The following is a 57,671-nucleotide window of genomic DNA, read 5'->3' on the forward strand; positions in this document are numbered from 1 at the left end:
TTGTTATGCCCAAAACGGGGCTTAAATAGTGAAACTAACCTGCAAAGATGTAATGATTTTCCTGTCATGAATCAAAATGGGCGTGTCGCCCTACGTTTTCAAATAAACGTTTTGCAACACGCCCTTTTCTTACTTAGCCATAAGCCGTGGGCCATGCCAAAAAATGATCCTTAAGCAATCCATGCAATAAAGCGGATGGTTCATTAGCGGTTCGTATTTGTCACCACGCCAGCACAGCGGGGGCAAAGGGTGGTGTGGTCGGCATGGCTGCCCACTTCTTCGTGGTACATCCAACAGCGCTCACACTTGGCACCTGTGGCTGCAACCACCTGGACGGCCAGTTCCAGTTCCTCTGCTTGCATGGCATTTGCCGGAGCCTCTGCCAATGGGTGTAGGTTTACTTTAGAGACAATGAAGAGAGTGGTTAGCTCCCCTGCCATTGGTTCGAGTAATTTCGCCACTTCCCCGGCAACATAAAGATCGACTTGGGCTTCCAGAGCATTGCCAATCGCCTTGTTCTGACGGGCCACTTCTAAGGCCTTTAATACTTCTTTGCGAATTTCATGGATTTTATCCCATTTCTTTTCCAGTTCAATGTCCATGTACTCAACATTTACTTCTGGCATATCCAATAATTGTACACTGGCCAGACGTTCTCCCTCCACCGGCATATATTTATAAATCTCTTCGGTGGTAAAGGCCAGGATTGGTGTCAACAGCCGAACCAAAGCATCCAGTGCTTCGTAAAGAACAGTCTGAGCCGACCGGCGCTCCAGGGAATCTGGAACTGCGGTATAGAGACGGTCCTTGATAATGTCTAAATAGAATGCACTGAGTTCCACCACACAATAATTGTGGATGGCGTGGTAAACAACGTGGAACTCATAGTTTTCATAGGCATTACGTACTTGCTTATTCAACTTGTGCAGTTCCATCAAGGCCACGCGATCTAACTCCGGCATCTTTTCATAGGCTACCTTATCCTTGGCAGGATTAAAGTCGTACAGATTACCCAGCAGGAAGCGGGCAGTATTTCTAATCTTGCGGTAGGACTCGGTCATTTGCTTTAAAATATTCTGAGACAAGGCTAAATCCGTTCGGTAATCGGCAGAGGAAACCCACAGGCGAAGGATATCCGCACCCATCTGGCCGCAGATCTTTAAGGGGTCCACAACATTGCCCAGGGACTTGGACATTTTACGTCCCTTTTCATCCACTGTAAAACCGTGGGTTAAGACCGCTCGATAGGGTGGCTTTCCTGTCACAGCCACAGAAGTGGATAAAGAGGAGTTAAACCAACCTCTGTGCTGGTCACTGCCCTCCAGATAAAGGTCTGCAGGCCACTGCAGTTCTGGCCATAACTCTGGCTGATTTAATACAGCCAGGTGACTGGAGCCAGAGTCAAACCAAACATCCATGGTGTCCGTCTCTTTACGGAAATCCTTACCCTGACCACAGTGGGGACAAGTCAAACCCGTTGGCACCAGTTCATTGGCTTCCTTAGCAAACCAAATGTCGGAGCCATGCTCCCTGAACAGTTTTTCAACGTGGGCAATGGTCTCCTCCGTGATGATTTCTTTGCCACAATCATTGCAATAGAAAATGGGGATCGGCACCCCCCAGGTCCGCTGACGGGAAACACACCAGTCACCACGACCCTCCACCATGTTGTAAATGCGATCCTCACCCCAAGAGGGAACCCATTTGACATTGCGGATGGCCTGCAGTGTCGCCTGACGGAAACCATCCACCGATGCAAACCACTGCTCGGTGGCCCGGAAAAAAATAGGTTGCTTACAGCGCCAGCAGTGAGGGTACTGGTGCTTAATATGAACGTGACCCATTAAAGAGTCCTGCTCCTTTAATTCCTCTACGATGCTCTTGTTGGCATCCATAATAAACTGACCCTGAAACTTGCCGCCCTCGGCGGTAAATCTTCCTCGGTTGTCAACCGGAGCTAACACCGGCAGTTTGTACTTTTTACCAACCAGAAAGTCATCTTCACCATGGCCCGGTGCTGTATGCACCGCACCGGTGCCAGCCTCCAAGGTAACGTGTTCACCTAAAATAACCAGTGATTCCCTCTCTTCAATAAAGGGGTGCTGACAAATTACTCGCTCCAGTTGTTCTCCTGGATAGGTAGCCAGGACCTCAGCCTCTTCGGCACCCACCGCTTGCTTGAAGGACTCCAACAATTCTTTGGCCACAACAACCTTCTGGCCCTGGACAACAGCCAGGACATACTCAAATTCCGGGTGCACACTGATGGCCACGTTAGCCGGCAAGGTCCAAGGGGTGGTGGTCCAAATTACCACCGCTGCATCCTGGGGTAAAACACCCTTCCCGTCTTTCACAGGGAATTTCACATAAATTGAGGGAGAGGTTTTATCGGCATATTCTACTTCTGCTTCGGCCAGAGCAGTTTCACAGCTGGCACACCAATAAACAGGTTTTAAGCCCTTGTAAATATAGCCTTTTTTGGCCATCTCACCAAAGACCCGAACCTGGGTAGCTTCATATTTGGGCAGTAGGGTTATATAAGGGTTTTGCCAGTTACCCCTAACACCCAGGCGTTGGAATTCCTCTCTTTGGGTGTTAACCCACTTTAGAGCGTAATCCTTACATTTAGCCCGAAATTCCACCGGATTAACCTGGTGGCGATTCAATCCAAGTTGCTTAATTGCTTGCTGCTCAATGGGCAGACCATGGGTATCCCAACCTGGTATATAGGGGGAATCGTAACCACTCATGGAACGGTATTTAACAATGATATCCTTTAACACTTTATTTAAGGTATGTCCCAGGTGAATATGTCCATTGGCATAGGGTGGGCCATCATGCAAAATAAATTTTCTTCTGCCCTTATTCTTTTCCTGTACTTTATTGTAGACATCAATTTCTTCCCAATACTTTTGTGTTTCTGGTTCCCTCTGGGGTAAATTGCCCCGCATGGGGAAATCTGTTTGAGGTAAATTTAGTGTTTTGCCGTAATCCACCTAATATTTCACTCCTGACCTTTGCATTTAATTGAGAAAATAGAAAAGCCCGCCCCTAAAGGGACGAGCTACTTTACCCGCGGTACCACCCTCATGAACAGGAAAAACCTGAACACTCGATACACTGATAACGGCAGCGCAGCCGACCAAGCCTACTCCCCGTTGTTCAGGTTTCAGCAGGCACCTCCCGGGCGATCTTCAAAGGATGGCACTGATTCGGATTCCACCAAGTACCGAACTCTCTGTACAGCCTCCAACCATCTACTACCCCGTTCAAAGGTTCTGAGAATATTTATAAACAGAACTATTATAACCAAAACCGTTCGGAAGGTCAACATTTGAGGTTTATTGTCGTTGCAGTTAGCTTTTAGCTAGCCTGAAAATAACGGCCATCGGCCTTGGGCTTCATAGCCCATGGCTAACGACAAAGCAAAGCCCTTGCCTTTGCTTCACTGACCCCCCGTATACGCACTAGCTTATTCCGGCCAGTATGTCCAGAGACAATCTCTACATTGGATTTAGCAATGCCAAAAACTTCCCCCAAAAACTTACAGCAGGCTTCGTTGGCGGCACCGTCCACTGGGGGTGCCGTGAGGCGAACCTTTAGAGCCCCCTCCATCTCACCGGCCAGGCTATTTTTGGCAGCCCTGGGCTGAACCCGCACTTTTATTACCACACCATTTTGATCCTCTTTTATGTCCAGCATCCAGTCCACTCTCCTAATAGCCGTCAGCTTATGAGGTAATAATTGGAAATGATACGTCCCTGACCCAAGATCAAAGGGCTGCTGGGCGGCGGCTAAATTATCAGCTCACGCTCTCCTCCTCCACCGCCTGAACCTTCCCCTCCATCAGCTCCATTTGGGCTTCTAACAGGGCTCTAAACTTGGCCCTAAATACCTTGGCTTGTTTTTCCAACTGACGATATTCTAATAAAATGGCCTCAACCCTTGTTTCGGCCAACTTTAGCATTTCTTCGGCCCTGTGGGAGGCTTCCTTAACAATGCGTTCAGATTCTGCTTCGGCCTGCTGGGTCATGGTGCGGGCCGAGAATTCTGCTTGTTCCAACAGAATCTTGGCTTCCCGTTCAGCATTTTTTTTCATATCCTCAGCACTTTTTTGAGCCATCACCAGGGTGCGTTGTAAAGCATCCTCCAAATCACGGTAGTGGACAATACTTTCTTGACTCTGACTAAGCTGTTCCTTTAACTCATGGTTTTCTACATATATTTTTTCATAGTTGTCTTTTATTTTAAGCATCCAGGCGTCTACCTGTTTGGTATCATAGCCCCTAATGGCTTTATCAAACCCTTTGGCCTGAATTTCCATTGGCGTTAAATAACTCACCTGAAACACCTCCGCTGCTTTTTTATCCCAGTTATAAATAACGTTTTAACACTATACCTATTCGGCCACTTTTGGTGTTTCCTTTAATCTCGGATATTTCCACCCTGCCTCTTCCCCGCATGGAAAGCATATCGCCCTCTTGAATCGGGGCAGCTACATTGGAACAAGTATGCCAATTTATGTTTAGTCTTTCCGCCTGTATTTCCCGGGCAATGCGGCTTCTGGAGGTACCAAACCCAGCAGCGGCCACAGCATCCAAACGGAGGGAAGCAACGGTTGTTTTGATTTCTTTCACCTTTAACTCAGGCAGCACTAACTCCCCGGCGTTAATCTCTCTTACTTCCACTCCAACTTTATGTACCTTGGTTAGGTTCGTCCTTAGGTAAGAAACAATCTCCTTGGCTACCATGACCTGGCAACCCTTCGGGGTAACGATTAAATCCCCTACCATTTCCCTTCGGATGCCTAATCCCAATAAAGACCCTAGAAAATCCCTGTGATTAACCTGTACCATTTTAAAATTACCCTCCACAGCTAAAAGAGTAATTTCATAATCGATATCTGTACCAGCCAGATAATCAGGGAAAATGGCAGTTCTGGTCCTTTCTGCCATTTCGTAACCACCCTGGGTGGCAAAATCCAACCCATGAATTCGTTCCAACATGGAAAGGATGAGACCCGTATGATACGGGTCATAAAAATGTGTTAACTGAGGAGAATGATTTTTTAACACGGTTTCCACTGAGTCTAAAACCTTCGTTAACACAGCTTTTTCATCGGGACTATTTAGATGACCCACCAGGGCCTTACGATCTAGTCTCATTATCTTACCATGTTAAAAATAAAGCTTTGAATCATCCTTAGTACAAGAAAAGCTACGATAGGAGATATATCCACCATGCCAAGGGGTGGGATGACTCGCCTAAAAATATTTAAGTAAGGGTCCGTTGTTTCGTAAAGAAACCGGATAATTGGATTGTGTGGACTGTGCGGAAACCAAGATAATAAAATTCTTGCTAACAACATCATTTCATAGACCCAAAAAGCTACTTCAATAAAAGATAATAAAGTGTACATGGTTCACCCCGTCATATTATAACTTTTTATGATTTTGCCCAGGCAAAGATACTTTTCTCCTTGGTGTCTTTTCTTAACTCATTGGCTATATCAACATTACTGGGAACAAAGAGAAAAATGTTTTGCCCTACTTTCTGCATGTCACCATTTAAGGCAAAGGTTGCACCACTAATGAAATCAACAATTCTCCTTGCCTGCTCTGGCCCAGCCTTTTCTAAATTTACCACTACTGCCCGCCGGTTTTTTAGGTTTTCCGCTATCTGATGTGCCTCATCAAAGGAAGCAGGTTCACAAACAACCACTCTAAGTTGGCGACCTGAGTGAATACTTACCACCGGCGCGTTTTTCTTTTTAACCTGCTGCAAATTCTCCCTTTTATCTACCGCTTCCTTTTCTTCCTGTTGTTCTTCTGTTTCGTCAAAACCAATAAACCCCAAAAACTTATCAAACATACCCATCGCCATCCAATCCCCCCCTTTAATATCTACTGCCAAAAATAGCCGTTCCTATTCTTATCAGAGTGGCCCCTTCTTCTATTGCTACCTTGTAATCATTGGTCATACCCATAGACAATTGATCCATCCTTACTCCCGAAATATCTTGCAAATCATGGGCCAGTCCCTTTAATTGCCTGAAGACGGGTCGAACCTCCTCCGGGTTCGTCACAAAAGGGGCAATGGTCATCAGACCTTGAATTGCAATACCCGATAAACCAGCAGCCTCGGCAACAAAATCACGTGCCTCCTGAAGTTCCAAGCCAAACTTTGTTTCCTCCCCGGCCACATTGACCTGAACCAGTACGGGTGTTACAATGCCCGCAGCCTGAGATTTTTTGTCAATCTCTTCAGCCAGTGTCCAGCGATCCAAGGAGTGTACCAATGCTACCCGACCGATTATATACTTCACTTTATTGGTTTGCAGGTGTCCGATTAGATGCCAGCGGGCCGCCGGTACCTCTGGCAATTTATTTTGTAATTCTTGAACTCTGTTTTCCCCTAAATCAAAGATCCCTGCGGCAATACATTCATTAGCCCTAGCCGCGGACACATTCTTGGTTACCGCAATCAAGGAAACCTCTAATGGATTTCTCCCAGACTTTAAGGCACTGTCCAAAATTTGTTGTTTTATTATTGAAAGGTTATCAGCAATACGCAATGTCATTCCCGCCTTTTCTATAGCTTGTCTCCCTCCCGGACAAACCTTGGATTGACTACATAGGACATACCCGGTTGAATATCCGCACCTTCTATGGCTGCTTGTCCATTTAACGTCTTAATTATTTTAACGGGCACCCAGCGAACCAGGCCTTTCCAAATGATATACAAACCTTCTTTGTTATCTTTGCTTACCAGGGCTTCTTCCTTTATCAGCAACCCACCAATCTCCCCTGTGATAATCTGAAAGTCAATTGTTCGGTGATGGAGGATTTCATCGGGGTAATTCTTCAAGACCAAAACAAAGGCCTTCTTTTCTCCCTTGTTCTCTAACTTATCAATTTTTACCCTGACCAATTGGTTTTGCCACTCTAGTTTTATTTCAGCATCCTTTAGCTCTTGAAGCTGCTTAAAATTCTCGGCCTCAAGCTCCCCGGCTATAAATATTGGCGTCAGATTATCAATGACCTTGGCTATGGGGGCACCCTTTTCAACATTGCCCCCTGGGTTCAAAGGAATATTATTATCTATTTTATCCAAAGGCGGCATTTCAACAACATCTAATTGTCCCGGTACTAAAATAGCTTCCAAGCCATCAATATGGTTACAGAACATACCACCAGCAGGAGTAGTCACTGCATACTGTTTTAGTCCCGATACGGTGTCCATGCTGGGGGCTTCCAATACTCCCAAGCTAGTACCGGCTTTCACCTTTTGGCCATCTGAAACGGAGTATTTCATAACCCCTTTGAGAGGAGCATTTATTAGGTATTCCTGCTTAATCAATAGGGCTGAGACGGCAATTTTCTCTGTCAATTGCCCCGGCTGAAGTGTTTCAACCCTTGCAATATTTCTATAAACAACATCCTTTAAACTTAAAAAGCACCAAAATAGGAGGAGCAAACCTAGGCAAAAAAACATAATCCTCGCCGCTAGCTTTTTTCTGGGACGTCTTGCTTTAGGTTTGCTAGCAAATCTCCTTGCCAATAACATCACCTGCCTAAATATGCCAGTTTAAAGATTTCGACAGGTCCGTTAGGAATTCCTTTGTAAAAAAAACACCCATAAGGGCGTTTTTTCTTATTTTACTAGAGGAACTTGGCTTGCGCAAAGTCTGTAGACGCAGACGGCAGCCAAGTTCCTCTAGCCTGATAATCGCTTTCTATTCTCCTTGTTCGGATGGTGCCGACCAGCGGCATGAAAGTCATCTACGATCATCCTTAGAATTTTTATACTTTCAGATCGCGCAAGTTAAATCAACCTTCGATGCTTCTTTGGATTTAATGGCAAGGTAAAGGTAAAGGTGCTGCCTTGATGATTGCTTTTTACATAGATTCTTCCACTATGGGCTTCTATGATATGCTTACAGATGGAAAGACCCAGGCCCGTACCACCCATTGATCTACTTCTGGCCTTATCAACCCGATAAAATCTTTCAAATACCCGCGGTAGATTTTCTTCAGGAATACCAATGCCGGTATCAGACACAGAGGTCTCAACCTTTTCTTGATTAAAAACAACCGAAATATTCACCTTGCCCCCAGACATTGTATATTTTATGGCGTTGTCCAATAGATTAATCATGACCTGGGCTAAAAAGCCCTGATCACCCGGTACTGTGGGCAGATCATCCTGTATCTCCGCTGTTATCGCAATATCCTTTTCCCTGGCCCGTCCCTCGAACATCTCCATGGTATTGCGAATAACATGCACCAAATCAACCGGTTGTTTGTTTAGTTTGGTACTCCGATCCTCCAAATGGGATAATTTTAAAAGATCATCAATAAGATTCTCTAAGCGCTTTCCTTCGGCACTAATAATCCCTAAAAATTTTTGTGCTACGCTTGGTTCCTCAATGGCCCCATCCAGCAAGGTTTCCACAAAACCGTTAATGGATGTGAGGGGAGTCCTCAATTCATGGGAAACATTGGCCACAAACTCAGTCTTCATCCTTTCCAGTTTACGCCTTTCGGTTACGTCTGTTAACAGACCAACTACCCCAATTTTTTCATCATTCTTTCCCTTAAGGGGAGTAACCTGAACGCGAAATAATTTAGGCTGTGGTGTTATTACTTGTACTTCACCATGGTCCACCGGCTGCATTTCATGCAGTGCTTTGATAAAAAGTTCTTCTAACTCATGGTTGCGAATTACTTTAATCAGTTCATCGCCAAGCCAATTAGCCTCTTTAATTTTAAATATCTCTTCTACCACCGGGTTGATCAGAATGACCCGGCCATGCTTGTCCAGGGCAATCACACCGTCGGCCATACTGTTTAAAATAGCCTGGGCACGGTTCCTTTCTTCCGTAATTACAATTAAATTTTTTCTCAATTCCCGCGCCATATAGTTAATGCTCCAGGCCAGGTCATCCAGTTCCTCTTCACCTTCTACCCGAATTTCTGTATCTAAAAAACCTCCCGCCATCTCCTGGGCAACAGAAGTAATTTGCTCAACCGGTCTAATTAACCGCCGGATGGTTAACCAAGCCATAAAAACTGTGGCCCAAAAAGAGCCCAGCAGCACGGTGAGAAGGTTAGCTGAGCCAATGTAAAAAAGTATGGCAAGAAGAAAATAGATAAAAAAAAGGCAAGCATAGCTTCCTAAAGTACGCTGCCTCATCCCCTTTAGCACTTTAAACTAGACCTCCTTGAAACGATAACCTACGCCCCTGACTGTCTCGATAAATTGCGGTGCCTCTGGGATTTGCTCTAATTTTTGCCGAATATGACGGATATGAACATCAACCGTTCTCGAGTCACCACTAAAATCATAACCCCATATTTGCTCCAAAAGAAAATCACGCGTAAACACCTTGCCAGGGTTTCTGGCCAGATACCTTAATAGCTCAAATTCCTTGGGGGTAAAATCTTGTTTAATGCCTTTATAAGCTACGATAAAACGTTCCTGATCAATAACCAGCTTGTCAATAATAATTCTGCCTGTTTCATCGGAAAGCTGATGATCCACAGTTTGCCGCCTTAGACGAGCCTTTATACGAGCCAGAAGTTCCCGTGGGCTAAAGGGCTTGGTAATATAATCGTCTGCCCCCATTTCCAAGCCCAACACCTTATCCAGTTCTTCGCCCTTGGCACTAAGCATGATAATGGGGATCGCACGGGTGTTGGCTTGCTGATTTAGTGTACGGCAAACAGACAAACCATCCTGACCTGGCAGCATCACATCCAGTAAAATAATATCCGGCATTTCTGCCCTGGCCATTTCCAGAGCGGTATCCCCATCGCCTGCCTGCAATACCTGATAATCCTCCCGCTCCAAATTATACTTAATTAATTCGCGAATGGGTTGCTCATCATCCACCACAAGTACCTTGGGCATGATCGATCCCTCTTTCTTTCGGTTACTTAATCATAATTAATGATGCCATACGACCCGTCTTCCCTTTTTCTGCACGATGGGAAAAAAACATATCATTATGGCAAACGGTACACAGGCCAGCCAGAGTAATATTTTCCGGCTTTATTGCTGCCTCCAAGAGAGCCTGGCGATTGGTCTCCCACAGGTGAAGTTTCCAGTGTCCAATACCTGCTGGTTTAAGAAGTTCCCTCCATTGTTTAAACCGGCTAACCACCACTTGTTGAACGGGTTCATCCACCTGGTAACAACAGGGGCCAATGGAAGGCCCAATTCCCACCAAAATATCACCGGGATTGCAACCAAAAGCTAGTTCCATTTGCCGTACCGTCTCTGAGGCGATTCGCTGGACTGTACCCCGCCAACCAGCATGGGCCAACCCCACACATTTTTTCACCGGATCATAATAAAGGATTGGTACACAGTCGGCATAATAGCTGGATAAGGGTACACCGGGTGAATTTGTAATTAAAGCGTCGGTATCGGGCAGAGCCGTAGAATAATCTACGGCCCCCCTGCCTCGATGTTCTGGACCAACAACCTGTACACGGTTACCATGGACCTGCACGGCTGCAACAAGATCTTGGTGTGGCATACCCAAAGCCTGGCAGGCAATCTGGCGATTGGCCTGAACATGCCCTGGATCGTCACCCACATGTAAGGCCATATTTAATTCAGCATAGGGCTGCTGACTGATGCCCCCTACTCTGGTGGTAAAACCATGTACAATCCGATTGTCCTGCTTAAAAGCAGCAAACTGGATAAACTGGCAATGATCTTTATTGGCAACCGTTATTCCCTGCATTTAGCTTCTTCGCTCCTTAGCTAATATTCTCTCCCACATTCTCCTGGGCAACCTCATTTACCTGTGCCTCAAATTGGGCCAATTGGCGGAGCAACACAGAATACTGGGATGGTGACAGATTTCCCTGCATAATTCCTGCCATCTTTTCGTTAATACTCTTCCAGGTGTCAACAAAAATTTCGGGCATGGCCTGTTTTAACATATCCGGAGCCAGATCAACCTTCTCTAACAAACCGGGGACGTGGGCACGAATGCCCGCAGCATTGATTAAGCTCATCAATTGATCCGAAGCCTTCGCCTCACCATGCACCAGGTATACCTTTTTTATATTGGCAAACTGTTTGACCCAATTTAATAATGCAGCTTGGTCGGCATGGGCTGAAAAACCATCAATGCGGCGAATATCTGCCTTCACCGCAATTTCCTCACCATGAATACGGACTGTTTTCTCACCAGATAGAATACGCCGTCCCAAGGTTCCCTCCGCCTGATAACCCACAAATAAAATTGTACATTCCGAACGCCATAGGTTATGGCGCAGGTGGTGTTTAATTCTACCAGCATCACACATGCCACTGGCAGAAATAATGATCGCCCGGCCGTTGAATAAGTTAAGTTGTATTGATTCTTCTGTGGATAAAGTAGTTCGAATGTTAGACATTTCCAGAGGGTTGTGCCCCTGGGCAATTAGTTCTTTCGTTTCCCGGTCATAAAATTGCGTATTCTTACGGAAAATTTCCGTGGCCCGGATGGCCATTGGGCTATCGATATAAATGGGCATCTCTGGGATAGCATTTTTCATACGCAATTGATTGATGCTATACAGAACATCCTGGGTTCGGCCAGCAGCGAAGGCAGGAATAATTAATTTGCCGCCCCTTTGATAGGTATCAATAATGGCCTTTTGTAAAAGCTCCAATTTATTATCAAGATCTTCATGCACCCTATTGCCATAGGTAGACTCCATCACCACATAGTCTGCCTCCGTAATAAAGGAAGGGTCCTTAATAAAGGGTTGGTTTATATTACCAATGTCCCCGGAAAAAACAACCTTTGTTTCTTTGCCATTTTCCTTGACCCACATTTCAATCATGGCGGATCCCAAAATATGTCCGGCATCCCTGTAACAAACCCTTATTTCTGGGCTAATGGGAATTATTTCATTATACTGAACTCTTTCAAAAAAGTTTAAAGCCCGGGCACCGTCTTCCGCGGTATAAATAGGTTCAATCAATTTCCGCCCTTGCCGGCGGTATTTACGGTTTTTACGTTCAACCTCCATCTCTTGGATATGCCCACAGTCTGGCAGTAATATTTCGCATAAATCCACAGCAGCAGAGGTGGCAATGACTTTTCCTTTAAAACCGTGTTTAATAAATTTCGGAATGAGACCGCTATGGTCGATGTGGGAATGGGTTAATAAAATATAGTCTATGCTAGAAGGTGACAAAGGGAAATTTCGATAGTTACGCTCTTTAATTTCCTTAGAGCCTTGAAATAAACCACAATCCACCAATAGACGTGTGGAACCGGTATCCACTAAAAAACATGAACCAGTAACGGTTTGGGCTGCCCCTAAAAATTGAATGTACATTTTCTAACCTCCCCGTTCAATCTCTCCTACATTATTTCTTGAAAATATAACAAAAACCTTCATTTTCTTTTCGTCTTTATGGTTCGTGTTTGTCATTGCTGCAAGCTAAGTGGGCCATGGGGTTTGGCTGCATGGTATTTGATGCTATTTTCAGGGTAACAAACTTGACAAAACCGTCAGATAATTTTACTCTAAGTATGGTCATATTTTTTATGTTTAACACGGAGGTGTTCATTATGCCTATCTATGAGTTTCGTTGCCAACACTGTGAGCATCGGTTTCAGAAGCTCTGTTCTCTGGGTGAAAATGGAGAAAATATCACTTGTCCCTCATGCAAAGCGGCTCATCCCAAGAGAGTGATGTCCGGATTTACCCTTAATAATCCAGGTGCATTGGTCGGCAGCCGTGGTGACAGTTGTCGTGGGTGTACCTCCAGCAATTGCGAAGGCTGTAGAAATTAATCCCCAGGGGAATTAAAATTAATTCCCCCGGGGATTTTTATTTTCCTTATAGATTTAAGCAGCGTACCTCAGCCATATCCAGGCGAATGCGGCTTCTGTTGCTGGCACGGGGATTAAAGGTGAAGACCAGTTCTGCGTTGACCGCTGTACCGGGAACCCTACCGGTGGTAAAAGTGAATAACTCGAATCTTTCATCCTCAATAATGGCCGGTGAAAAGGGACCTTGGGGAGCTACACCAACCACCCTGCCGGAACGGTCACGGAAAAGTACCTGAATACCAAATTGGAAATTGCCCATCCGGGAACCCTCCACATCCTCGGCAATCCGGAAGCTAACCCGGTTATTACTACCCGGTGTGATGGGGAAGGTTTGCGCTAGGGTCGATTGCTCAGTGGGGATGTTACCCATTTCTACCGAATAACGGCCACTAAAGGCAATATTCGAACGGCGAACATTGGTAGCATTCCAGCCCGCCGGCTGAGTGGCTGTGCGCCAGCTTTCAAAACTGCTATTGGTAAGCAGATTTTGACCCGTGCAGGCTCCGGGGCCCGGCGGTCTGGTAGGCCCAGGTGTTGGTGTGGGTGTTGGAGTAACACCTGCTCTGATTCTGAAGGTGCCCCTTATTCCCTGGTTCCTTAATCCCTGGGCCACATTAAAGGCCTCTAAAATGAAGTTGCCCGCTGCAACCTGGTTTCCTGAATTATTTGTTTGATCCCAAGTATAGCGGTAAATGGCATATTGATTGGGCCGAATGGTTACCGTGCCGGACTGTTGGGTAAAGAATCTTCCCCTGGAATAACGCCACACCTCAACCTGGTCCGCAGCCCTGCGTATAACCAGTTCGAACCGTTGACCCGTGTTATAACGTAAAGTGATCGCGCGATTGGTGACATTGACTTTATATAGCGTGATGGGAACCCTTTCCCCCCGTCTGAAATCGCCGCTGCCAATCACCAGGATATATAACAAACCATTTACCTGCCTGGTGGTATATTGAGAACCACTAATGCCTTGCACCCGTAAGATGGTATTAATGGTTGAGCTATACTGACTTGCCACTTGGGCCTCATTTTGATTACCTAACTGGGCAGTAGTTAGTGGTGCTGTTTCAGCTACTTCATTCTGATTGTTCTCAATTTGATTGTTCTCAATCTGATTACCCTCATTGTTAGAAATTTCTCCCCCTACATCGGGCACGGTTAATTGCTGTCCGACATCAATCTGGTTGATATTCGTAACTTGGGGATTAAACTGCTGAAGTTCTGAGATGGAAATGCCATGTTGCTGTGCGATCTTTGAGAAAGTATCCCCCGGTTGCACAATATATACTGCCATAAACTGTCCCTTCCTTTCGGCATAAGTCTTTAACACATCCTATGCAAAAATGAAGGGAAGTGTGCTGTGAGCTTGTTAGCTGTGAGCTAGACATCATAAGCCTTTGTCATCCTAATACCGCAAGCCGGACCTCGAATACCACAACCCTAGGCCATGGCCCTTCTGGGAAATAAAACCCACCGAATTAGCAGGTGCTATCGTTATCCCCCTGAGCGACTTTGGCGGAGCGCCGTTAATAACTCTTGACGAGTGGAGGGCGAAATCGGGGGGGCGCGCTCAGGACGAGCGCGCAGCCTTAGCTGAGACAGGACGTCGAATCTAAGGCGACCCCCGATTTCGCCCGGAACGAGTCTTAGAGTTATCGGCGCGGAGCTCTAGGAGCGAATGGGGGATAACGATAGCACACCCCCTTCGCGGATGCAATATGCCATGCACCAAAACCCCATGGCCCATTTAGCTCACAGCTAATGGCTCATAGCTAAAGACTAGCTATAACTATGCAGCCCCGGCATCAGCCAGGTAACCCCAAACAGCGTAAAGATCACCGCTGCAAAGCCCACGATTGACAACCAAGCAGTCCGTCTCCCCTGCCAGCCCCTGGTAAAACGACCATGTAAAAAAATGGCATAGATCAGCCAGGTGATTAAAGCCCAGGTTTCCTTGGGGTCCCAACTCCACCAGGTACCCCAGGCCTGTTCCGCCCAAACAGCTCCAGTGATTAACACCAACGTTAAGAAAACAAAACCAACGGCAACCACCCGGTACAATAGTTTATCTAAGGTGGCCGTACTGGGCAGCAAAGAAACTCCCTGGGCCAGGGCTGTGCTGCCAGATCCACTGGAATCTAGGGCCACCGGTTGAGCATCACGGATCAAATAGAGCACACCTACCCCAAAGGATACCCCAAAGGCACCGTAGGCCAGCACGGCTGTGGCCACGTGGGAGTGCAGCCAATAACTTTGCAGGGCAGGCATCAGGGGCCTCACTGTACCATTTAGCATACTGGCAGCCGCCAGCAGCAGCACAGCCACCGGCACAACTACCGTACCCAGCAGCGGCACAGGATGCTTACGTTGGGTAAGCAAATAGGCCAGTATCACACCCCAGGCAAAGAAAATGATAAATTCATACATATTGGCAAAGGGTAAACGCTGAGCGGTTATGGTTCGTATAACAAGACCTGCTGTATGCGCTAAAAAGCCTGTCCCCACCATTCGTGTAGCCCATTTGACCAGCGATGCTTTTTCCGTAACGGCATAGACCAGAAATATCAGTGCCCCCAGGGCATAAAGACCAAGGGTGAGATCAAAGGCAAGTTGTTCGGTTATGGGTATCATGTATGAAGAGAACGCTCCTCTCGGATAATCCCGCTTAATTTTTCAATAAGTAGTTCTTCCTGTTCCCTGCCCCTTAGTCGGTGCCGGGCAGCCAGTCGTATCTCTGTGCCTGTGGTCTTTGGGGAGATCAGCAACCAAATTTGATTGGGTTTTACATAGAGACGTACGGGCAAGGCCAGCAGGAACAGGATAAAGCCAAGCCAGATAAGGGGCAACCCAGGATCTTTCTTAACACGCAGTCCGGTATAGGCAATACGATTGGTAAAGACCACTTGGCTTTCCATTAAATGGATCGGTTCCTGGAGTTCTGCAATCCCCATTGAAAAGGGCATTCCATTGCTGTAAACCACATATCTGGGCCAGCGAACTTCCAACTCTAGCCGGGCAGGCCCTCCTAATAAAATCCTTTCCCCTTCCTCAATATTAAAATTAAAGGTATGCTTCTCATCCCTGATGGCACCCTGCAATTGATAGCCGTAGGATGTTTGGTAAATTTTGACCCCCTGATAATGAAGGGGATTGTTTACAGAAACAGCTTTTTCCAGCTTTTTTTCGTTGGCTAATGAAACTTCAATTAAGGAGGTATATTGCTTGGGTGTTCCATCCTCATGTTGGTCAATGGTAAATTTCTTTACGTTAATATCAAAGGGAAAACCTTGCTTGCTAAGCTCTGACCGACCCGGAACAGGAACCTTCACATATAGCTCCTGACCCCAAACAGCACCCGCCACACCCCCGGCAATAACAAAAACCATGGCCAAATGCAGTAACGGAGAGGCTAGATTAGCCCAACCCTTGCTTTTTCCAATGAGAAGTTTCCCTTGTTCAACCTTTTTCCCTGCAACCCGAAAACCCAAGTGACGAAGTTCAGATGTTGCCTCTGGAATTGCTTTTTCGGGTGGGCAATTTTCCAGGATGAGGGTTCTATGGTGGCCCCGATGCGTTAATGCCCCCGGTACACCCTGATCCCGTTTTAACAGTCCCTTGACCCGCCTGACTGTACAGCCAAGCATATTCAGAGTCAATAGGGCACTTAAACCCAGGAACCAGGGGGAGACAAAAATCCCCATCTGAAAGGTTCCCATGACGGAAAAAATGATTAACAAACACAAAAGAGCCAACCCCAGGGACATGGAGGTAAGAAACCTCCATGTCCCTGCAATGGCAGAAACTATTTTATTCATTATCTCGCAGCCCCCCGTGCTTTTTCGGCTGTTTGAATGGCCTGGTGTGCCAAATCAATGGATTTGCCGAGAAATACTGCTGCTTCCTGACGATTATGAAAACCCATGCTGTTGGCGGTAGCAACCCAATCCCACATCCACTGGGACTGACGATTTAACTTCCTGGCTTCTTCGATTAACTTTTGATCAGCACCCGGTGCAGCCGCTGCTTCTTTGATGGCATGGATGGCTTTCACATTGGTATTGCCGGCAAGATCCAAAATCTCGTGATGCTGGTCCTGAATCTTATAAACCATGTTCTTCAGTTGTTCCGTACCCTCCCTGTGACATTGGGTACAGCTTTTATCCATGGTGTGCACCGGGCTGGTAAACCAATGAGAAGAAATTTTGGTATCACCCTGTTTAACATAAGGCATATGGCAATCGGCACAGGCTACACCCGCCGACTGATGTACACTACCCTGAAATAATTCGTAATCTGGGTGCCTTGCCTTCAGCATGGGTGTCTGTGACTCTGGATGCACCCATTCGGTAAAATTCAATTTTTCAAAGTAGGCCAAAACCTCATCGGCCTTTAAGCCGTTATCCCAGGGGAAAGTGGTCTTCTTGGTATCCTTTTGGAAATAGTAGGTTACGTGACATTGGGCACATACTAGAGAACGCATTTCCTGCTTGGTGGCTTTGGTAATATCTTTACCCTGACGCTCAAAAGCTTCAAGCAAAGCCGGACGGCTGATTCTCAAATCATTGGTCTTCGGGTCATGGCAATCGGAACAACCGATGGGATGTTTTACCTCCTTATATATCTCGCTGAAAGGTTTACTATAAAAAGCATCCCCATAGGTTTCAATCAATCTGGGAACCTCAGTTCCTTTACAGGTCATACAGGCACCGCCGGTCTTGGTTCTCTTTGGGTTAATGGCACCAACATCCTGCACAGCATAGAAATGGCTCCTGGGCTCATAAAACTCCTCGCCATAGCCGGTACCTGCATAAAGCACTTTCAAATAGGGCTGTATCTCCAGTTTACTGGTTCTGTTGTTACCGCCATATTTTGTCTTCGTTTCATATTTACTGCCTTCATTAAAACTTTCCCAGTGCTTGGGGTAGTATTCACCCCACACTTCACTGGCTTCGTAATTATCTTGTATTTCCTGGGGGTTAATCTTTCTGGCCGCTTCGCTTAAGGTTCTGTTATTAATGGAAAATGCGGTATATACTGCCCCAAGAATCATTGCTGCCACCACCACGGACAGTGCTATGATCAGTCCTTTGTTTCTCATGGCTAATTATTCACTCTCCCTTTGTATATACCAGTATCGGCTGTGTGGTTCGTTTTGATGGCAATCGTAACAGTTCTTGCCACGATCATTCTTGGGATACCCAACAACCTCCATCAATTTCGTGTGACAGCGGAGGCAGTTATCATTTACCACCTGGGAACCGTGACCACTTATTTCAATCCTGTTTGGTATGAGTCCCAGGACCATTTCCAAGCCATCCCTTGTCCCTGTAAAGGCTTTATAAAAGGCTCCGGGAATAAAACGATGGGGAATATGACAATCCCCACAGGTAGCATGTTCCCGATGCGCCGATGCCTGATAGGTATCAACCCAGGGATTCATTATATGACAGCTGCCACAGAATTTTGGTCCGTCCAGCTGTTTTGATATAAACGGAATTTTAATTGCCAGGATACTACCCAACCCTACTACAGCCAGCACCAGCAATATCTGCCAGACCCTTTTCATACGACCTCCACAATTTCCTTGTAGAATATTCCGTTATTCGAAACTTACATTATATTTTCCATGATTTTACTTATTTATACTGTTTCCCCAAGATGATTGCTATATTTTTCTTGCTCCATTACAATGATATAAAATCATGCAGGACAAACTATATTGAAAAATAATTTATTGAGGTGTGGTATGTATAAAGAATTAAGTCCCTATTACGACTACATTTTCCCGGCAAGTCAAGAGCAGTTAACGTTTTTTAAGCAGGTGTTTGGGGATTTAGGGGTCAGCAGGGTATTGGATTTGGGCTGTGGCTCGGGAAATTATTCTTTGGAATTTGCTAAGTGGGGCCTTGCCGTGGTTGGTTTGGACTACGAACGGGAAATGATTCGCTTGGCTCGGGAAAAGGCCAGAAAACTTGGCCTACGTGTGGACTTTATAACCGGTGATATGAGAAAGCTTGAAGATATTGAAGGTAAGTTTGATGCCGTGATTTGTATCGGCAATTCTTTGCCCCATCTCTTGACTGACAAAGACCTAACCACCTCACTCACACAAATGAAAGAAAAGCTCTATCGCGGGGGAACCCTCATTATTCAAACCGTAAACTACGATCGAATCCTAAAGGGCAATATTACTGAGTTGCCGGATATTGTTAACAACCAAGCTGGCATCATTTTTACCCGTCACTACGATTTTCGTGCCAATGGACTTATTGACTTTAAAACAACCCTTATTAAAAACGAACCGAACGGCAGCCAACATCGTTTAGGTTCCGCTCAGGTTCCTTTGCGTCCTTTAACCCGCTTAGAGCTGGAAAAACTTATGCAAGCCGTAGGTTTTGAGGATATCCAAGTTTTTGGCGGCTTTAGCCGTAAATCCCACGGTTGGGATAGCCAGGCAACAGTGATACAAACCTTTCGCAGAAGGTCCTGTAAATTAAGTTAGCACAAATAGGAGATGGATCATGGAAGCTACTATAAAATATTTACAGAAGGTGCCCCTCTTTTTCGATTTATCCGAAGAACAATTACATGAATTGTCCAGCCTTCTATTGGAACGCAGTTATCAAAAGGGGCGAATTATTTTTATGGAGGATGAGCCAGGAGAAGCACTCTATCTTTTAAAATCTGGACTCATTAAGTTAACCAAAAGGCTGGAAGATGGCCGTGAGCATATCCTGCACTTCGTAAACCCCGGTGAAGTTTTTGCAGAGGTAGTGCTATTTGAAGGGGGCAATTATCCAGCCACCTCAGAATGCCAGGAGGATTGTGTAGTGGGCGTGCTGCGCAATACCGATATCGAAAGACTTATCAGTCAAAACCCCAACATGGCCGTAAGTATGCTGCGTATTATGTCCCGACGACTACGTACTGCCCAGGAAAAGGTAATGAATTTGGCCCTGCATGATACCGCCCGCCGCCTAGCCTTTACTTTGCTGAAAATGTCCGAAGAACATGGCATAAAAAAGGATCAGGGTACCAAAATTAACATGAACCTAACAAACCAGGAACTGGCCAACCTAACCGGCAGTTCCCGGGAAACCATCAACCGCATGTTAAACAGCTTTAAGCGGGCCGGTGCCATCGATGTGGAGCGGCAGCAAATTGTGGTGTTAAATAGGTTAAAGTTAGAGGATTTATTGCGTTAAAAAACACCGTGCCCGGCGCACGGTGTTTTAACTTAGGCTTTCATATTGCGGATGAGGATAAACCCCAAAACAACCGCCGCCCCGGCAATGACTCCGTTAAGCAGCCAGCGGTTTCTCTCTGTCCAGGGTTTTTCAATGGGTACAAAATCTGGATTAACCGCTTCGGAACTTGGTTGTAATAGAGGCAAATCCTTTTGCTGCACCAGATGTGAAAATTGGGCCACATCATATTTTGGTGCTTCACTCTCTGGGTTACCGTACCAAAGGTTGTTGATACCGACGGGAAGGTCTACTAAAATCTTAGGCACCTCTCCCCAGAGGGTAACCTCTTTAATATCTAACGGCGGGCTATCTTGATTGTGAATGATTAGCTTGATATACCTAGCACAGGCTTGTCTAAGGGGCAGGTTATTCTCTAAGGCAGCATAATCCGACCATTGATAATGATAGATCCGCCCATTGGACAGACTGCTCCAGGTGTCCCCATCATTGCTGTGCAAGGTTTCCAGCACTCGGCTATAGTTCCTCCCCGAAACTTCTAGGGTTAGATGATCAACAAAATACCCCTTTACTCCCAAATCAATTATCAATACCGTATCCTTTTCACTCTGTTCAATTTTACTGATTTTTCCTGGCAGGACGGAGAAATCTTTCTCTTCTACAGGTGTATAGCCGATTTTTGCTTCTGTTATGCTTAGCGCCTTCTGTTCTGCTGCATCAACGGTGACCCGAATCAAGCGATAATCTGCCGTTGGATAGATGATTTTATTATTTTCTAGTTCTTTCCCCACCGAATAGATCTTATCTTTGTGGATCAAGTTCCAGTTCCTGTTGTCACTGCTGCCTTCCACCTTGATTTGGCGCAGGTAATCCTGGTCTGTATCCAGGGATAACCAGATCATATTATTGGGGGTAGGTTGATGCAGGTCAAAGGTAATGCTGGAATACTGGTTTTCCCGGATCACGTTATTTAAGGTCCCCGCCCCGGAGTTAACCCCATCGGTACTTTCCTGGCTATAGTAGGTTTCAGAGGTGGGCAGCAACAGCTGGTAAGACAGCTCCTTCCCCCGGGCATCGATGACCCTTAGATCCTCAAACCCAGATTTGGTATGGGCCAATATGTCGGTATCCAACTGTATTACATGCATTCCTTCCTTTTCTGCCCTAAAGTTCTTTTTATACTGCCAGTTTTTTTCTTGAAAATCGGCATAGGCAGGTACAGCTAACAACAACAGGGCTACGATTAGTAATAAACCTTTCTTCATACCTGCCCCCCCTTTTCCCGCCGTTGGTAAACGAAAGAAACCCCCACCAGGATGCTTCCCACAATGATAAGAATAAGAATGCGGAAAATCATGTCTAAACCGCTCAAATCAAAAAATACTACTTTAAAGGTGGTAAGACCAAAAAGAACCAGGGACATATACCGAAAGCCTTTAAGATCGCGGCTTAAACCCACTATCATAAGAAATAGTGCAAAGGCAACCCAGGCCAAGGAAACAGAAAAATCCAAAGAGTAACTTAGCGTAAAGTAGGAAAGGGCCTGCTCAACTTCCCAGGTTATTTGTTTCACTGCCAAAATGGCTCCCAGCACTGCCGCCGGCCACACTCCTTTGCGTTCTTGCTCTGAAAGCTCTTTCGCATTATAAAGAAAGTGGGCGATTAAGAAACAGCCAAGCACAGATAGGTTAGCCGCCAAAGAATAGGCATTGACCAAGGGTAACGGATCGGTCTCCAGATAGGGATAACCATCCAAGTGAAGTACCAGTATTACGTAGACCAACAGGGCGATAGCAGCCCGACGGACCCAAATATTTTTCCCCTTTAGACCGCCATAGAATAAAGCCAAGGCTTCTACTGTCCAAGCCAGCTCCGTGACCCACTGTTCCTCCAGTTGCAAAGGTATCGCAATGGTGACAAAGGCTAATCCTGTACCCAGCAATGAAAGGAAGAGTAAATCATCACCCTGCATCCTCCTTTTTAGGCCCAAAGCTACCATTAGATAAAGCAAAGCCAAAATGATCGCAAATAAACCAAGCCAATCTTCATACCGACTATCTAAATTATTTGCACTGGCCATAAAAAAGAAAGCAGCATTGATAACCAACAATAAAACATCCCTAACTTCGGTTGGCTTCTGGTGGCGAATGTTGTATAAAAAAACAAGGATGCCAAATACAACGAAATAGAGTGTTAAATAACTTTGATTTAACCAGATGTTGGTATCTTGATTGCTCAGTCCCTGGCTAATGGCATAAACAAGAGCAGTACCCACAAAAGCTAGTTGATTTAGACTGCGCCACTGTTTATAAAAGGCCAGATAGAGAATCGCTAAATCCAGCACCGCCACATAACCCAATAGTGCTGCCGGATTGGCTTCCTCGCTGCCAATTAAGAAAGGTGCCAAAAACCCGGCAATGGTCGACAACACCGCAACACCAAAGGCCTGCTGCCTGACGGCCAGGCTACCACCAGCCACTGTTGTTAAAATCAATAGAGCAAAGGCCGTTCCAGAACCTATTAGGTGATAAAAATTGGCTGCTGCAAAGGTGGTTAAATAGATAATGCCAATGCCGCCCCCGGTAAAGCCCTGGGAAAAATAGCGATAATTTCGCCGCATCAAGATATCCCCACTAACCAAGAAAACTACACCAGCCAGATAGCCAATAACCATTCTGCCCAGTTCACCAATCCACTGATTATCAAAGGAATATTTAAGAAAATAAGCCAAGCCAAAGAGCAATATTAGGATCCCCAGTCGGTTCAAAAGCTTGCCGCCGATGAGGCTTTCTAAGCCTTCCTTTACCAAGGTGCCTTTCATCCTCTGGGAAGTTACATTGATTCTGTTTTTTAGTTGGTTATCCGGCGCAATGTTACCAGGGCTTTGTCCCATCACTTGTTTTGGGTCACCGGCCCCGGCTTCCAGCACAGCCACCCGTTCCTTTAATCTATCTACTTCGGAAGTTAATGCCTCTATTCTTTCCAGCAGCTCTTTATCCTTCGTCATCATGCACCACCTCTAAGGTTCTTAACTGAAGAAAATTCGCAAATCAACATAAGAATCCCTTTAAATGATGGCTACAAATTATGATAGTTTTGTGATCGTTAGTGCAGGAATTTTCTCCTTCAGCTAGAATAGTATTTATATTCGACTTTTAAATTACCTCCGAGCTGGGCGACCTACGACAAAGGTTATGGTTTTCCAGCCGATAGGGTTCACCCGGAAACAGGTGCACCTCCCGTGCGGAAAGGATGGTAAGGTGTGTTTGTTATACCTTAAACCGCACTGTGTTGCGGTTTTTTTAATTTATTTCCGTTCTCCGAGACATTATGCCTAAGGCTATGGCTAGGGTGTTTTGTACGACAGGGTTAATCTGGAAACGGCTTAGCCTCCCCCTTTGGAAAGGAGAGCATTTACCCACCTTCTATTTAGGGTTGGTTTGTGCTGCTTTTTCGGGGTACAAACCAACCCTTTTACTATTTTATTCCGGGTCGCGCCTGTCTCCCGTAAATTGGGCCCCCTTTTAGAAGGACCGCCTGTTAAGGCAAGTTTCCAGCAGTTTTAGTAAAATTTTAAATTAACTTTAGGGATCTCCAACCCCTAAAACTTCCATAATTGAACAACTCCATGTATTAAGCCTAAGCATAGGCGACCTGCGGCAACACCGCAGGTTTTTTCTTTATTTGACTAAAGTTCCTGGCACTTTAGTCAAATAAAGAAAAAATTGCTATTGACTAGGACCAGTAGGTTATGTTAAATTTGTTAACAATTACATATTCATCGACAATGATGGAGAAAAGTAGGTCGAACCCAGCCTTCCAGGGAGAAGAAGTCGAGACTGGAAGCTTCTTTAAGGCATGGTTGAGTGAAGTTCTCTCCGGAGTTGCTGTACTGAAGAGTAGTAGGTACAGCCGGGATTTCCCGCCGTTAAAAGGGAACAGGTATCGGACTTATATCCCGTACCGGTAATAGCGGCCTTTTGGCAATTTGGGTGGTACCGCGAAATCTAGCATTTCGTCCCTTTGTGGATGAAGTGCTTTTTTATTTACCGTGGGGTTGAAGTCCCGTATCTTGTAGAGGTGGGCCTGTATGGCCAATTTGGGTGGTACCGCGGATTAACTCTCCGTCCCTTTGTGGATGGGGAGTTTTTTATTTTTTTGTGAAAGGAGGGTTATCTATGTTAGGGTTTGCTGACCCCCAAATCATTCTCGCTTATATACTTTGCATTCTTTCCGCTGGTTTATGTGTGGCCTACGGAATAAAAAACTGGAATAAAGATTGTTAACGATTGAAAAAGGGGGCTGACCCCGGAGGAGGTCTGTAAAATATGGATTATAACGTGTTAATCCTCTGCATATTGCTTTACCTAGGGATAACGATTCTGCTATCTGTGCTGGCTTTTCGGCATACCAAAACAAAAAAGGATTATCTGCTTGCGGGTGGTGAAACACATCCCTCATTAATGGCACTTTCCTACGGTTCTACTTTTGTCAGCACATCTGCCATTGTAGGTTTCGGTGGCTCAGCGGCAATGTTTGGCATGAGTCTCCTCTGGCTAACCTTTTGCACGATATTTGTTGGTGTCTTCATCGCCTTTGTCGTCTATGGCAAAAGAACCCTCCTGGTAGGAAAGAAATTAGGAGCTAGTACATTTCCGGAATTTATTGCACTAAGATACCAATCTGAATTCATAAAAAAGTTTTCCGCCTTGGTCATTATAGCCGGCATGCCCGTCTATGCGGCTGCAGTTATGATCGGTTCGGGACGTTTTCTGGAACAGTTACTGCATATAGACTACAATCTGGCAATTATTATTTTTGGTATCATTACGGCTGCCTACGTGATTACCGGCGGTATAAAGGGTGTCTTATATAACGATGCCTTCCAAGCTTCCATCATGTTTTTAGGCATGATCCTGCTTTTTTTCGTGACCTATAGCAAACTGGGCGGCATTACCTCTGCTCACCAGGCACTTACGAATATGACCTCCCTGGTGCCAGAAAGCATGGCCGCCAAAGGTCACCTGGGTTGGACCTCCATGCCTAAACTTGGTTCAGAATACTGGTGGGTCGTCGTTTCCAGCCTAGTAATGGGCGTTGGCATCGGCGTGTTAGCCCAACCACAGTTAGTTGTTCGTTTTATGACGCTTAAGGGTCCCCGGGAAATAAACCGGGCCGTGGTGGTGGGCGGTATATTTATCCTCGTCATGACAGGTGTAGCCTTTACGGTTGGTGCACTCTCTAATGTTTATTTTCAGCAATCCCTGGGAAAAATCTCAATTGCTGCCGTTACGGATGTCGCCACAGGAAAACCAAACATCGACAGTATTATCCCACTTTATGTTCGTTCTGCCCTGCCCAGCTGGTTTGGGTACTTATTTATGATGACTCTTTTATCGGCGGCAATGTCTACCTTAAGCGGTCAGTTTCACGTAATCGGAACTTCCCTTTGCAATGACTTGTATAAAAACGCTACTCTTTCTTCTAACCGTTTCTCCATCCTAGTGGCCCTGGCTGCTTCCATCTATCTTGCCTTGAAACTTCCTGGCAGTATCATCGCAGTGGCCACAGCTATTTTCTTTGGCGTATGCGCTGCCACCTTTTTGCCTGCCTATACCGCTGCTCTATTCTGGCCCCGGGCCACAAAGTCCGGTGTAATCGCGAGCATGATTGCAGGCCTGACATCCAGTATTCTGCTCATGGCCTTTGTTCATGCTAAAGAATCGACGGCCCTTGGCCTAAGCAACCTACTCTTTGGTAAAACGACTCTCGTTGGCACACCCTGGGTCTACATAGACCCCATTATGATCAGTCTGCCACTTTCTGCTGTTGCATTAATAACAGTCAGTTTGCTATCTGAGAAGGTTGACTCGATTTACCTATTGGAGAAATCCACTGTAAATAAATAACAAAACCTTAATGACTCCCGGCTTCTCTTTTTCTGTCAAGCAAGCGCCGGATTCATTAAGTGCTTAAGCCCGCTATAACTGCTGCAGGAAAATCATGGACTGCATGAATTTAAAGGACATTGTATAGCTAGCGAATTCTTTCTTTATTTAATCCCTGCAAAAATAGAATCAACACGAATTATTTTAGTTTTCGTCTTATTCGTAAAGGAATTTTTGTCTTTAGCTCGAATAAATATATTTAAGTCATATAAATTACCTCCGAGCTGGGCAACCTACGATAAAGATTATGGTTTCCTAGCCGATAGGGTTCACCTGGAAACAGGTGTGCCTCCCGTGCGGAAAGGATGGTAAGGTGTATTTGTTATACCTTAAACCGCACCATGGTGCGGTTTTTTTAAATTTACTTCCGTTCTCCGATACATCATGCCTAAGGCTAGCTATGGTATTTTGTACGATAGGGTTAATCTGGAAACGGCTTAGCCTCCCTCTTTGGAAAGGAGAGCATTTACCCGCCTTCTATTAAGGGTTGGTTCGTGCTGCTTTTTTAAGGGGTATGAACCAACCCTTTTACTATTTTATTCAGGGTCGCGCCTGTTTCCCCCATAATAACTGGGGTCTTTTTTAAAAAAATGCCTGTTCAATAAGTTTCAGGCATTTTCATAAATATTTTGATACTTAATGGAGCGAGGATTACAAATCATATGGAAACAATTTGTCTTGACAATTGCGTTTATGTAACGGGTAATGCCCGAACCTCAGAGCGCTCCACCGTAGGAAATGTCACGGACGTTTTTGCCGTTGAGGTGGTAATAAACATCGAAACGGACCAGATTGTGGAGGCATCCTGTACCCTGGTAACGGAATTAGGCAGACAGTTTGTCCGAAACCTGTTGCTAGGTCACAACTTTATACTGGGGATAGAAAAAATTATCCAAGACATCGATTTATATTATCAGGCATTACCTAAAAAATCATTGATAGCCGCTTTAAAGGATGCCAACAATAAATATAAAAATTATAAAAAAAAGATTACCGAATAGGCAACAGAGCCTTGCGGATAATTTAAGTTAGTTTTTCCGTTCCGGACAAAAAGCCGCCACTATCCTTTTTGTCTGTAAAACGGCAAGAGCCTAACAACTAAAAACTATTATGGGTTTTTAGGGGTTGGGTTTTCCTCCAACCGGGTAACCCTACAGGAGGTGTTGTACTGCCAAGAAATATCCGGGAATCTAGTTTTGATCAGGCATAAGTACAATTATGGAGGGATAAAACTAATGAATCAAATCGGCTTATTTATTAATGGTGAATGGGTTACAACCAATCAAAAGGAAATGGTTTTGAACAAAGCAACCGGCGAACCGATCGCTGAAATATGTGTTGCCGGTCCCGCTGAAATTGATCAAGCAATTACCGCCGCTTCCGAAGCATATAAAAGGGAAAAAATTGCCCCTTACCGTCGTTATGAAATTTTGCACCGTGCCAGCCAATTAATGATGGAACGCCAAGAGGATCTGGCCCTGACCATCGCCCTGGAAGTTGGAAAAACCTTGAAGGAAGCGATGGGTGAAATTGCCCGGGCAGCACAAACTATTTTGATTTCTGCCGAGGAAAGCAAAAGAATCCAGGGTGAAGTTATCGCTATTAACGGTTCTCCTGGGAATGAAAACCGTAGTGCTTGGACCATGCGAGTACCCCTTGGGGTGGTTTGTGCCATTACTCCCTTTAACGTACCGGCAAACCTAACTTGCCACAAAATAGGACCGGCTCTTGCTGCCGGCAATGCTGTTGTTTACAAACCAGCCAGTACCACTCCCATCATTGGAGCAAAACTCTGTGAAATATTTGCTGACGCAGGTTTGCCCGCAGGATATTTAAACATGGTTATGGGACCGGGTTCTGTGGTGGGTGAGGCTTTAGCTAAGGATGAAAGAATTTCCTTCTACAGCTTTACCGGAAGTGCTGCTGTGGGTATGAGATTAAAGAACTCCGTAGGTTTTAGGAGGGTTTCCCTCGAATTAGGTTCGAACTCCCCAACCATTGTCCATCGTGATGCCGATGTCGCCAAGGCTGCAGAAGCTTGCACCAGGGCCGCCTTTGCGAATGCTGGTCAGCTTTGTATTTCAGTCCAAAGGGTTTATGTACACAAGGATGTTTATGAAGAGTTTTGTGAAAAGGCCATTTCACTAACAAAAACCTTAAAGCTGGATAACCCTCTGCTCCCCACCACGGATGTTGGTCCCATGATCAGCGAAAAGGAAGCGATTCGGGCAGAAGAGTGGATTAAGGAAGCAGTGGCAGAAGGGGCTGAAGTACTGGTAGGTGGTCATCGCAACGGGCCCTTCCTGGCACCCACAATTTTAACCAAGGTTCAACCCCAAATGAAATGTAGTTGCCATGAGGTTTTTGCACCCGTATTTAGCATCGTATCCTACGAAAACATCGATGAAGCCTTTCGATTGGCCAATGATTCCGATTATGGACTGCAGGCTGGTATTTTTACCAACTCCCTTGATTTGGCCATGCGTGCTGCCGCAGAACTGGAAGCAGGTGGCGTAATTATCAATGATGTCTCCACCTTCCGGGCAGATATGATGCCCTATGGAGGTTGGAAACAAAGTGGTATTGGTAAAGAAGGCCCCCGTTATGTCATTGAAGAAATGACAGAAGAAAAGATTATTGTTTTTAATAATTAAATAACTTTAGGTATAGGCAATCTGCGGCCCCGCCGTGGGTTGCCTATTTATATGCTCCTCCCAGCAATAAGAAAAGATAAGGCTCACGCCAGCCTATAGCGTGAGCCTTAGCTTTTCTTATTGCTATCATCCTTAAAATCTTATACTTTCTGCCCTGATAGTATAAAAAAAACTCGGCTGAGCCGAGTAATAAAAAAGCGGGGTATGCTTTTACACAAAAAAGATTATACGACATTACTCGACTTATGTCGAGTGTTTTTCGTCATTTTTTTCTATTCTAGCCAATAAAGTACCCAGCCTTTCCCCGGGTTGACCCTCCCTATGCAGCAAATCAATGGTTTGCTGCAGCCACTGTAATACGCCCTGTTCATCAGTTAGGGAGCAAACTTCCTGGGCCAATTGCGGCCTGCGTCCCAATTTGCCACCCCGTAGGACCCTGTAGCCAATGTTGCCTGTGGCAATGGCACCAGTGGGACAACTTTGAGCACATTTACCACAATTTAAACACAATGAACGATCAATATGAGGACCTTGTTCAGCCAAGCTAATCGCTTGATCCGGGCAAGCAGCAACGCATCGGCCACAGTCTGTGCAGCCCTCGCCTACCACGGGTACTGCCTGCCCCTGCAGGGCAAAATCTTTAATCTGTGGTTGACTGCAGGAGTTTGGACAACCCGCAATGGCCACACGAAAAATATGGTGCGGCATGGCTCTGGTACTGCCAAGACGAGCCAACTGTTTATTGGTAAAGTCTGTTTGCTCAAAAAATTCTTTAAAAACAGACTCCATACGGTCCAAATCGATAATTGCACGGTGACAGTTACGGCATCTCGTGATTTGGTACATATTCGTATCGGCCTGACCACGGTTATTTTCTTTATGTTGCATGTTTAACCTCTTTTCCTTCGCCTAGCGAATAATGGCCATAATAAACAAGATCGAAATGCCTAGAAATAAGTTGACTGCTGAAAACCAAATAAATCGATTCTGCATCCCAGTAAAACCAGGCGTCGGCTGCTCGCCGGGCCTTTGGGGTGCCTCGGCCGGAATGCGCCTGGCATAGTTTAAACTAACAATGGCCGTAAGAAAGACCATGATTAGGAACAGGCTGATCTTTAGAAGCATTAGCTTACCATAGCTGGTCATGACAAACAAGTCAAACATATAAAAACGTCCATAGATGCGATAAGTACCAGTTACAGCTAACACCGCAATACTGGCCCAGGCCCAATTTTTAAAACGCTCAATGCCCATCAGACGCAAAAATTGCGGTGGTATCCCTTTCGCTCCCACCGCCGGTGTCAGGACTATCATCATGAAAATCATACTGCCAATCCATGTAGTAAAGGCCAGATCATGAAAGAATCTGGCTATTTGTGTTAAGGTAAGCATTATTTTAGGCCCCTTACTTTACGGCTTTATTAAGTTCTTGCAGCAGTGCCTGCACATCCAAGCCATGCAGCATCGCCCCCTTTTCCAGGGACTCCAGTTGGGCAGTGGGACAGCTCAGGCAGCCCATGCCATACCGCTGAAATACTTCTACCGTTTGAGGAAATTCCTTTACGATGTATCCCATGGTCATGTCGCTGGTAATCTTAGACATTCATCATTCCTCCTAAATACTTATAGTTTGCTCAATTTATGGCTGATTATCCAATTATGCAAGTCTCCCGGTCAGAAGCTTCTGCGTTGCCTTTGATCTTGTGATCATGATACTCCTTTTATTCTTAACACTCCGTGAGAAATATAACCAACTCCCTGTGATATGACTCACAGGTTAAAAAAATAGGGTTAGCAACACTCCCTTTTCTCCTTGTCTATCGGTAGAAAAACCTGAACGAGCGTGCCTTCGTTTATTTTACTTTCTACCTGAATGGTACCACCGTGCTTATCAATGATCCACTTGGCTATGGCTAAGCCTAAGCCACTGCCACCGGTTTGTTTGGTCCTGGATTTATCAGAGCGATAAAATCGATTAAATATATGTGGCAGGTCATTTTCGGGGATACCTAAGCCGGTATCTTCAATTGAAATCACCACCTTGGATTTTTGGGAAAGGCAATTTATCATGATTTTTCCGGTCTCGGGCGTGTACTTGATACTATTATCAACAAAAATACGCAGTGCTTCCTTGATCAATTTGCGGTCGGCATAAAATAGAGTATCCTGGCAGTTGCTCAAGTTGATAATTTCATGGCAATGATCCATTAGCCTTGTTTCTTTGATAACTTCATCAATAAGGTCATTGAGCGGGAATTGTTTTTTATCGATCTTCTGATAATTCTTATCACCTCTGGCTAAAAACAAGAGCTTTTCCACCAGCTCCTTCATATCCTCTGCCTCGGTTTTCATTGCTGCAATGGATTCATCCAGGATGGATGGGTCATTTTTACCCCACCGATCTAACAAATTCGCATAACCTTGAATGACAGCAATGGGCGTTCTAAGCTCATGGGAAGCATCCGAAACAAACTGATTTTGCTGTTCGTAGGAGGACTGTATGCGATCCAGCATACCATTGAAGGTTGCTGCCAATTCCTTTAATTCATCATGGGAACCGGAAACATCCAGCCTGGTATCTAACTCATTAATGGTAATGTTTTTTACGGTTCGTGTCATCGTTGCCACTGGCTTAAGCATTTTTTTGCTTTTGTGCCAGCCAATGATCATCACGAAGCTGACCGCTATAAGGGTTAGACCAAAAAGGATAACGGCCAATAAAATTACACTGGAAATCTCCTTAGCTAAATAATTAGTAATTTGAATATAGCCCTGCTGTGAACCCCAGGACATCGCATAGCTGGAAACCAGGGCTAAGCCCGAAGTACTGAGTGTATCGTTGTAAGAACCACTGAAATTGGTCTGAATACTGGTCAGGAAATAATTCCCCCAATGCATCTTGTTTTTTTCTTTATTCAGGAAAACCGGTTCTTTATTTTCTGCCGTGCTATATAGGACTTTCTGGTCCTCGTCAAATAGGGTTATTTCCGCCCGACTAAGTTTAGCCAAATTGGCAATGTTTCCAGCGGGAATTTCATCGCTTTCTCTTAGGTAAGCGGCAACAATTTGCTGATCCTTCTTTATATTTTCGGCAACATTGACCCCTAGATAAGCAATGGCTGTGATACAAATAGCTGTATTCATTACCAGCAGCAGCAAAGAAAATATCACCGCATATACCGTGGTGATTTTGAAAGTAATGGAGAATCTTAGCCTCTTAACCAACCATTTATAAAGTTTACCAAGTACCATCGGGAGGATTTTTAAAATTTCTAAGCATAATCGCAACATAAACGTTACGATTTGAATCATTATTTTTAAAAACGGTCGTTCATGCTTCATCTTTTAAGAGATACCCCACCCCTCGAACCGTATGAATAAACTTGATATTCAATCGGTCGTCAATTTTGCTTCTCAGGTATCGGATATAGACATCCACAACGTTTGTATCTCCCACATAATCATAGCCCCATACCGCTTCCAGAATTTTATCCCTGGTAAGCACAATGTTTTTATTTTTCAAAAGGTATTTGAGTAATTCAAACTCCCTCTTCGTTAGGTCAATGGGTTCGTTTTTAAACGTTAGCAAATATTTTGCTACGTCTAACTTTAGGTCGTGAACCTGTAAAACTTTATCCGGTTCAGCATGGGCCTTTCTTTTTAAGGCTACCCGGATTCTGGCTAAAAGCTCCTCAATGGCAAAGGGCTTCGTTACATAATCATCTGCACCCATGTCCAACCCCATGACCTTATCCATGGTTTCGTCTTTGGCTGTCAGCATGATCACAGGAATGTCCGAGTTTTTTCTAATTCTCCTTAATACCTCCAGACCATTTACGGAAGGGAGCATAATATCTAAAATGATTAAATCAAAATCCTCTTCTAATGCCTTTTCTAAGCCGGTTCTGCCATCATGGGCCTTTACTACCTCATAGCCTTCATGGGTTAACTCTAACTCTAAAAACCTTGCTATTTTTACTTCGTCCTCAACCAATAGAATTTTTTGTCCGTCCATTAATTTTCCTCCAAAAATATATACTTAAAATAATTATAACCCTTCAAGCAGCAAGGGATTATGAAAAAATAACCTACACTTTTTAATGTAGGTTATTTTTCATGGGTATTTTATTAAGCTGTGGTGTTTAGATCTTCCTCGGTTAATTTCTTTTTCGCCGAATCCACCGCGTTGGATATTTTATTGAGGGTTTGGTTAACCTTGATATCTTCCCCGCCTTTCCCCTTAAACCTCATTCGATGACCTGTGACCAGTGCCAGTAGGAGAACTGGGATCACAATATAGGAAGCAAACACCGTTAGGATAATCGAAAGGGTCACAGACAGATCAAGTACCGTACGATCCTTTTTCTTTATCACAAACCTTGTATTGTTTGCTTTATGAAAAAGACTCTTCATTTTAGAAGAGCAGTCATGCTCTTTTTCCGGTTTAATTCGATTCTCCTTTTCAAGATAAATTAATGCTTCCAGTAAATCACCGTTGCAGTGTTCCAGGGCTTGCTTGGCATCCCCATAGCTTACATTGGCCCTTCTCTTTAATTCATCAATATGGTCTAAGTTAAATGTCATTTTGAATCCCTCCATTTAGAATTTATCTTATCGTTATTATAGGACAGGTTAACTAGAGGATAATTAGTAGAAGATTAGAATTTGATTAGAAATGAAGTTAACAGACATCCTTTCGAAAGCAAGAAGTCCCTGTGTTATAAAAAAGGGACTGTTACACCAAGAACCACTGGGTTCATCGCGTAACAGCCCTGCGTGTAGGTTATCCCTCAATTTTTCAAAGATGGTCCGTCCTGTTATAGCATTTCCTTCGACACCATGCTCAATTTTTCAGACATTTTGGCATTGTTCTCAATTGCTTTGGCAATATATTGGGATGCTTCGGATTGACCTTCACTTATTTCACTGGTTTTTCCAATGTATTCCATTAAATTACCCGTGTTATCGTGTATTTCCTTGACGATATTGGCAATGTCCTTAACGGAAACCGCACTTCTGTCAGAGAGTTTTCTTATTTCATCGGCAACAACATGAAAACCCCGACCGGCTTCACCGGCCCTTGCTGCCTCTATGGCAGCATTTAAACCCAATAGTTTGGTCTGTCCTGCAATATCTCGAATGAATTTTAGTATTTCATCGGTCCTATGCAGCCGATTTTGAGTTTCTTGCGCCACATTGGTTAACTGAACCAGCATGGCTGTAAGCTCTTGGGACGCTGCGGACATCTCCTCTATGCTGCTGCTAATCTCCTCCGTTGATGCGGCCAGGGTTTCGGAAATGCTCGCCACCTCTTCCTGCATAGAAATATCAAAGCCCACCCCAATGGCGCCAATGATCTGACCATCTTCAATAATTGGCAGGGCCACGGCTTTAAAAGGATAGCCAAACACTTCCTTGGGAACCATGGTTTCATTCCTTTGACCGGTTGCCAAAGCAGCGGCTATGCCATCCCCTTGAGCAATTTTATCTCCCGGTTTTACCTTGACATCAATCCTTTTACCCGGTAGATACTTGATAAACTTTTCCTGGTCAGTTAAAGCAATCATGCAATCCATTGGGAAAATACCCCTAATAAGCTCCAGAACCTCACCCAATACTTCTATTTTTTGTAAACTCATCGGTTGTCCCTCCAGGTTAAAAATCTCCTCAATTAAAAAACCTTCCAAAAAAGACCTATACATACTTTTATATTCAACACATACTCAAAATCTCCTGTAATTTGGGGTTTATATACAATTACAGTATAAAACGAATATTTTTTGGAAGATTATCTGTTAACTTCCATAAAAGGTGAAAACATGAAACTACGTAAGTTTTTATCAAAGGCTCTGGGCTATGACGGGCCTCCAACCGATCGTAAATTTATCCTAGAGGAAACAAAAGAAGAAAAGTTCCTGGCTGCCGATGGTGACATCAAGGGGGACACTGTCAATGCTGCACACCCCCGGTGTCCGTTGAAAAAGCCTAAAAAACCCGGCCAGAATGAACAAACCGCCAATGAACAAGATACAGGGGAATTACGACACACTCTTTCCGAAAACATTTTGTATTTGGAAGAGAAATTTCATCTGCCTAAAAATAAGGATGTTGTTTTTCGTTCCTTTACCATTAGTACCGTTCCAGAGGTAAGTGCTGTCCTGCTATATTTAGAAAACATGGTGGATAAACAAGCCATTAACCATTCCATTTTACAACCTCTCATGCTGCTTAGTCATCTGAACCCGAACCAAGGTGCCAACTTAGCCACCTACCAAAGGATCTTGCAAAGCTATTTGCCCAGCAATCATGTTCGAAAGCTAACGATCTACGATGAAGTTATAACAGAAGTTACTGGCGGGGCCACCGTGATCCTTTTTGATGGCTGCTCCTATGGTTTAGCTGCCGAAACCAGAGGTTTTGCCTTTCGCAATATCGAAGCGGCCAGAACAGAGCAGGTTGTCCAAGGCCCCCAGGAAGGTTTTAACGAAAATATCCAGGACAACACCTCGCTAATCAGAAAACACCTGCGGACGGAGCAACTAATAACCGAATATGAAAAGGTGGGAGTGCGTAACAAAACCAATGTTGCCATTATGTATCTCGAGGATCTGGCCAACACAAGTTTAGTGAAAGAGGTTAAAAGCCGTGTTACCGGCATTAATGCCGATTACCTGCCAGAAAGCGGTACGTTGGAAGAGTTTATCGAGGATCATACCTTTTCCCTGATCCCTCAGATTATTAAGACCGAGCGGCCAGACCGGGTGGCTTCCATGTTGATTGAGGGGAAGGTGGCCATTGTGGTGGATAACGACCCCTTTGTCATGCTTGTGCCCACAACCCTTTGGGACTTGCTGCACAGTCCCGAGGATCATTACGTGCGCTTTCCCTATGGCTTTTGGTTAAGATTTATCCGTCTGGCGGCAGCCCTTTTAACCGTACTCTTACCTGCCTTATATGTGGCGGTGGCCACCTTTCACCAGGAAATGATTCCAACGGATTTGCTCTTGTCCATCGCTGCTGCCAAGGAGCGGGTACCCTTTCCCACCATTGTGGAGGTTCTCCTAATGGAATTCTCCTTTGAATTAATTCGGGAGGCAGGGGTTCGGGTGCCGGGAATTATCGGACCCACTGTGGGCATTGTGGGAACTCTAATTCTTGGTCAGGCTGCTGTGGCAGCCTCCCTGGTCAGCCCTATCCTCATCATCGTAGTGGCCGTAACCGGGTTATCCTCCTATGCCATACCCAGTTATTCTGCTGGTTTTGGCCTTCGCTTTATGCGGTTTATTTTTATCTTCCTGGCGGCAACCCTAGGCTTTTTTGGCATTTCCACAGGGTTATTTATCGTTTTTTGTCTTTTACTGAGCATGAATTCCTTTGGGGTCCCCTTTCTGGCCCCGGTGGCTCCAAAGACTGTCCGCAGTGCTGACATCTTGATACGTTACCCGGTATGGAGTCAAGAGCAGCGGCCAGATTACTTACAAACGAAGGATAGGCAGCGTCAGGTCAACAAAAGTCGTCGTTGGCTAACGAAAAGCCCCGACCAAAGGAAGGATGGTGGATCTGCTGGTGCAGGAAAACAAAATCGGAGAGACTGAGGCCATTGTTTTACTAACCACCATCATGACCGGCAAAATCTTTCTAACCTTTCCGAATACCATGGTCGGTTATGGCGGTAATGCCAGTTGGCTGATTATTCTGTTCTCTGGCTGCCTGGCATTGATTTTGTTTTCCTTTATTCTGCGGTTTCTCAACAAGTTTGGAGGGAATAGTTTTCCAGAGAGTGCAGAAAATATCGCCGGTCCCTATCTAGGCACGATGATTGTGTTAGCCGTGCTGCTGCCCTGGCTAATTGATGTGGCCATGACTCTGCGCAAATTTTCAGAAATGATGGTGATTATCGCCTTACCCGAGACTCCCATTAGTGTAATGGTGATTACCTTTATCGTTGCCTCTGCTATTGTTGCTTATTTAGGAGTGAACACCATCTCCAGGGCTGCTTATCTATCCTTCCCTCTTTCTTTGGGAGCGGTATTATTTATCATCATTTTAACCTACCCGGCTTGGAATTTAGATTGGCTCTTTCCCCTATTGGGTAAAGGGCTTGATCCTATTCTCCGGTATGGCATCTTGCGTAGTTCCGACTATGGAGAATTAAATCTTTTATATGCTATTCCTCTAATTTTTTATTCCCAACAAATCAAAAGGATCGGTTATAAAAGTATTGTTCTGACCATGCTCATCTTTTTAGTGGTAATTATCACCTATCTGCTAACTTTTCCGGCTGTGGTGGGGGAAGAACCCTATTTGCCTTTGTATATGATGGCCCGTGGTGTATATTTGGGCCGATTTCTCCAAAGGATTGAGGCCGTTTTCGTGCTTTTTTGGGTTATTAATGGCTACCTCTGGATTTCCATCGGCATCTATGGTTTCTGCAAGATTCTTTGTGATCTATTAAGACTACCGGATTATCGGCCCTTAATTTTACCAACAGCCATTTTGATCCTTGCCATTTCCTTTATTCCTGCCAGTTTGCCCGATGTTGTATTGTTTTCTATTTATACTTACCGGGAATACAGTTTTATCCTTATCTTTGGTATTCCCGCCCTTCTTTTACTGATCGCCCACCTGCGGGGGAAAGGGGTTCCGGCAGAAAATGAAGCAAAATAAAAGATGGCTAGCCCCACTGGCACTTTTTTGTCTCCTTTTGCTGTTTTCCGGTTGCGGCAGTCATTATGAACCAGATGCCTTATCCTATGTGCTGCTGATTGGCATTGATGAGGGCACGCAGAATAACCTGCGGATCTCCTTTATGATTGCCAACCCTAAGGAGCTAGCAGGTGGCAGTGGTGCCCAGAACAGTACCGGAGGTGGTGATGAAGTCAAGGGTACCGCTTCTCCGGTGGCCACGGTGGAATCTCCCAGTCTGTATGCCGCCATGAATATGGTAAACACCTTTGTGGGGCGAAAAATTTCCCTAATGCATGCCAAGGGTATTATCTTTTCCGAGAAAATGGCCCGGAACGGTTCCATGGCAATCTTTATCCCAGCTTTAACCCAGTATCGGGAAACCAGGGGGACCGCATTTCTGGCGGTATCAAAAGATAAACCTGAAAAAATATTACATGAGATGAAGCCACTGTTAGAGGCAAATCCTGCTAAGTATATTGAACTCTTGGCAGCCACTAGCCAATATACCGGATTTATTCCTTCGATTCAGTTGCAAGAGTTTTATAATGAGTCAAAGGTAGAGGGCATCGCACCGGTTTCTATTTTGTTTGCCAGTTCTAAGAATAAACCATCGGAGGACGGTAAGGGAAGTCTTCGCCGGGAAGGGGCCTATGTTGCCGGACAGATGGCGAAAAGGGGTGGTGTAGCCCTGGAAGCCATGGGTGCAGCGGCTTTTAGAGACGGTAAGATGGTGGGGGAACTAAACGGGGATGAAACCACCCTGCAGGCTATGCTGCGGGGTAAATTTAAACGGGGGATCTTTTCCATGGAAGATCCCCTGAAACCCAAAAACATTCTTTCGATGGACGTCGTGTCGGCCAGAAAGCCCAAAATTAAAGTCCGTTTAACCAATCAGGGGGCTGTCATTGATGCCAAAATCAGTTTGGAGGGCAACCTTCTTGGGGCTACCAGCACCATTGATTATGCTTTACCCAAGTACCGGCCTATCCTGGAAAAGGACTTTTCAGATATGATAAAAAAACAGGCAGAGGATTTGATAATTAAGACCCAGCAGGAATACAAAGCAGATATTCTGGGCTTTGGCACCAAAGCCAGGCACTTGGTATTAACCCAAAAGCAATGGCAGGAATTAAAGTGGCGGGACCTTTATGAACAGGCTGAGGTAAATATTGAAGTGGACTATAAACTTAGGCGAACCGGCAACTTGTTTCGTATCATGCCCCTGCTTAAACCCGAACAAGGCATTGATGAAGGAGATAACCCGCAATGATTACGATTATTCTTGGTTTATTGATCTTGCTCGTGGCTACAATTAAATTGGTAAATTATGCCCGTTGGTCCGGTAAACAAGGGAACCTAAGGGGTGCCCTGGGCCTTTACCTGCTGGCTATACTCACAATCGGAACCCCAGTGGGAGTATATGTGTTAAATATGCTAAGATAAAAGAGGCTACCTGGAAAATGTGTTGCAAATGGAAAAGACCCTGGCTCAAATTGAGCCAGGGTCCCTTCCTAAAGTGATTCGTCTTTAAGCCTCATAAAAACCATAACCTTTACCAAAGAACAGCAGAATCAGGATTAAGAACAAAATAAAGGAATAATTGTTACCAGAACCTCCACACATATTAAATCCTCCTTCCTCATTAGAGTTACCCCATAATATGGAAGGCGGTCAGAAAATGTTACATTGATATTTAAGCTTTTAGCTGGTAATAATTTGGTTGCCGGGAAGCTCTATACCAGAAGTAAATAATCGCAGCCATCGTTAAGGGAAGCAGGGTTGTGAAAAACATAATCTGAAAACCTGTAATGGCTGCTACATAGCCCCAGATAATGGTTCCTAAACCAATTCCCAGGTCAAAGGCAGCAAAGAAGGTACCCGTGGCAGCACCCCTACGGTGGGCCGGTACAAAACGCACGGCTAAAGCCTGTAAAGTGGGAATGCAAAATCCAAAACCAAGGCCAAAGACTGCGCCAGCAATAAGGAAACCTACGATGGTGTGAGAAAAACCAATGGCTGTTATCGCGATAAACAGGGCCAGATGGCCAATCAATAACACCCTATCGGTGCCACCCCTATCGGTCCAGCGACCGGATATAGGTCGGGAAATGAGCATGGTTATGGCATTGGCCGTAAAAAACAAGCCAATATTGGCAATGCCACATTCAGCCGCATATAAGGTAATAAAAGAAATCACTGCCCCGTAAACAACGGCCAAAAAAAATATCACGCCTGCTGCTGGCAGTGCGTTCTTCTCCAGTAGACTAGCCCAGATGCCGCTAAAGGAGTGAACCAAAGCATTGCCGGGAGCATTCATATCTTTCACAGGCACACTGCAGAAAAAGGACAACAGGGCCAACAGGCATACGGCTAGAATCAACAGTGAATAACCTGATTTACCCACCAACCACAGACCGACTAAAGGGGCCAGGGCCATTGAAAGAGATGAGGTTAACCCAAAATAGCCCATTCCCTCACCTAAACGAGCGGTGGGCAAACTATCCGCCACGATGGTGCCAATGGCTGTGCTGACCACTCCGAAGGCTAAACCGTGAAAGGCACGTACCACCATCAGCAGGGAAACAGTCGAAGCAAGTTTATAAAGGACAGAGGAGACCAGTACCATCGACATCCCCAGGATTAAAATTTTTTTACGGCCATAGTAATCCACTAACCAACCAGAGATGGGACGAATGAACGTAGCACTAATGGTATAGGCACCCATCACATAGCCCACAGCCCTTTGATCTCCACCAATCTCCAATAGATACAAAGGTAGTGTGGGGAGAAGTACATGCATACTCATAAATAAGGTCAAGTTGGCCATGCAGAGTAAAATGAAATTTCTAGTCCAAATGGAAACTGTTTGCCCCACTGCCAACTTACCCGAGGCCTGTTGGACCGTTGCCAAATCTTCTTTCAAAACGAAGCCCTCCAATATTAATAAGCTGTACGGAGGTACAGCTTCCACAAAAATCGGCCTTTTTTAATCTACCTAAGTAAATGTTATAACAAAAATAGCAATCTGTGAAGTGGCATATTATACTTGGCAAGCCGTGTCCTTAATTGAATTTTAAGGGGTTGTTCGCTAGAACCATTTGGTTCATAGCAACAACCCCTTTTTGGGAGTTACGACATTTTAGAAATATTATCGGCAGTAGCTTTATTGGAGCCCTTAGGAATAAAGGACTTACAGCAGGTTTCCATGCATGTTCCAGCGGATTCGGGGGTTAGCTGAGTTGCCATGCTAGCATCTACCTTATCGGGTTGGGAAGCACCAAATTTATCCGTGGCCACCAATATCTCATTGGCATGACACTTGTTCCCTTGGTTCCAGTAGTGACAATCACTAACAATACAATGGATGTGCTGATTCAAAGTAAATCCCTCCTTTTAATTTAATACGATTCTCGGCTTATTTTGTACAAAACCGCTAGGGATTATGTAGCCTATTGGTAACTTCCAACTGGAGTAATATTGCTGATATTCGGACCATCCATCCCATTGAGGCTGCCTGTATAATCCATACCGCCTGTCATCGTATTGAGATGATTACTATAGGCATTTTCCTGGTTTCCTATGTTTTCCACATTGGATATGTTTGGCATAGTAGACATGGGTGTATAAGTACGCATCATCGTTTCTGTTGTCATCTGCTTCATGGTGGGAACCTGGTAATAACCGTTCTGATTCATATACTGCCAAACCTCGTAAGCCATTTCCGAGCAGTTAATGGACCCTTGTTGGACCATTCTTCTTAGGGTAAGGTCCGCACATTCTAGGGAAGCCATTGATTTTAAAATCGCAGAGGATTTATGGTAGCCAAGCATACCACTGGCTATATCCCTGTTATCTAGCCTTTGCTGAGGAGAATTCGGGCTTTGTGCTTTTGGGTTGTCTAAACCGTAAATCGGCTGACTGTTGATGGGGGTGTCGTACGGTCTTATCTGAGTCATTCCCTTTTGCGTGAATGCATTAACCATATTATTGTATTCCTGAGTCAAAAAGTTTATTTGTTTGTCAATGATTAAAGATAAACTCTGATCTGTAATATAGGGTCTATAAAGTTCAAATTGATTGATACCATCGATGGTACCTGTAAGAACTTCGTGCAATTCCATTACTTCGTGCGCTCCATATTGGGCAGTCATATTTTAGCCTCCTTTTTATTTTTGTTACTATTTCACATTGGGATTTTTAATATTCTATATTTGGGTAATTGTTGCGAATTTTAAATAAAATATCCTTTATCAAAATTTCAGCCCTTTGGCCGGCACAAAAAGAAACCGCACTGTATGGGTATAATAGTCCCCTTACAGTGCGGTTTCCCTTTGTGCAACTGCTGCTAAAATTCCTTTTATAATTAAAGCAGGTGTAGGTGGGCAACCGGGCACATAGACGTCTACCGGCAGATGCCTTGCAACACCACCGCCAGCGGCGTAAGCTTCTTTAAATATGCCCCCGCCGCAGGCACAAGCCCCAACTGCCACAACTAAAGTAGGTTTAGGGCAGGCCTGATAGGTCTTTTGCAGTGCGATTTCAAGATTTCTGGTTACTGATCCGGTAACCAGCAACAGATCAGCATGGCGGGGTGATGCCACGAAATCCACTCCATACTGTTGTATATCATACACAGGGTTGGTGGTGGAATTAATTTCAAAATCACATCCATTACAGGCACCCGCATCAACATAGCGGATATGAAGGGATCTACGACAAATTTTTCTGATTTTGTTTCGTAAATCTTGCCCTAATTGCTCTTCTGAGGGGTTATGGGTAATAATGGGGATATCTGTCTCATCGATGGCACTTACAGGGCAAACCTGGCGACAGGCATGACAGAAAATACAAACTCTGGGGTCAACAAGCTTATTTGTCATCGCCCCAGTGGGACATATTTGTGTGCATCTATGGCAACCGGTTTGACAAACTTCTTGATTAATAATTGGCAGACCTCTCCCGCAGCCTTTATCCCGCGTATTTATATCTTCCGTAACGATCCGGGTATTCATTAAACCTTTTAGCAATTTTAGCATTATGGGTTCACCACCACTTTATCGATCTAAGCATGCATAACATAATTCAAAACTTTTATTAATTAAAGGAAAGTCAGGGATAATATTACCAGGTACACATAGGGGCAGAACCGGCCAATTGCAATGGGAGGCAGAACGAACCATATAACGGTAAATTGTATTGTTAGGCCCACTCATCACCCAATGCACATTGGCACCCCGGGCTGATTCGGTATAGCCGACGGACGTCCGGTACGGCGGTAAATAAGGAATTTCAACAACTACTTTGCCCTGTGGCATTTGCTTAATGGCCTGCTGCAAAATAGCAAAGGATTGCTGACATTCTTCAATCCGTTGCTTTAATCGACAATAAACATCTCCCCCCGTTTGGACCGGCACCCGAAAGTCTAATTTTCGATAGGCTCCATAGGGTAAATCCCTGCGCAAATCCTTGTCAACCCCCGAAGCCCTGGCTGCCGGACCAACCGCTCCCAGTGTTAATGCTGTTTCCGTGTCTAAAATTCCGGTTGTTTGAAGACGATCAAGTATTGACTGAGATGAAAGTATGGTAGCGGTAAGATTATTCAATTCTTGCTCCAGTTCGATTAATTCCAAACTAGTTTTTGGGGTAATCCTTAAATCTTTTCTTAAGCCACCTGGAATGACCATTCCCCTGAGATACCGGTGACCAGTTAGGCGCATATTTATTCTCATCAGCCGTTCCTTTAGAATAGCCCCACGGCTAATACCAAAGGAAAAGCCCACCCCGGCACAAATATTGCCAATATCCCCAATATGATTGTAAAGCCGTTCCAACTCCAACAGAATCGTCCGGCTATACAATGCCCTCTTAGGGGCATCTACTCCTGCCAAGGTTTCGATAGCTTGGGCATAGGCTACTACATGAGACGCGGAGCAAACACCACAAACCCTTTCTGCAACCAGTGTTGCATCATAATAGGACTTTCCTTCCGCTGCCTTTTCGATCCCCCGGTGAGTATAAAATAGTTGTGCTTGTAAATTTATTACGTCTTCACCGAAGGCAAAAAATCTAAAATGCCCCGGCTCAATAATCCCTGCATGAATGGGTCCTACTGGAACCTGATAAATCCCTTCTCCCTTGACAGAACAAAATTCCATTTCCCCCGCAACTCTCGGAACCTTTGTGTTTGAAATGAAATCCTTGCGCAAGGGGTAAACATTAGCCGGCCAGTCCGGATGAACAGCTAACCTACGCATATCCGGATGTCCCTCTGGGATAATGCCGAACAGGTCCTTCATTTCTCTTTCCAACCAGTGTGCTGCAGGCATAATGGGAGTAATGGATTGGTAGGTTGGGTTCTTAGCCTCCAACACGATCTTTATTTCAACGATGATCTTTTCAGCGGGAAGGGCAAAAACCGAATATACCGCAAAATTTCCAAAAAGCTTTCTTTTATCTGTGGCTGTCATCGTTAATAAAAAAGCCCCACGTTTTTTTAAAGTGGCTACCACTTCGGGAAATTTTTCCGCTGCTACACCCAGTTTAATCCTTTGGACCGCAAAATGTGAAGTTACCTTAATCAGATCATATTCCTGGTGATCGTTAATTACCTGCCAAAATGATTGACTATACACTTGGTATACCTCCATTGGACATAAAATTGACTACCCTGCCTAACCACTGTTGAACCACATCTGGCATATATATTCCTTGGATAAGCAACAAACAAATGGGTAACAGAACGAGTAAATGGCTTACCGAAAACTGCTCCCCCCTGGGAAAGCGAGTTGGCAGATTACTGAAATACATTTTACCTGCGAAATAAATTAACCCAGTAAAGACAACCGCTATAACCATTAGAAAAACTAAGCCCAATCCTGTACCAAGGGTTTGAAAAATCTGGGAGGCAACATTTAATTCGCTAAAAAACAACCCAAAAGGTGGTGCCCCTCCAATGGCAAACAGACCGGCCATAAAGATTGCTGAAGTAATGGGTAGTAGTTGACCAATTCCTTGCATTTTGGGAATTAACTTACTTTTATAATTTTGCGTCAACGTGCCCGCACTAAGAAATAAAACCGACTTGCCCAGAGCATGGTTAATTAGATGCAACACGGCACCCGTGTAGCCCAATACGCCGCCTATTCCTACACCTAGGATGATGATACCTACGTGTTCAACACTGGAATAGGCCAATAATCTTTTAATATCCTTTTGCACCAGGATAAAAGGCAAAGCACCAACCATTGACATCAAACCAAAAATGATTAACAGCTTTGCCGAGAAACCTTCACCCACAGCCATCGTCGTCAGCAGATGAAAACGAATAATGGCGTAGATCGCACAATTTAACAACACACCGGACAATAATGCACTTACCGGTGAAGGTGCCTGGCTATGGGCATCCGGAAGCCAGGTGTGTAATGGGAACAAACCTGCTTTGGTCCCATACCCCACCAGGATAAAAATAAAGGCTAATTTCATCAAAGAAGGATCTAATTGTGTCGCCACAGGATAAAGCTGTCGCCAACTAAGACTTAGTTCACTACTACCCAGTACCCCTCTGGCTGCATAAAAGGTTAGAATTATCCCAAGCATTGCAAAGGCAATGCCAACCGTGCAAATGATGATGTATTTCCAAGCTGCTTCTAAGGCGGCCTTATGGCCTTGAAAGGCAACCAATAGGGCAGAAACGATGGTCGTTCCCTCAATGGCCACCCACATAACCCCAAGGTTATCTGCAAGAACCGCCAGATACATGGTTGCTACGAAAAATTGCAGCAAACCCCAAAAAAGGCCCATGCGATCTTCTGTTATTGCACCGTTTTTTAAATCTTGACGCAGGTAAGCAACTCCATACAGGCAACAGGAAGTTCCCACCACCCCGATGATAAAAACAAGTACCGCAGACAGCTCATCAATAATTAATAACCTGTTAATATTTTCAACTGGGCCGCTCATGAAAAGTTTGATCGAACAATAAATTGCCGTAATTCCCGTCAGCACAGAACCAATCATATTGATTACTTCCGAGCACCTAGGTTTTATCGGTAGGCAACATAAAATACCAGTTATCATCGGAACGATGAGCAGAACATACAGCATTTTTTTACCCCTTCAGTTTATTTAAGAGTTTTGTATCGATGGAAGCAAAGGTTCCATTGATTTGATAAGTTATGATCGCCATTACCAAGGCCCCCACAAGGATATCAAAAAAAATACCCAATTCGATGATCAGGGGCATTCCTCCGGTAATCGCTAAGGCACAGAGGAACAGGCCATTCTCCATTGCTACAACCCCAATTAGTTGACTAATTACTAAGGGTCTGCTGATCATAAAAAAACAACCAAGCAAAATGCTCGATAAAGCTACCGAAAGCAGATGCCCCCCCACCTGTATATCCTTTAATAACACTGGAACGATATAACCGTAGGTCAGCCCAATTAACAAGATCCCTATTAATAGAGAGGAAACCACGCCTACTGAAAGTACAACTTCACGGTGTACCTTTACCTTATGCACCAGTTTGTAAAGTACCCCCGGGAGAATAATAACCTTGACTACGAAGGTTAGTCCGCCAACGATAACCATGTGCCAGTTTATCTCCCCGGTGGCTAACCCTAGGTAAAACGCCATCACGCAAAGGGCTAGGGCCTGGGCACAAAGCAAGGTAATATTATTGGTAATGCTTCTCCCAGCCAGCATTAATAATGAAACAATAAGAAAAAGAATGGCAAAAAAATCAAGCATTGACACACCCCCCTAGATTAAATATGTGCTTACGATTGCCAGTAGGCAAAAGGCCATACCCCCTGCCATGAGTTCCGGTAATTTAAACAACCTCATTTTTGCCAAAACACTTTCAACCATAGCCAGTACCAAACCTAGTCCTATGACTTTACCAACCATAAAAACCAATGCCAAATAAGCTGGGGTACCTGTGTTTTGAGGCCAGAACAGATGTACCAGGAGAATGAGTAAAATCACCTGTTTTATCATTGCCGCCAGATGCAGCAAGCCGACCTGTTTTCCTGCATATTCCAGTAACATTCCCTCATGTACCATCGTTAACTCCAAATGAGTATCCGGATTATCCACAGGTATGCGCCCGGTTTCAGCCACCGCTACAATCAGTAAACCGATGAACATCAGCAATCCCGCAGGCTGCTGTCCTGAACCCCTGATCCCGTTTAGATCAGTGGTTCCGGCAACCACTGCTAAACCAAATAACCCTGCCACCATAACCGGTTCCACGAGGGAGGTAATCATCATTTCACGGCTGGAACCCATACCCCCAAAGGCACTGGCTGGTTCCAAAGCTGCCAAGGCCAGAAAAAATCTGGCCAAGGCAAAAAGATAGATCAGTGCAATGATGTCACCCGTGCCTAGGCTTTCATGCTCCCATAGGGGAACAAGGCTCCCAGCCACTAGATAGGCACTAAGGCATATAATCGGTGTTAGCTGCGTTACCCAAGAAGTATGATCCGATACAACCGGTTCCCGCTGCAGAAACTTAATCATGTCAAAATAGGGTTGTAGCAGGGCTGGCCCCCTCCGGCACTGGGTAAAGGCTTTGATTTTTTTTATTATTCCATTGACTAAAGGGGCAATCAGTATTAAAAAACCAAATTGCCCCAGCGTAATTAATATTTTAACCGCCATCTTTTAACCACCTACCTAACCCAAACTAAAAGAACTACCAAAGTTAGAAAAACATAACTCAAATATAAATTAATGTTACCACTTTGAATACAACGCCATTTTTTTGAAGTAGTGATGGTTAACCTTCTTAAAGGACTATACAAACACTCCCTGATCATCGACTTGACATGTTCCTCAAAATAAATATTGTAACCAAAATAAGGCAATGCCTTGCCTCTTATTTTTATCTTTCGCCGTGGCTGCAGTAAGCCACGGTAAACACGTCTGATTGGTTGGGAGTAGGATGCTGCGGAATACTCCATCGTAGCATCCGTCTCAATACCACAGCCCCAGGTTTCAGACTTTCTTACCCGTTGCACACCGAACAATCTACTCAAACCTAACAACATGAGCACGGTGACGATCAGTACCAAGGCTAACGTAAAGTTATAGGTTGTGATCTCAGGTACTTGCGAACCAGGAACCAATTGACTGGCAACTCCTGTGAGGGCATTCATCGCCACTTGGGGGAAGATTCCCAGTACTAAACAGAATGCTGCCAGGGGAGCCATACTAAGCCTCATACTAAGTGGAACCTCTCTGGCCCTAGCGGATTTTTTTGTTCTAGGTAAGGCAAGAAAAGATATACCAAAGGCTTTAACAAAGCAAGCCGCAGCTAAGGCACCGGTTAGGGCTAGGGCAACACAGGCAAGGATACCGGCAATGCTCCAAAATCCTGACACATTAAGGTAAGAGATATTTAATAAGGATTGATAAATTTGATATTCACTGGCAAAACCGTTGAAGGGAGGAATAGCAGATATTGAAATTGCCCCGATTAAAAATAGCAGTGCCGTTTGTGGCATTCTTTTAATTAAGCCGCCTAATTTTTCAATATCCCTGGTGTGGGTGGCGTAATAAATGGAGCCAGTGGCAAGAAACAACAGACTCTTAAATATGGCATGATTAAATACGTGAAAAAGCCCCGCTGCCAAGGCAATGGCGGCAAGAACAGGCATTGACCAAGCATAAAGCACAAGACTTGTCCCGATACCCATCAAGATAATTCCTATATTTTCTACACTATGGAAGGCCAGCAGCCGTTTTAAGTCATGCTCCATCAGAGCATAAATCACACCAATAACTGCCGAGATAATTCCAATCGTTAAAACTAAACCGCCCCACCAAGCAGGTCCGGGACCTAGTATATCAATAATTACACGGATCATACCGTAAATAGCCATCTTAATCATTACTCCACTCATAACAGCAGAGACATTGCTGGGCGCAGCGGGGTGAGCCAAGGGCAACCATACATTAAGGGGGACTACTCCCGCTTTGGTACCAAAACCAACCAGTGCCAAAAGAAAGACGATGCTTTTATCGATCGTACTCAGACTGGCACTATTGCTTGCCAGCGTTTCGTAACCCCAACCGCCAAATCCCTTGGCCATGACTAAAAAGGCACCTATAATAAAAACCGTACCCAGGTGGGTCATGGCGATGTAAATAAAACCCGCTTTACGAACCTGTTGCGAACGATACTCAAAGGTAACTAAAAAATAAGAGGCTAACGTCATTACCTCCCAGAAAACAAGAAAAACGATGGCATTGTTCACCGTCACTACCAGGATCATGGATAGTATAAAAATGTTATAACAGAAATTCCACCAAGTGATATTCTCATGACGGTAGATTTTCATATAACCCAAAGAATAAAAACCAACTAGGAAAGTTACAAGACAGATGGTGGTTAAAAAGAAACCACTTAAGCGATCAATTTGAACCGTAAGCTCTACCCCGGGTAAAACTTGGCCAAAGCTTACTTTAACTGCTTCCATGCTAAAGAGAGCTTCAATCCCTAAACCTAACCCCAACAAACTAGCAATAACCCCAGTGATACATCCTGTAACAAGGGATAACCTTACATTACCTTTATATAAAAATGGTAGCAACGCTCCAATTAGGTAAAGCAACATCATTATAACCATTAAATTCCCTTGTATGTCACTGAACATGATAAGGCCTCCCATTAAAGTTGAAAAATACAAGCAAAGCAATCAACACCATCATCATACACCTAATATTTATAATAAACAACAATGCTCCAACACTTATTAGCCAACATTAATCAATGATATCGAAACTTTTATGTCAATATATGTAGCGACAATTTTACACCTTAAAATCATTTAATTGTATATAAACTATGCATGTTATAGCAACTTAACCATAATGACAAATACATAGTGACAAATACAGCCTTGCAAAAAACAATAAAATTCCCCGCAAAGAATTATCACAAATTAAAAACCCCTTGGCAGACAGAAAGCCAAGGGGTTTGTTGCGCTAGGCCACATCAGGTTGAGGCTTAGGTGTTCTTAAATATTTTATCCCGGTGCGAATCATCACAATGGCAAAGATAATGCGTAAAGCCACCTCCGGTAGGATATGGGCCAGGGACCCACCGAGATATGTGCCAATAAGAATACCTGGCACCAATCCTGATAGGATACTGGTACTAACATTCCCTAACCGCCAATGGGTATAAGCCCCAACTGCTCCCACAGGGACCATGGCCAAAAGGGAACAGCCCTGGGCCATGTACTGAGTGAAACCAAGCAATAACACCATTGAAGGCACCATGATGGTACCCCCACCCACCCCCATCATGCCGGAGAGGAAACCGGTAAAACACCCTGTCATGAGCAAGATCGCTATTTTTACCCATTCCGCTGTAGTGGCTGAGAGATGAGGCAGGTAAGGCTTGATCAGTAACATTATGGTGACAAAAACCAAAAACCCGCCAAAGGCTTTCTTCAGCTTCCATTCAGGCAGAGCATTGGCATAACGCGCCCCTGCCCTGGCAGTAAAGACAGCAGTGGAAGCCAAAAGCACGGCCGCCATGATATCAACTGAGCCATTTAAACCATAGGTGACGGCACCTGCCAGCCCTGTGAAAATCAATGCCACAAGACTGGTACCATGGGCCATATGCTGATTCATTTTTAGGACCCCCACCATCAGTGGAATCATAATCACGCCGCCGCCCAGCCCAACCAGTCCGCCAAAAAAACCCGCTGCCAAACCAATCAGTATATTCGTTGTCATTGCATTACCTCCGGTACTAATCATTCGCCGTCAGCCAAAGATAATCTTGGTTTTAGGCTATTTATAATTTTTACTACTCTGGCACAACCTATCACACTAGACTTTACTTCTAATTGCAATTTCACTAAAATAAGCTCGTCTGGAATTATCAATATGTTCCCTGGCAACCCTTTCCGCCAAGGCACCGTCCCGCATTGTTATGGCTTCTACTAATTGTCTGTGTTCCCGGGTGGCCTCCTCCATGCGCCCGGGATGACAGTAGCCAACCCTTGCATATCGGGTGATATGGTCCACCAGGGTAGTAATCATTCCATAGAGGCGCATACTACCCGCTACCTGGTAAATTAAATCGTTATATTCCTGATGAACCTTTTCCAGGCGATCGAAGTCCCTCTCCTTTGCCAGTTCCTCAATTGTCTCCACCAAATTTGTTAATTGCTGCCGTTGTGTCGGGTTTATTTTTTCCGCCGCCATTCGTGCAGCTAATCCTTCTAAGACTGCCCTTATTCTATAAATATCCACTACTTCATCGTCGGTAACCTGGGCCACCACAGAACCTACCCTCGGTAGATGAACCACCAAGCCCTCTAACTGCAACATCCGAATGGCTTCCCTCACGGGTGTTCTGCTTACGCCAAGTTGTTCGGCCAGTTTGCGCTCTACCAAACGTTCCCCTGGTTTCAGTGAACCCTTCAGCATAGCCTGACGAAGCTGCTCGTAGACCTTATCCCTAATCTGAGGGTAAGCCTCACTTGCCACCGGTTGCAAAGGATGATCTCTTAGAATAAGTACCCCTCCTTTCCCATATTGGTATACTGGTATACCATATTCAATTAAAAAAAATATATTCCTGCTTCAAATTGACATATTTACCCTTGTAAGCCATTCACTGTTAGCCTTTCGCCAACCAAGCCTAAGGCAACTCCTGAACAAATCATGGATAAAGAGCCAAAGGCTGATGGCTTAATCTTATATTTTATAATTTCCCATTACTTGCTTCTTAACCATCCTGGCAGTTGCCACTCTACCACTTGATCGGTCTGCCTCGTCTTGGGCACATCAATCAGCCTCTGGTTAGCAGAACCCCGGAAGACCAAGTCCAAATCCTTTTGTTCCTGAACAAAGGGGCCATCCACCAGCACATCCACTTGCTCAAACACCGGCAGAGCCTTTACCTCCTCGTAGCGGTAGCCTGTATAAACCCAGATATCCAGTCTAGGAAAGTACCCCTTTAGTTCTTTAACCAAACAAGCTAAGGCTTCCGGCTGCAGCAGCGGGTCACCACCACTGAAGGTAACACCCTGGGTCAAAGGGGAAATCATAGTCTTTATTTCTTCCACAGCCTCTTCGATGGTTACTTCCCTGCCACCTTCGGGCTTTAGAAGTTCTTCATTATGACAACCCGCACAGTAACGCGGACAGCCTTGCAGAAAGACCACCGTTCTCAACCCAGGACCATCCACCACGCTATTGGCAGTAATCCCACCCAGACGCAGTTTTATACTCATTTTTCCACCACCTGTAGTACAAAAATAATTTCGTAAACCTTTGATTGAAACATAAACCCACCCAATTTGCAAGGTGCTATCGATACCCCGACATGCCCTTGCGGATAATCGGTATTTGTGTCATAGGGACGGTTCCTTGACAAATCCACACGCTGTCAAAAGAACCGTCCCCATAGCACTTGAATTTATCTAACCCCTGGGATCAAAGCCCCCGTGGGTTGTTCTGTCATTTAGTTCCGCCACCTTGGCATCATTGAACCGATCAACGGTGCTCAGATATCCCGTGATACGGCGAACCCGACGGATATTCGGTGAGTCACAGCGTGGGCAATGATCCTCGTTAATAATTCCGGTTACACTGCAGGAAGTGCAGTAATCCACCGGGAAGTTAATGGCTGCATAGCCCATGTCGCTGGCTTTCATATGCTTAATGATGGCCTCCACAGCCTGTGGGTTATGCTGCGGTGGTGAAGCCATTTCAATGTAGCTGATGTGGCCGGCATTGCAATATTTGTGATAAGGACCTTCCAAGGAAATCTTTTCAAAGATACCAATGGGGTGACCCACGGGAAGATGGAAGGAATTTGTATAATAATCTTTATCTGTTACACCGGGAATAATACCAAACTCCTTGCGATCCAGTTTGGCAAATCTACCGGAGACACTTTCCGCCGGAGTAGCCAGCAGGGTATAGTTCAAATCATACTTCTCAGAAGCTTCATCAACCTTCTGCCGCAGGTAGGAGATTATTTCTAAGCCCAAAGCCTGGGATTCTTCGCTTTGTCCATGATGCTTCCCTGTTAGGGCTACCAACGCCTCTGCTAAACCAATGAAACCGGGTGACAACGTGCCATGCTTAATGACCTCATCAAGGGTATCGCAGGGATTTAGGCCCTGGGAGCCCAGGTATAGCCCCTGACCCATTACAAAGGGCATATCCTTGACCTTTAGCTTCGCCTGCACGGTAAAACGATGATACAGTTGACGGAAGCTTAAATCTAAGGTTTCGTCCAGCATTCTATAAAATCTTTCCAGGTTGCGTTCTGCCTTGATGGCTATACGGGGCAGGTTAAGCGTCGTAAAGGATAGGTTCCCCCTGCCATCCGTGACCGCTGGGCCCTTACGATTGGCCATGACCCTGGTCCGACAACCCATATAACCCACCTGATCACCATACTCCTTGTTAAAGGAGGAATCCATAAAACTGAAAGTGGGATTCAAGCGTTTGGATGATACCCGAATAGCTAACTGGAATAAATCGTAATTGGGATCACCTGGGTTTAAGTTAATGCCTTCCTGCAATTTAAAGATGATGTTCGGAAAAATTGGATTTTCACCCCGGCCTAAACCAGCCTCATAGGCCAACAGGATGTTTTTCGTTACCCTGCGGGCCTCTTCGGAGGTTTCCGTCCCCAGGTTAAGGCTGGAAAAGGGTACCTGGGCACCGGCCCGACTGTGCATGCTGTTCAGATTATAGATCAATGCTTCCATCGCCTGATAGGTCTCTTCATCGGAGGCATTTTCCACAAAGGGAGCAATATCCCGGTCAAAGAAGGCAAAGGATTGGCCACCATGCATATCATTTTGGGAACTCTGCAAAATAATAGCGGCTAGAGCAGTGGCTGAGGTGGGCCGCTTCGGCGGCCGGATATAGCCGTGTCCGGTATTAAAACCTTCCTTGAGCAGTCTGCCTAAGGGGATTTGGATACAAGTGAGGGTTTTTCCATAAAAATCCAAATCGTGAATATGTAAATCCCCTCGGGCGTGGGCCTGGGACATTTCTTCGGGGATTAATCTTGTTAGATAATATTTTTTACTGGCGGCACTGGCGATTTGCAGCATCTTAGCGGAGGGGGAATTCGATACATTGGCATTTTCCCTGTTGGTTTCCCCTAGGATTTCCTCCACTGCATCCATTAAATCACTTCTCGCGTCCCGCAGACGTGTTCTTTTATGACGGTAGAGGATATAGGCCTTGGCCGTGCGGGCATGACCAGACTCAATGAGCACCTTTTCCACCATATCCTGTACTTCTTCAACGCCAAAAACATTGCCATTGTATTTTTTCTTCAGCATTTTTAAGACTTCAAGGGTAAGTTCCATGGCTGTTTGACGGTCCTCCCCGCCAACTGCCTTAGCCGCCCTAAAAATTGCCTCAGTAATTTTAGTTTCGTTAAATATAACCTCACGGCCGTCCCTTTTCTTAATCTTTGTAAACATCTATTGGGCCCCCTTTTTATCTTCCTTACTTTTCAACAACTTCTCTACTTCATGAAGAAAACTGTAAATATCACCAAACTGTCGATAAACCGAAGCAAAGCGAATATATGCCACCTGGTCTAATTCCAGTAAACTGCTCATCACTAATTCACCCACAGCATGGCTCGGAATCTCCAACTCTCCCTGGCTTCGCAATTCCCTTTCAATATGATGGACGGTATCCTCAATTTTCTGGACTGGCACAGATCTTTTCTCACAGGCCTTCATAAATCCTGCCAGTAATTTGGTTCGATCAAAAACCTCCCGTCGTCCATCCTTCTTCACCACAACCAGTGGGCGTTCATCCACCCTCTCATAGGTGGTAAACCTTTTGCCACATTCACCACATTCCCTGCGGCGGCGGATGCTATTACCTTCGTCGGCTGGCCTGGAATCCAGAACCCGGCTTTCCGGAAAATTGCAGAAGGGACAGTTCATTTCGTCACCCCTTAGACATTGGTTCTTCCACCAAATTCACCCCGACATACAGGATGTTGTGGTGAAAACAATTATAAAATACCATATGTTGAGAGTCAATTTCCATTTATCTGTTATAATGACTATCCACACGGAAAGATTTGTCCATAACTTTCTTTTTCTCCGATTTCTGTATGGATAGGAAAATTTTTATCTTAGACTGGCTGCTTGGGTTGGGAGATACTATTAAAAATTCAAAAATAGCTAAAAAAATATTAAAGGAAGACACTAAATGACACAAATATTGTTAGAAAAACCAACTGACCGTCACATTTTTATTCCAAAAAGAGTTTTTATTGAGCCGGCCGCCCTGACGTATCAATTAGGCCAACGCCTGATGGAGCAATTTAGGTCTGAGGGTATCCCCATAACTACAACTGGTTCTCACAATCGTGTAACAGGTATACCGGGCAAGACACCCCAGGAGGCCTATCTAGAATCAAAACGAACCCTGGTGCTGGGTGTACGAAAAGGCAGGGAATTTCAAACCTGCAAGCCCTCTGCCCATTATCAGCTTCCCCTGGTAACCAGTTGTCCTGGTAAATGTGAATATTGTTATCTCTTAACAAATCTCGGGCAGAAGCCATATATCCGGGCATACGTTAACATCGAAGAAATATTGCAACGGGCCAAGGACTATATTGACCAGTATCTACCCCGGGAAACGATTTTTGAAGGGGCAGCAACATCGGATCCCATCCCTGTGGAAAGATATACAGGCGCACTAAAACAAGCCATTGAATTCTTTGGCAAACAAGAGCAGGGTCGTTTTCGTTTTGTAACGAAATTTGTGGATGTAGATTCTTTGTTGGATGCCAAACATAATGGACATACCCGCTTTCGGTTCAGCCTTAATGCAGCTTATGTCATTAAGCAATTTGAGCATCATACCCCCACCATGTTCGAGCGTGTTGAGGCCGCCGGGAAGGCAGCTCAGGCTGGTTATCCACTGGGCTTTCTAGTAGCACCCATTGTCCTTTATGAAGGCTGGCAGCAGGGATATCTGGAGCTTTTTGAGGAACTAAACAGCGTGTTGGGTCCCCTGTCCCGCCGGGATCTAACCTTTGAGTTTATTACCCACCGCTTCACCCAACGGGCCAAAAGCAATATTGAAAATATCTTTCCAAAATCTCAACTGGATATGAACGAAGAAACAAGGCAATTTAAATATGGCCAATTCGGCTATGGCAAGTATGTTTATCCCAAAGAGAACCTGGCAGAGGTTAAAGAATTTATGCAGGGTATGGTGGATCGATACTTTCCTTCTGCTAAGGTAGAGTATTTAGTATAAAGATAAAAGGAGGTAACTTCTGTATGAAATGTCCCAATGAATCCCAATGCCTTATCTGTGTGGGTACCACCTGTATCTACGGTGATTGTCAAGACGCACACAAACCCTGTACGGAACAGAAGCTACGTTTTGAGTACGAAAATAAAACAGACAAATCGTGATAACGGGGTCCGGCCTGCAAGGATTGCAAGCCGGACCCCGTTGGTACTTTGGTGCTTATTTTATGGCTTCCGCCAATAGCTCTGCCGTGTGTTTTACCTGGATATTGCTAGACTTTGCATCTAAGCCGCCGGCAATTTGCATTTTACAGCCGGGGCAGTCTAGGGCCAGTACTTCTGCAGCGGTGGCAGTGGTATTGTTAATCTTCTTCTCTAGGATGGCCTTGGATATTTCGGGCATTTTTACTGAGTAAGAACCACCGAAGCCACAGCAATCATCGCAGCCCTTCATTTCTATTAATTCAACTCCCGCTTTGTTCAGCAGTGCGCGGGGTTCTTGCCATACCTTTAAGGACCGTTTCATGTGGCAGGAATCATGGTAGGTTACCTTGGTGCCAAGTTTATTAAATTGCAAATCCTGACCGTGATTGGCCACAAAGGATGAGAAGTCGATCACTTTAGCGGCAAATTTCTCAGCCCTGGCTTGCCAATTTGGATCACCTTTTAACTGATCAACAAAGTGATGTTTTAATACCTCAACGCAAGTGGGGCAAAGAGAAACAATATAGTCTAAACCTTCTTTTTCAAAGGCTTCAATGTTTTGTTTAGCCAATGTCAAAGCTACCTCCGGTGCCCCCATCTGGGTTGCGGGGATACCGCAGCAGGTTTGCTCCATGGGGAAGACAACCTCCATACCCATTTTATTGAGAACCTTATAGGCAGCCTCACCCTGCTCAGGATATACAAAGTCACCCAGGCAGCCAGCATAATACCCAACCTTGGCCTTAGGCTTACCCGTGGGAACTGAGCGGCTAATCCTATCTCTGAGTGGTGTGGCAGCAACAGCCGGTAAACTGCGCCCCTCCGTTAAGCCAGAGAAGAAAAGCGGCAGGTGACGAATCACATTTCCTTTGACAAAGGGTTTCTGGGCTAAAGAAGCCGTTCGAATTAAAGAGTGAAACAATTTACGATTGGTCAATACCTTCTCTAAAATGAGTTTTTGACCCATGGGCAAACCTTCTTTTTTCACGGTACGTCGTCGTAGTTCGGCAATCAATGCCGGAATGTCAATTTTACCAGGACAAAAAGCCTTGCAGCGTTCACAGCGCAGGCAAAGGTTCTGCAGTTCCCCGGCCTTTTCAAAGCTGTTTAAAAAGGCAGTCAAAATCGTGCCAATACCACCTGTGTAAACGTCACCGTAGACGTGACCGCCAACCTGCTGGAAGACAGGGCAAACATTCAAGCAGGAGGCACAGCGAATACACTGTAAAGCTTGCTTAAACATAGGGTCATTGCGCATTTCGGTACGACCGTTATCCATCAAGACAATATGCATTTCCTTCTGCTCGATTAAATTGCCAGCCCGATCAATGGCTGCTGCGGGACCCGTCATCATGGTTACATAAGTGGTCAGTTTTTGAGCGGTGGCACTGCGAGGCAATGCCTCTAAAATGGGACCTACATCTTCAAACTTTTCTACCAGTTTTTCTAGGCCCACCAGTACCACATGGACAGGCGGCACGGTTGTTGTTAAGCGGCCATTCCCTTCGTTGGTACACATAACCAGGGTACCTGTTTCGGCAACGGCAATGTTGGCTCCGGAAATACCCAGGTCCGCTTTGAGGAACTTGTCGCGCAGGTTTTCCCTGGCCACTTTAACCAATTTAGCAATGTCCGGTTCTAAATTCTGGTTGGTTTCTTTGGCAAAGATATCTGCCACTTCGCCGCGGGTCATATGGATTGCTGGCATGACCATATGGGAAGGACGCTGGCCACAAAGTTGAATAATCCATTCACCCAGATCCGTTTCAGTAACTTCCGCCACATCCGTATTTTTTAGTAGGTAATCATTTAGGTGAATTTCTTCGGAAGCCATTGATTT

53 protein-coding genes, 4 riboswitches and 2 other annotated features (1 of these 59 running past the window's edge) are annotated in these 57,671 nt (G+C 45.0%); of the genes, 12 read left to right on the plus strand and 41 right to left on the minus strand.

What is annotated here, in order from left to right:
- Positions 1-203: 203 nt before the first annotated feature.
- The 12 genes from ileS to V6C11_RS09600 all read right to left on the minus strand — a co-directional run bounded on the left by ileS (position 204) and on the right by V6C11_RS09600 (position 12,347).
- Entirely contained in the window at positions 204-2,996 is a 2,793-nt protein-coding gene (gene ileS, locus V6C11_RS09545) for an isoleucine--tRNA ligase (RefSeq protein ID WP_333530927.1), read from the minus strand.
- 56 nt (positions 2,997-3,052) lie between these two features.
- Positions 3,053-3,282 (minus strand) — a binding site (T-box leader).
- Positions 3,283-3,414: 132 nt separating this feature from the next.
- Complete coding sequence (locus tag V6C11_RS09550; protein ID WP_333530928.1) at positions 3,415-3,702, minus strand: DUF167 domain-containing protein; 288 nt, start codon at positions 3,700-3,702, stop codon at positions 3,415-3,417.
- Between the two features lie 100 nt (positions 3,703-3,802).
- A complete protein-coding gene (locus V6C11_RS09555; RefSeq protein ID WP_333530929.1) occupies positions 3,803-4,342 on the minus strand; it encodes a DivIVA domain-containing protein in 540 nt (179 codons plus the stop codon).
- A 31-nt stretch (positions 4,343-4,373) separates the two neighbouring features.
- On the minus strand, positions 4,374-5,165 hold the full coding sequence (locus V6C11_RS09560; protein ID WP_333530930.1) for a YlmH family RNA-binding protein: 792 nt from the start codon (positions 5,163-5,165) through the stop codon (positions 4,374-4,376).
- Positions 5,165-5,419, minus strand: a complete 255-nt coding sequence (locus tag V6C11_RS09565) for a YggT family protein (RefSeq protein WP_333530931.1) — start codon at positions 5,417-5,419, stop codon at positions 5,165-5,167. Before V6C11_RS09565 ends, V6C11_RS09560 begins: the two co-directional genes overlap by 1 nt.
- Positions 5,420-5,445: 26 nt before the next feature.
- On the minus strand, positions 5,446-5,883 hold the full coding sequence (locus V6C11_RS09570; RefSeq protein ID WP_333530932.1) for a cell division protein SepF: 438 nt from the start codon (positions 5,881-5,883) through the stop codon (positions 5,446-5,448).
- Between the two features lie 13 nt (positions 5,884-5,896).
- Positions 5,897-6,574 (minus strand): YggS family pyridoxal phosphate-dependent enzyme, encoded by a 678-nt coding sequence (locus V6C11_RS09575; protein WP_333530933.1) that lies wholly within the window; start codon positions 6,572-6,574, stop codon positions 5,897-5,899.
- 17 nt (positions 6,575-6,591) lie between these two features.
- Positions 6,592-7,566 (minus strand): HlyD family efflux transporter periplasmic adaptor subunit, encoded by a 975-nt coding sequence (locus V6C11_RS09580; protein WP_333530934.1) that lies wholly within the window; start codon positions 7,564-7,566, stop codon positions 6,592-6,594.
- 258 nt (positions 7,567-7,824) lie between these two features.
- On the minus strand, positions 7,825-9,207 hold the full coding sequence (gene pnpS / locus V6C11_RS09585; protein ID WP_333530935.1) for a two-component system histidine kinase PnpS: 1,383 nt from the start codon (positions 9,205-9,207) through the stop codon (positions 7,825-7,827).
- Positions 9,208-9,213: 6 nt separating this feature from the next.
- Positions 9,214-9,912, minus strand: coding sequence for a response regulator transcription factor (locus tag V6C11_RS09590; RefSeq protein ID WP_333530936.1), 699 nt, complete (start codon positions 9,910-9,912; stop codon positions 9,214-9,216).
- Positions 9,913-9,934: 22 nt separating this feature from the next.
- On the minus strand, positions 9,935-10,753 hold the full coding sequence (pgeF, locus tag V6C11_RS09595) for a peptidoglycan editing factor PgeF (RefSeq protein ID WP_333530937.1): 819 nt from the start codon (positions 10,751-10,753) through the stop codon (positions 9,935-9,937).
- Between the two features lie 16 nt (positions 10,754-10,769).
- A complete protein-coding gene (locus V6C11_RS09600) occupies positions 10,770-12,347 on the minus strand; it encodes an MBL fold metallo-hydrolase (protein ID WP_333530938.1) in 1,578 nt (525 codons plus the stop codon).
- Positions 12,348-12,583: 236 nt separating this feature from the next.
- On the opposite strand from V6C11_RS09600, the gene V6C11_RS09605 reads away from it, so the two are divergent.
- The gene (locus V6C11_RS09605; RefSeq protein ID WP_333530939.1) at positions 12,584-12,808 is read left to right on the plus strand and encodes an FmdB family zinc ribbon protein; all 225 of its coding nucleotides are present in this window, start codon (positions 12,584-12,586) and stop codon (positions 12,806-12,808) included.
- A 46-nt stretch (positions 12,809-12,854) separates the two neighbouring features.
- Here the strand turns inward: V6C11_RS09605 and V6C11_RS09610 are convergent, their stop codons facing one another.
- The 5 genes from V6C11_RS09610 to V6C11_RS09630 form a co-directional block, all read right to left on the minus strand.
- Positions 12,855-14,144, minus strand: a complete 1,290-nt coding sequence (locus tag V6C11_RS09610) for a BsuPI-related putative proteinase inhibitor (RefSeq protein ID WP_333530940.1) — start codon at positions 14,142-14,144, stop codon at positions 12,855-12,857.
- Positions 14,145-14,629: 485 nt separating this feature from the next.
- The gene (gene ccsB / locus V6C11_RS09615) at positions 14,630-15,481 is read right to left on the minus strand and encodes a c-type cytochrome biogenesis protein CcsB (protein ID WP_333530941.1); all 852 of its coding nucleotides are present in this window, start codon (positions 15,479-15,481) and stop codon (positions 14,630-14,632) included.
- Entirely contained in the window at positions 15,478-16,665 is a 1,188-nt protein-coding gene (locus V6C11_RS09620; RefSeq protein ID WP_333530942.1) for a cytochrome c biogenesis protein ResB, read from the minus strand. The genes ccsB and V6C11_RS09620 overlap by 4 nt, the downstream gene beginning before the upstream one ends.
- Positions 16,665-17,948: an ammonia-forming cytochrome c nitrite reductase subunit c552 gene (locus V6C11_RS09625; RefSeq protein WP_333530943.1), complete on the minus strand. Its 1,284-nt coding sequence runs from the start codon at positions 17,946-17,948 to the stop codon at positions 16,665-16,667. Before V6C11_RS09625 ends, V6C11_RS09620 begins: the two co-directional genes overlap by 1 nt.
- 6 nt (positions 17,949-17,954) lie before the next feature.
- A complete protein-coding gene (locus V6C11_RS09630; RefSeq protein WP_333530944.1) occupies positions 17,955-18,416 on the minus strand; it encodes a NapC/NirT family cytochrome c in 462 nt (153 codons plus the stop codon).
- 180 nt (positions 18,417-18,596) lie between these two features.
- On the opposite strand from V6C11_RS09630, the gene V6C11_RS09635 reads away from it, so the two are divergent.
- Together V6C11_RS09635 and V6C11_RS09640 are read left to right on the plus strand one after the other, a co-directional pair.
- Positions 18,597-19,352, plus strand: coding sequence for a class I SAM-dependent methyltransferase (locus V6C11_RS09635; protein WP_333530945.1), 756 nt, complete (start codon positions 18,597-18,599; stop codon positions 19,350-19,352).
- Between the two features lie 19 nt (positions 19,353-19,371).
- A complete protein-coding gene (locus V6C11_RS09640; RefSeq protein WP_333530946.1) occupies positions 19,372-20,055 on the plus strand; it encodes a Crp/Fnr family transcriptional regulator in 684 nt (227 codons plus the stop codon).
- A gap of 32 nt (positions 20,056-20,087) precedes the next feature.
- Here V6C11_RS09640 and V6C11_RS09645 read toward each other — a convergent pair whose 3' ends face one another.
- Together V6C11_RS09645 and V6C11_RS09650 are read right to left on the minus strand one after the other, a co-directional pair.
- Positions 20,088-21,320: a DUF3999 family protein gene (locus V6C11_RS09645; RefSeq protein WP_333530947.1), complete on the minus strand. Its 1,233-nt coding sequence runs from the start codon at positions 21,318-21,320 to the stop codon at positions 20,088-20,090.
- On the minus strand, positions 21,317-23,062 hold the full coding sequence (locus V6C11_RS09650; protein WP_333530948.1) for a DUF2339 domain-containing protein: 1,746 nt from the start codon (positions 23,060-23,062) through the stop codon (positions 21,317-21,319). Before V6C11_RS09650 ends, V6C11_RS09645 begins: the two co-directional genes overlap by 4 nt.
- 145 nt (positions 23,063-23,207) lie before the next feature.
- Positions 23,208-23,326, plus strand: a riboswitch (molybdenum cofactor riboswitch).
- Between the two features lie 35 nt (positions 23,327-23,361).
- Positions 23,362-23,480, plus strand: a riboswitch (molybdenum cofactor riboswitch).
- Between the two features lie 353 nt (positions 23,481-23,833).
- Positions 23,834-24,081: a binding site (T-box leader), on the plus strand.
- Between the two features lie 152 nt (positions 24,082-24,233).
- On the opposite strand from V6C11_RS09650, the gene V6C11_RS09655 reads away from it, so the two are divergent.
- The 4 genes from V6C11_RS09655 (at position 24,234) to V6C11_RS09670 (ending at position 28,657) form a co-directional block, all read left to right on the plus strand.
- Positions 24,234-24,341: a symporter small accessory protein gene (locus tag V6C11_RS09655; protein WP_333530949.1), complete on the plus strand. Its 108-nt coding sequence runs from the start codon at positions 24,234-24,236 to the stop codon at positions 24,339-24,341.
- A gap of 42 nt (positions 24,342-24,383) precedes the next feature.
- Positions 24,384-25,964 carry a sodium:solute symporter family protein gene (locus V6C11_RS09660; protein ID WP_333530950.1) on the plus strand — a complete coding sequence of 527 codons (1,581 nt, stop codon included), beginning with the start codon at positions 24,384-24,386 and terminating at the stop codon, positions 25,962-25,964.
- 244 nt (positions 25,965-26,208) lie between these two features.
- A riboswitch (molybdenum cofactor riboswitch) is annotated at positions 26,209-26,327 on the plus strand.
- Positions 26,328-26,363: 36 nt separating this feature from the next.
- Positions 26,364-26,480, plus strand: a riboswitch (molybdenum cofactor riboswitch).
- A 185-nt stretch (positions 26,481-26,665) separates the two neighbouring features.
- The gene (locus V6C11_RS09665; RefSeq protein WP_333530951.1) at positions 26,666-27,004 is read left to right on the plus strand and encodes a DUF3870 domain-containing protein; all 339 of its coding nucleotides are present in this window, start codon (positions 26,666-26,668) and stop codon (positions 27,002-27,004) included.
- A 234-nt stretch (positions 27,005-27,238) separates the two neighbouring features.
- Complete coding sequence (locus tag V6C11_RS09670) at positions 27,239-28,657, plus strand: aldehyde dehydrogenase family protein (RefSeq protein ID WP_333530952.1); 1,419 nt, start codon at positions 27,239-27,241, stop codon at positions 28,655-28,657.
- 243 nt (positions 28,658-28,900) lie between these two features.
- On the opposite strand, the gene V6C11_RS09675 is transcribed toward V6C11_RS09670, so the two are convergent.
- From V6C11_RS09675 to V6C11_RS09705, 7 genes are all read right to left on the minus strand, one after another.
- Positions 28,901-29,545: a 4Fe-4S binding protein gene (locus tag V6C11_RS09675; protein WP_333530953.1), complete on the minus strand. Its 645-nt coding sequence runs from the start codon at positions 29,543-29,545 to the stop codon at positions 28,901-28,903.
- 21 nt (positions 29,546-29,566) lie between these two features.
- The gene (locus V6C11_RS09680; protein ID WP_333530954.1) at positions 29,567-30,049 is read right to left on the minus strand and encodes a CopD family protein; all 483 of its coding nucleotides are present in this window, start codon (positions 30,047-30,049) and stop codon (positions 29,567-29,569) included.
- Positions 30,050-30,062: 13 nt separating this feature from the next.
- A complete protein-coding gene (locus V6C11_RS09685) occupies positions 30,063-30,260 on the minus strand; it encodes a DUF1858 domain-containing protein (protein WP_333530955.1) in 198 nt (65 codons plus the stop codon).
- Positions 30,261-30,448: 188 nt separating this feature from the next.
- Positions 30,449-31,999: a HAMP domain-containing sensor histidine kinase gene (locus V6C11_RS09690; protein ID WP_333530956.1), complete on the minus strand. Its 1,551-nt coding sequence runs from the start codon at positions 31,997-31,999 to the stop codon at positions 30,449-30,451.
- A complete protein-coding gene (locus V6C11_RS09695) occupies positions 31,989-32,672 on the minus strand; it encodes a response regulator transcription factor (RefSeq protein WP_333530957.1) in 684 nt (227 codons plus the stop codon). The genes V6C11_RS09690 and V6C11_RS09695 overlap by 11 nt, the downstream gene beginning before the upstream one ends.
- A gap of 113 nt (positions 32,673-32,785) precedes the next feature.
- Positions 32,786-33,241 (minus strand): DUF4342 domain-containing protein, encoded by a 456-nt coding sequence (locus tag V6C11_RS09700; RefSeq protein ID WP_333530958.1) that lies wholly within the window; start codon positions 33,239-33,241, stop codon positions 32,786-32,788.
- A 233-nt stretch (positions 33,242-33,474) separates the two neighbouring features.
- Positions 33,475-34,296 (minus strand): methyl-accepting chemotaxis protein, encoded by an 822-nt coding sequence (locus V6C11_RS09705; RefSeq protein ID WP_333530959.1) that lies wholly within the window; start codon positions 34,294-34,296, stop codon positions 33,475-33,477.
- Between the two features lie 180 nt (positions 34,297-34,476).
- Here V6C11_RS09705 and V6C11_RS09710 point away from each other — a divergent pair, with 180 nt between their 5' ends.
- From V6C11_RS09710 to V6C11_RS09725, 4 genes are read left to right on the plus strand one after another with little or no spacing between them, the layout of a single operon-like run.
- A complete protein-coding gene (locus V6C11_RS09710; protein ID WP_333530960.1) occupies positions 34,477-36,252 on the plus strand; it encodes a spore germination protein in 1,776 nt (591 codons plus the stop codon).
- A complete protein-coding gene (locus V6C11_RS09715; protein ID WP_333530961.1) occupies positions 36,224-37,324 on the plus strand; it encodes a GerAB/ArcD/ProY family transporter in 1,101 nt (366 codons plus the stop codon). The genes V6C11_RS09710 and V6C11_RS09715 overlap by 29 nt, the downstream gene beginning before the upstream one ends.
- Positions 37,311-38,615, plus strand: a complete 1,305-nt coding sequence (locus tag V6C11_RS09720) for a Ger(x)C family spore germination protein (RefSeq protein WP_333530962.1) — start codon at positions 37,311-37,313, stop codon at positions 38,613-38,615. The genes V6C11_RS09715 and V6C11_RS09720 overlap by 14 nt, the downstream gene beginning before the upstream one ends.
- The gene (locus V6C11_RS09725; protein ID WP_333530963.1) at positions 38,612-38,788 is read left to right on the plus strand and encodes a hypothetical protein; all 177 of its coding nucleotides are present in this window, start codon (positions 38,612-38,614) and stop codon (positions 38,786-38,788) included. Before V6C11_RS09720 ends, V6C11_RS09725 begins: the two co-directional genes overlap by 4 nt.
- Positions 38,789-39,038: 250 nt before the next feature.
- On the opposite strand, the gene V6C11_RS09730 is transcribed toward V6C11_RS09725, so the two are convergent.
- The 14 genes from V6C11_RS09730 to nrdR form a co-directional block, all read right to left on the minus strand.
- Positions 39,039-40,268 (minus strand): MFS transporter, encoded by a 1,230-nt coding sequence (locus V6C11_RS09730; protein ID WP_333530964.1) that lies wholly within the window; start codon positions 40,266-40,268, stop codon positions 39,039-39,041.
- Between the two features lie 206 nt (positions 40,269-40,474).
- Positions 40,475-40,723 carry a DUF1540 domain-containing protein gene (locus V6C11_RS09735; protein ID WP_333530965.1) on the minus strand — a complete coding sequence of 83 codons (249 nt, stop codon included), beginning with the start codon at positions 40,721-40,723 and terminating at the stop codon, positions 40,475-40,477.
- 71 nt (positions 40,724-40,794) lie between these two features.
- Positions 40,795-41,496 (minus strand): spore coat protein, encoded by a 702-nt coding sequence (locus V6C11_RS09740; RefSeq protein WP_333530966.1) that lies wholly within the window; start codon positions 41,494-41,496, stop codon positions 40,795-40,797.
- A gap of 162 nt (positions 41,497-41,658) precedes the next feature.
- A complete protein-coding gene (nuoB, locus tag V6C11_RS09745) occupies positions 41,659-42,381 on the minus strand; it encodes an NADH-quinone oxidoreductase subunit NuoB (RefSeq protein WP_333530967.1) in 723 nt (240 codons plus the stop codon).
- An 18-nt stretch (positions 42,382-42,399) separates the two neighbouring features.
- The gene (locus V6C11_RS09750) at positions 42,400-43,977 is read right to left on the minus strand and encodes a hydrogenase large subunit (protein ID WP_333530968.1); all 1,578 of its coding nucleotides are present in this window, start codon (positions 43,975-43,977) and stop codon (positions 42,400-42,402) included.
- A complete protein-coding gene (locus V6C11_RS09755) occupies positions 43,970-45,361 on the minus strand; it encodes a proton-conducting transporter transmembrane domain-containing protein (RefSeq protein WP_333530969.1) in 1,392 nt (463 codons plus the stop codon). Before V6C11_RS09755 ends, V6C11_RS09750 begins: the two co-directional genes overlap by 8 nt.
- Positions 45,362-45,452: 91 nt before the next feature.
- Positions 45,453-46,094: a hypothetical protein gene (locus tag V6C11_RS09760; RefSeq protein ID WP_333530970.1), complete on the minus strand. Its 642-nt coding sequence runs from the start codon at positions 46,092-46,094 to the stop codon at positions 45,453-45,455.
- A 12-nt stretch (positions 46,095-46,106) separates the two neighbouring features.
- Complete coding sequence (locus V6C11_RS09765) at positions 46,107-47,006, minus strand: respiratory chain complex I subunit 1 family protein (protein ID WP_333530971.1); 900 nt, start codon at positions 47,004-47,006, stop codon at positions 46,107-46,109.
- Between the two features lie 11 nt (positions 47,007-47,017).
- Complete coding sequence (hyfB, locus tag V6C11_RS09770) at positions 47,018-49,003, minus strand: hydrogenase 4 subunit B (protein ID WP_333530972.1); 1,986 nt, start codon at positions 49,001-49,003, stop codon at positions 47,018-47,020.
- Between the two features lie 331 nt (positions 49,004-49,334).
- Entirely contained in the window at positions 49,335-50,096 is a 762-nt protein-coding gene (locus V6C11_RS09775) for a sulfite exporter TauE/SafE family protein (protein ID WP_333530973.1), read from the minus strand.
- Between the two features lie 96 nt (positions 50,097-50,192).
- Positions 50,193-50,855 (minus strand): GntR family transcriptional regulator, encoded by a 663-nt coding sequence (locus V6C11_RS09780; protein ID WP_442886062.1) that lies wholly within the window; start codon positions 50,853-50,855, stop codon positions 50,193-50,195.
- A gap of 230 nt (positions 50,856-51,085) precedes the next feature.
- Positions 51,086-51,604, minus strand: a complete 519-nt coding sequence (nrdG, locus tag V6C11_RS09785; RefSeq protein ID WP_333530974.1) for an anaerobic ribonucleoside-triphosphate reductase activating protein — start codon at positions 51,602-51,604, stop codon at positions 51,086-51,088.
- 189 nt (positions 51,605-51,793) lie between these two features.
- Positions 51,794-53,824, minus strand: a complete 2,031-nt coding sequence (nrdD, locus tag V6C11_RS09790; protein ID WP_333530975.1) for an anaerobic ribonucleoside-triphosphate reductase — start codon at positions 53,822-53,824, stop codon at positions 51,794-51,796.
- Positions 53,825-54,301: a transcriptional regulator NrdR gene (nrdR, locus tag V6C11_RS09795; RefSeq protein WP_333530976.1), complete on the minus strand. Its 477-nt coding sequence runs from the start codon at positions 54,299-54,301 to the stop codon at positions 53,825-53,827. It abuts the gene before it with no gap.
- A 271-nt stretch (positions 54,302-54,572) separates the two neighbouring features.
- Here nrdR and splB point away from each other — a divergent pair, with 271 nt between their 5' ends.
- Positions 54,573-55,631, plus strand: a complete 1,059-nt coding sequence (splB, locus tag V6C11_RS09800) for a spore photoproduct lyase (protein ID WP_333530977.1) — start codon at positions 54,573-54,575, stop codon at positions 55,629-55,631.
- A gap of 216 nt (positions 55,632-55,847) precedes the next feature.
- Here the strand turns inward: splB and ldhH are convergent, their stop codons facing one another.
- On the minus strand, positions 55,848-57,671 hold the 3' portion of the coding sequence (gene ldhH, locus V6C11_RS09805; RefSeq protein ID WP_333530978.1) for an L-lactate dehydrogenase (quinone) large subunit LdhH. 321 nt of this gene lie beyond the right edge of the window; the window shows 1,824 of its 2,145 coding nt (coding positions 322-2,145); the start codon falls outside the window, past its right edge; it ends in the stop codon at positions 55,848-55,850.

It is taken from the genome of Desulfotomaculum sp. 1211_IL3151, from assembly GCF_036763075.1.
Taxonomy (GTDB): domain Bacteria; phylum Bacillota; class Desulfotomaculia; order Desulfotomaculales; family Desulfotomaculaceae; genus Desulfotomaculum.

Bases quoted from the DNA above. Each gene is read 5' to 3' on its own strand.
- V6C11_RS09550 (WP_333530928.1), bottom strand. From the start codon at position 3,702: ATGCTGGACATAAAAGAGGATCAAAATGGTGTGGTAATAAAAGTGCGG.
- V6C11_RS09560 (WP_333530930.1), bottom strand. From the start codon at position 5,165: ATGAGACTAGATCGTAAGGCCCTGGTGGGTCATCTAAATAGTCCCGAT.
- V6C11_RS09565 (WP_333530931.1), bottom strand. From the start codon at position 5,419: ATGTACACTTTATTATCTTTTATTGAAGTAGCTTTTTGGGTCTATGAA.
- V6C11_RS09570 (WP_333530932.1), bottom strand. From the start codon at position 5,883: ATGGCGATGGGTATGTTTGATAAGTTTTTGGGGTTTATTGGTTTTGAC.
- V6C11_RS09580 (WP_333530934.1), bottom strand. From the start codon at position 7,566: ATGTTATTGGCAAGGAGATTTGCTAGCAAACCTAAAGCAAGACGTCCC.
- V6C11_RS09590 (WP_333530936.1), bottom strand. From the start codon at position 9,912: ATGCCCAAGGTACTTGTGGTGGATGATGAGCAACCCATTCGCGAATTA.
- pgeF (WP_333530937.1), bottom strand. From the start codon at position 10,753: ATGCAGGGAATAACGGTTGCCAATAAAGATCATTGCCAGTTTATCCAG.
- V6C11_RS09600 (WP_333530938.1), bottom strand. From the start codon at position 12,347: ATGTACATTCAATTTTTAGGGGCAGCCCAAACCGTTACTGGTTCATGT.
- V6C11_RS09605 (WP_333530939.1), top strand. From the start codon at position 12,584: ATGCCTATCTATGAGTTTCGTTGCCAACACTGTGAGCATCGGTTTCAG.
- V6C11_RS09610 (WP_333530940.1), bottom strand. From the start codon at position 14,144: ATGGCAGTATATATTGTGCAACCGGGGGATACTTTCTCAAAGATCGCA.
- ccsB (WP_333530941.1), bottom strand. From the start codon at position 15,481: ATGATACCCATAACCGAACAACTTGCCTTTGATCTCACCCTTGGTCTT.
- V6C11_RS09620 (WP_333530942.1), bottom strand. From the start codon at position 16,665: ATGAATAAAATAGTTTCTGCCATTGCAGGGACATGGAGGTTTCTTACC.
- V6C11_RS09625 (WP_333530943.1), bottom strand. From the start codon at position 17,948: ATGAGAAACAAAGGACTGATCATAGCACTGTCCGTGGTGGTGGCAGCA.
- V6C11_RS09630 (WP_333530944.1), bottom strand. From the start codon at position 18,416: ATGAAAAGGGTCTGGCAGATATTGCTGGTGCTGGCTGTAGTAGGGTTG.
- V6C11_RS09635 (WP_333530945.1), top strand. From the start codon at position 18,597: ATGTATAAAGAATTAAGTCCCTATTACGACTACATTTTCCCGGCAAGT.
- V6C11_RS09640 (WP_333530946.1), top strand. From the start codon at position 19,372: ATGGAAGCTACTATAAAATATTTACAGAAGGTGCCCCTCTTTTTCGAT.
- V6C11_RS09645 (WP_333530947.1), bottom strand. From the start codon at position 21,320: ATGAAGAAAGGTTTATTACTAATCGTAGCCCTGTTGTTGTTAGCTGTA.
- V6C11_RS09650 (WP_333530948.1), bottom strand. From the start codon at position 23,062: ATGACGAAGGATAAAGAGCTGCTGGAAAGAATAGAGGCATTAACTTCC.
- V6C11_RS09655 (WP_333530949.1), top strand. From the start codon at position 24,234: ATGTTAGGGTTTGCTGACCCCCAAATCATTCTCGCTTATATACTTTGC.
- V6C11_RS09660 (WP_333530950.1), top strand. From the start codon at position 24,384: ATGGATTATAACGTGTTAATCCTCTGCATATTGCTTTACCTAGGGATA.
- V6C11_RS09665 (WP_333530951.1), top strand. From the start codon at position 26,666: ATGGAAACAATTTGTCTTGACAATTGCGTTTATGTAACGGGTAATGCC.
- V6C11_RS09670 (WP_333530952.1), top strand. From the start codon at position 27,239: ATGAATCAAATCGGCTTATTTATTAATGGTGAATGGGTTACAACCAAT.
- V6C11_RS09675 (WP_333530953.1), bottom strand. From the start codon at position 29,545: ATGCAACATAAAGAAAATAACCGTGGTCAGGCCGATACGAATATGTAC.
- V6C11_RS09680 (WP_333530954.1), bottom strand. From the start codon at position 30,049: ATGCTTACCTTAACACAAATAGCCAGATTCTTTCATGATCTGGCCTTT.
- V6C11_RS09685 (WP_333530955.1), bottom strand. From the start codon at position 30,260: ATGTCTAAGATTACCAGCGACATGACCATGGGATACATCGTAAAGGAA.
- V6C11_RS09690 (WP_333530956.1), bottom strand. From the start codon at position 31,999: ATGAAGCATGAACGACCGTTTTTAAAAATAATGATTCAAATCGTAACG.
- V6C11_RS09695 (WP_333530957.1), bottom strand. From the start codon at position 32,672: ATGGACGGACAAAAAATTCTATTGGTTGAGGACGAAGTAAAAATAGCA.
- V6C11_RS09700 (WP_333530958.1), bottom strand. From the start codon at position 33,241: ATGACATTTAACTTAGACCATATTGATGAATTAAAGAGAAGGGCCAAT.
- V6C11_RS09705 (WP_333530959.1), bottom strand. From the start codon at position 34,296: ATGAGTTTACAAAAAATAGAAGTATTGGGTGAGGTTCTGGAGCTTATT.
- V6C11_RS09710 (WP_333530960.1), top strand. From the start codon at position 34,477: ATGAAACTACGTAAGTTTTTATCAAAGGCTCTGGGCTATGACGGGCCT.
- V6C11_RS09720 (WP_333530962.1), top strand. From the start codon at position 37,311: ATGAAGCAAAATAAAAGATGGCTAGCCCCACTGGCACTTTTTTGTCTC.
- V6C11_RS09725 (WP_333530963.1), top strand. From the start codon at position 38,612: ATGATTACGATTATTCTTGGTTTATTGATCTTGCTCGTGGCTACAATT.
- V6C11_RS09740 (WP_333530966.1), bottom strand. From the start codon at position 41,496: ATGACTGCCCAATATGGAGCGCACGAAGTAATGGAATTGCACGAAGTT.
- nuoB (WP_333530967.1), bottom strand. From the start codon at position 42,381: ATGCTAAAATTGCTAAAAGGTTTAATGAATACCCGGATCGTTACGGAA.
- V6C11_RS09755 (WP_333530969.1), bottom strand. From the start codon at position 45,361: ATGATTGGTTCTGTGCTGACGGGAATTACGGCAATTTATTGTTCGATC.
- V6C11_RS09760 (WP_333530970.1), bottom strand. From the start codon at position 46,094: ATGCTTGATTTTTTTGCCATTCTTTTTCTTATTGTTTCATTATTAATG.
- V6C11_RS09765 (WP_333530971.1), bottom strand. From the start codon at position 47,006: ATGGCGGTTAAAATATTAATTACGCTGGGGCAATTTGGTTTTTTAATA.
- hyfB (WP_333530972.1), bottom strand. From the start codon at position 49,003: ATGTTCAGTGACATACAAGGGAATTTAATGGTTATAATGATGTTGCTT.
- V6C11_RS09775 (WP_333530973.1), bottom strand. From the start codon at position 50,096: ATGACAACGAATATACTGATTGGTTTGGCAGCGGGTTTTTTTGGCGGA.
- nrdG (WP_333530974.1), bottom strand. From the start codon at position 51,604: ATGAGTATAAAACTGCGTCTGGGTGGGATTACTGCCAATAGCGTGGTG.
- nrdD (WP_333530975.1), bottom strand. From the start codon at position 53,824: ATGTTTACAAAGATTAAGAAAAGGGACGGCCGTGAGGTTATATTTAAC.
- nrdR (WP_333530976.1), bottom strand. From the start codon at position 54,301: ATGAACTGTCCCTTCTGCAATTTTCCGGAAAGCCGGGTTCTGGATTCC.
- splB (WP_333530977.1), top strand. From the start codon at position 54,573: ATGACACAAATATTGTTAGAAAAACCAACTGACCGTCACATTTTTATT.